The organism is Sphingomonas sp. IC-56, from assembly GCF_021043375.1.
GTDB lineage: Bacteria > Pseudomonadota > Alphaproteobacteria > Sphingomonadales > Sphingomonadaceae > Sphingomonas.
In genome coordinates this window covers 1-56,131 of the sequence record NZ_JAJNDV010000011.1, presented here as the reverse complement: position 1 = coordinate 56,131, position 56,131 = coordinate 1, and the positions used below count along the sequence as shown (strand labels likewise).

Genomic DNA, 56,131 nt, shown 5'->3' with positions numbered 1-56,131 from the left:
AGCGGCAGAAGCTGGTGATCGGCGCGATGGTCGATGCCGGGCTCCTGACGGAGCGCGAGGCGCGGCGGGTCCGCCCGGCGGTGCTGCGGGTGAGCAAGAGCACGGAACTGCCCAACGGCACCTATTTCGCCGACTGGGTGCTGCCCCAGGCGCGCGACCGCGCCGGCGGTGTCGCCACCGAGCAGGAAGTGCGCACCACGCTTGACGCCAAGCTCCAACAAACTGCCGAGCGGGTGGTGAAGAGCGCCGGGCTTCGCGGCACCCAGGTGGCGATGGTCGCGATGCGGCCCGACGGGCGCGTGGTCGCGATGGTCGGCGGGCGCAACTACGGCCAAAGCCCCTTCAACCGCGCCACCCAGGCGCGGCGCCAGCCCGGATCGACCTTCAAGCTGTTCGTGTACCTGGCCGCGCTGCGCTCGGGCATGACGCCCGACACGATGGTGGACGATACGCCCGTCACGATCGGCGACTGGAAACCGGCCAACAGCGACGGACGCTATGCCGGGCGCATCACGCTGCGCCAGGCGTTCGCCAAGTCGAGCAATGTGGTGGCGGCACGGCTGACCAATGAACTGGGCGTGCGCGCGGTGACGCGGGCGGCGCGCGACCTGGGCATCTCGACGCCGATCGGCAATGATGCTTCGATCGGCCTGGGCACGTCGGGCGTGTCGCTGCTCGAACTTACCGCAGCCTATGCGGCGGTCGCCAACGGCAGCTATCCGGTACGGCCAAGCGGCCTCGACCAGCAGGAGGAAGCCGATGACTGGCTTTCCAAGCGGCTGGGTGGCGCCAGCCGTATTCCAGGTGGGGAGCTGGAGGATCTGCGCTCGCTGCTGGCGACCGTGGTCGAAGGCGGCACCGGGCGCAGCGCCGCGCTGCCGATCCCGGCCTTCGGCAAGACCGGTACGACTCAGGACGCGCGCGACGCGCTGTTCGTCGGCTGGGCCGGCGACCTGGTGGTCGGCGTGTGGATCGGCAACGACGACAATTCGCCCATTCCCGGCGCCTCGGGCGGCGGATTGCCGGCGCGGATCTGGCGCGACTTCATGGTGCGCGCGATGGACCTGAAGCTGCCGCCGCCCCCGCCGGTTGTCGAAGAAGGCGACAATGCCGTCAGCCTGGACGATGTGCTGAACGGGGTCGGCGACATGATCGAGGGCGCGGGCATCGACACCCAGGTGATCGACCCGCGCGCCGCGCCGTACGAGGGCGAGGAAGACCTCGGTCCGCTGCCGCGGCGCGGGGGCCCCCGCCGCAGCCGTGGCGAGGAGCCGAACGAAGAAGAGCCGCCGGAGGACGATCCGGGTTTCTAACGCACCAGCGACTGGTTGACGCCAGCCGCCGCGCGGGGCCAAGGGGCTGAGCATGCGCTTCTTTTCCGACAATGCCGCTCCGGTTTCCCCCCAAGTGCTTCAGGCGATGGTGGAGGTGAACCAGCTCGACACCGCCTATGATGGCGATCGCTGGTCGAAGCAGCTGGACGGGCAGCTGTCCGACCTGTTCGGCACACAGGTGCGCGCGCTGTGGGTGCCATCGGGCACGGCGGCCAACTGCCTGGCGCTCGCGGCGCTGTGCCCGCCTTATGGCGGCGTGCTTTGCTCGCGCGACGCGCATATCCAGAACGACGAATGCGGTGCGCCCGAATTCTACACCCACGGCGCCAAGCTGATGCTGGTCGAGGGTCAGGGCGCCAAGATCACGCCTGACGCGCTGCGGGCCGTGCTCGGCAATATCCGCAACGACGTGCACCAGGTGCAGCCGCACGCGATCTCGATCACCAACGCCACCGAGTACGGGCTCGTCTACACGCCCGAGGAAGTGGCGGCGATCGGCGATGTCGCGCGCGAACGCGGCCTGGGGCTCCACATGGACGGGGCGCGCTTCGCCAATGCCGTCGCGCATCTCGGCTGCCATCCCGGCGACGTGACCTGGCGCGCGGGCGTGGACGCGCTGAGCTTCGGCTTCGTCAAGAATGGCGGCATGAGCGCCGAGGCTTTGGTGTTCTTCAAGCCCGAGCTTGCCGACGCGACCTTGTACCGCCGCAAGCGTGCCGGGCTGCTGTTGTCCAAGGGTCGCTATCTCGCGGCGCAGATCCTGGCGATGCTCGACAACGACCTGTGGCTTGAAAATGCCCGCGCCGCCAATGCCGCGGCACGGCTGCTGGCCGAGGCTGCCGGGCCGGCGCGGCTGGTGCATCCGGTTCAGGCCAACGAAGTGTTCCTGAAGGCGACGCCGGAGGAAGCCGCTGGCCTGCGCGGGCTGGGCTTCGATTTCTATGACTGGGCACCGGGCGAGGTCCGGCTGGTGACCAGCTGGGATCATGCGGAGGAGGCGGTGCGGACGCTGGCGGACGCGATCGCGAAGCTGGCGTGAGGCGCATCCTCTTCCACGCAAAGCCCAAGATAGAGCCTCCAGTAGAGGCCGTGCCACCCCGTTCGGCGCGGCTGGAAGTGTTGATACCCTTCATACTGGTTACACTGATCTGGGGCTCTACCTGGCTGGTGATTCGCGATCAGCTGGCGGTGGTGCCGCCGAGCTGGTCGGTCTGTTACCGCTTCCTGGTGGCGGGCGTGGTGGTGCTCGGCTGGGCGATCGCGCGCGGCGACGGGCTGCGGCTCCCGGCCAGCGGCGTGCTGTTCGCGGCGTGCCTGGGGATCGCCCAGTTCGTGCTCAACTTCAATTTCGTCTACCGCGCCGAGCTGCACATCACCTCGGGCGTGGTGGCGGTGGTCTATGCCCTGCTGCTGGTGCCCAACGCGATCCTCGCGCGGCTGTTTCTGGGTCAAAGGATGGGCCGGCAGCTGATCGTCGGATCGGTCGTGGCGATGGCGGGCGTAGCGCTGCTGTTCATCCATGAAGCGCGGCTGAGCACGGCGGGCACCGGCGCGGCGCTGATCGGCATCGGCACGGCGGCACTAGGCGTGCTGGCGGCCTCGACCGCCAATGTCATGCAGGCGACCCGCTGGGCCAAGGCATATCCGATGTCGACCGCGCTGGGCTGGGCGATGCTGATCGGTGCGGGCGTGGACGCGGCATTCGCCTGGAGCACGGCCGGCCCACCAGTGTTCGAGATGCGCTGGAGCTATCTGGGGGGCATCCTCTATCTGGGCGTCCTGGGGTCCGCGCTGACCTTCACCATCTATTACCAGCTGATCCGCCTCATCGGCCCTGCGAAGGCGGCCTATACCAGCGTGCTGATCCCGGTGATCGCGATGCTGCTCTCGACGATCTTCGAGGGTTATCGCTGGTCGCTGCTGGCCGGCGGCGGCGCGGTGCTGGTGATTGCGGGACTGGTCATCGCGCTAAGGGCGCGCAGGCCCAACCGGTAGTTGGGATAGGCCGGGCACCAGCCCAGCACGCGCCTGGCCTTACCGTTCGCGACGCGGCGGCTCTCGGTATAGAAGGCGCGCGCCTGCTGGCTTAGTTGGGCATCTTCCAGCGGAACCAGCGGCGGGACGGGTAAGCCGAGTAGCTGGCAGGCATAGGCGATCACATCGCTCTGCGGCGCAGGCTCGTCATCGGCCAGGTTGTAGATGCCTACCGGCGCATCGAAACCCGCGATCACCCCCGACACGATGTCATCGACATGGACGCGGCTGAACACCTGCCCCGGCGCGTCGATACGCCGCCCCTCACCCCGCAGCACCCGGTCCAGCGGCGAGCGCCCCGGGCCGTAGATGCCGGGCAGGCGAAAGACCCGGGCGTTCGGCAGCGCCGCCCAGCCAGCATCGGCAAGCGCGCGGACGTTGCGGCGGCCCGTACCCGTGGGCGCGGTCTCATCCACCCAGGCGCCGCCGGTGTCGCCATACACGCCGGTGGCCGACAGGTAGCCGACCCACGCCGACGCTGCGGCGAGTTCGGCGCCATAGGCTTGCAGGACCGGGTCGGCTTCTCCTGCGGGGGGCACGCTGGATAGGATGTGCGTAGCATGGGCGATCTCGAACGCGACTCGGTCGCGCTCCCCGATCGACAACTCGCCGTCCCGAGTGACGGTGACAATGCGCCAGCCGCGTGGAGCAAGCCGCGCGATCAGCCGCGCGGCGGTGTAGCCCGGGCCGAAGATCAGCAGGCGCATGCGAGCCCGATCCTCCCCCTCCGCGGGAGGACTAGAGCCTTAGTCCGCGCCATGGCCGCCGAACAGCGTGCCGAAGAAGTCACCCTTGTTCCACCGCGGCCGCTCGTCGGCATCCGCGATGGCGCGCGCGGCGGCGTAGTTCACTCGCATGAACTTGGCCGCCGAAGCCCAATCGAAGGGCAGATCCAACTGGTCGGAGGGCTGGTGATAGTCATTGTCGAGGAACAGTCGCTGCTGCGCCGCCCCCTGTCCACCCGGACCGGTATCCACCGACACCGACGGGATTCCGGCCTGCACGAAGCTGTAATGGTCGGAGCGGACGAAGAACATCTCCTCGGGCGCGGGATCGGGCACGACCTTCAGCCCCTCCCCCGCCGCCGCGGCCGCGACCGCAGGCCCCAGCGTCGAACGTTCGCCGCCCAGCACCACCAGGTCCTGGAGCGGATAGGTCAGGATCGGCATGTCGAGATTGAGGTCGGCGACCAGCCCCTGGCGCGGCACGGTGGGATAGGCGGCGAAATAGCTGGAGCCGACCAGCCCCTTTTCCTCGGCAGTCAGCGCCACGAACAGGATCGAGCGGCGCGGCTTCACGCCATCGGCCTGGAAGCGGCGCGCGACCTCCAGGATGGTGGCGATGCCCGCGGCATTGTCCATCGCGCCATTGTAGATCTTGTCGCCATTCACCGCCTGCCCCACCCCGACATGGTCGAGATGCGCCGACAGCACGAGATACTGGTGCTTGAGCACCGGATCGCTGCCCTCGATCACGCCCACCACGTTGCGGCTCTCGAGCATGCGCGTGCGGGTAGGGTTGGCGACGCGCAGCGTGCCGGCAAGCGGCCCGGTGGGGAGCGTCGCGCCGCTTTCCTCCGCCGCCATCACCGCGCGCCAGTTCAGGCGCGATCCGGCGAACAGCTTTTCCGCACCCGCGCGGCTGACATAGCCCACCACCGGCGCGCCGGGCGCGATCATGTTCGGCTTGCCGTCCGCCCCGACCCAGCCGAATCGCTCATAGTCCCAATAGGGTGCCAGCCCCTCGAACGCGTAATCGGCGCGGCGCGTGGCGGACTCCAGGATCAGCACCGCCTTTGCGCCGCGCGCTTGGGCCAGCCGCGCCTTTTGATCGTCATTGCCGAAATGCGCGGCGATGTCGGTGGACAGGCCCTTGGGCACACCGGCGAAGATCGCAACGATCTTTCCGCGCACGTCCAGCCCCTGATAATCGTCGCGCCCGCTCGCCGCGTCGACGATGCCATAGCCGGCGAACACCATCGCCCCCTGCGCGGCAAAGTCGGCGGCGCTGGGCACGGGCTCGTTCAGGAAATCGGTACCGTAGGCGAGCGGCACCGGCTTGCCCGCGCGGGTCAGCGACCATTTCGCCTTGTCGGTCGGGCGGTAGCCGACCAGCCGGACCGGCTGAAACCAGCTGCCGTCCGATCCCGCCGGCTTCAATCCCGCGCCCAGCATCTGCGCCGCCACATAATCGGCGGCGATGTCATAGTCGCGCGTACCCGCCTCACGCCCATGCAGGCTGTCGGCGGCAAGGAACTGGACATGCGCCTTGAGCGCCGCCTGTTCCGGGGGAAGCTGTTGCGCCCGGGCGGAAGGCAGCAGGACAAGCAGGGCTGCCGCCAGCCCCGCCGCCATCCGCACCGGCATCCTCACTTGGCGCCGGGACCGTTATAGAAGGTCCCGAAGAAGTCGCCCTTGTTCCACATCGGCCGCTGGTCGCCATCGGCAATCTCGCGGGCGATGCGGTAGTTCACGTCAACGAAGCGCACGCCCGATTCCCAGTTGATGGGCACGATGCCGATCTGGTCGGACGCCTGATGATAATGGTTCTTCATGAAGTCATCGATCGCCGCGCGGCCCGGGCCACCGGCACCCGGCCACAGGAAGACCGAGGGCACGCCCTTCTTCACGAAGTTATAGTGATCCGAACGCGTGAAGATCGATTCGCCGGGCAGCGGATCTTCCGACAGCGTCACGCCGATCGCCGCGCCCGCCTTTTCCACGATGGGCCCCAGCGTCGAGTGCTGTGCGCCATACACCACCACGTCCTGGAACTTGTAGGTGATGATCGGCATGTCGAGATTGACGTTGGCGACGATGGTGCCCGGCACGGTCGGGTGGTTGGCGTAGTAATCGGAACCGATCAGCCCCTTTTCCTCGGCGGTCACGGCCAGGAACAGGATCGAGCGGCGCGGCTTGGTCTCCGCGTTCTTGAAGCGCTTGGCCTCTTCGATCAGCGAGGCGATGCCGACCGCGTCGTCCAGCGCGCCGTTATAGATGGTGTCGCCCTGCGCGTTCGCCTTGCCCACGCCGACATGGTCGAGATGGCCGGAAAGCACGACGACTTCGCCGGCCAGCTTGGGGTCGCTGCCGGGAAGGTAACCGGCCACGTTATAGCTGGTCATCGGGGTGAGCGCGGTCTTGGAAGTGACGGTCAGCTTGCCCGGCAGGTCGATTGCCTTGAACACCGCGCCGTCCTTTTCGGCCTGCTTGGCAATCGTGGTCCAGGGCGTGCGGGCGCCGGCGAACAGCTTGGCGGCGCCCGCCTTGCTCAGAATGCCGAGCGAAGGCACGCCGGGCACGGCGATATGGCCGGTGCCGTTGGGATTGCCCCAGGTAACGCGCGGGCGGTCCCAGCTGGCGCGCATCATCGCCACGGGATAGCTGCCGCGCCCGGTGCGGGTCGATTCCAGCTGGATATAGCCGACCGCGCCATGGCGTGCGGCGATCTCGGCCTTGCTCGCCGCGCTGGAGAAGTGGGCGCCTTCCTCTTCGGGGAAGCTGCTGGGTGCGCCGGGGAAGAAGGCGACGATCTTCCCCTTGGCATTGATGCCCTTGTAATCGTTGCGGCCCAGGCCCTCGATGCCATAGCCGACGAACACGACCGGCGCCGTCAGGTTGAAAGTCGGCGATTCCGGATTGGCGCCGGGCAGATAGTCTTCGCCAAAGGTCAGCGTGACGGGGCCACGCTTGCCGGTCACCAGCATGCTGCCCTGGTCGGCGGCCTTGTAGCTGACCAGCGGCACCTTTTGCAGATAGGAGCCTTCGTCGCCCATCGGCTTCAGCCCGGCGGCATAGAATTGCGCGGCGACATATTGCGCGGCGATGTCATATTCCGGGCTGCCCGCCTCGCGGCCCTTCAGCGCGTCGGAGGCGAGGAACATCACATGGCTCTTCAACGCCGCCTGATCGGCGGGAAGTTCGGCATTGATGATCGCGTTCTTCTGCGCCGGGGTCTGCGCCGGCGTCGCGTCCTGGGCAAAGGCGGCGGCGGGCAACATGGCTAGGAAAAGCGGCACAGACAGTCGGCGCATTCGGCAAGGTCCTTAGAAACCTGGAACTTCGCCATCGGTAGCATCGTGCCGCCGGGAGGCAAGCGGGCAGTTTTCCTGTGGCGGCGCGGGGACTTCGTCCTATATCGCCACGCTATGGCAGACGCTCAGATCGCAACCCAGGCTCCCCATATCATCCGCCGCGAGGACTATCGCGCACCCGATTGGTGGGTGCCGGAAATCGCGCTCGATTTCGACCTCGATCCCGCAGCGACGCGGGTTCGCGCGGCGCTCAGCGTCACGCGCAACGGCGACCATGGCCGTCCGCTGGTGCTCGACGGCGACGGGCTGACGCCGCTGTCGGTCAAGATCGATGGCGTAGAGGCCACAGGCTGGTCGATGGACGGGTCGAACCTGGTGGTGCCGCTCAGCGGCGCTGCGCATCTGGTCGAAACCGAGGTCGAGATCGCGCCTGAGCGCAACACCCAGCTTGAGGGGCTCTATGCTTCGGGCGGGATCCTCTGCACCCAGTGCGAGGCGGAGGGTTTCCGCCGCATCACCTTCTTCCCCGACCGTCCCGACGTGCTGAGCCGGTACAAGGTGCGGATGACCGCCGACAAGGCGCGCTTCCCCGTGCTGCTCGCCAATGGCGATCCCATCGCGCAGGGCGAGGGTGAGGACGGCCGGCACTGGGCGGAGTGGCACGACCCCTTCCCCAAGCCCTGCTACCTCTTCGCGCTGGTCGCGGGCGACCTGGTCGCCAACAAGGGCAGCTTCCGCACCATGTCGGGGCGTGAGGTGGAACTGGGCATCTGGGTGCGCCAGCCCGATCTCGCCAAGACCGATCACGCGCTCGCCGCGCTCAAGCTGTCGATGGCCTGGGACGAAAAGGTCTATGGCCGCGAATATGATCTCGACGTGTTCAACATCGTCGCGGTCGACGATTTCAATTTCGGCGCGATGGAGAACAAGGGGCTGAATGTCTTCAACAGCCGCTACATCCTCGCCGATCCCGATACCGCCACCGATTATGATTACGACGCGATCGCCACGGTGGTGGCGCACGAATATTTCCACAACTGGTCGGGCAACCGGATCACCTGCCGCGACTGGTTCCAGCTGAGCCTGAAGGAAGGCTTCACTGTCTTCCGCGACCAGGGCTTCTCCGCCGACCAGGGTTCGGCCGCTGTCAAGCGGATCGAGGATGTGCGCGGCCTGCGCGCCAGCCAGTTCCCCGAGGATGCGGGTCCGCTCGCGCACCCAGTGCGCCCGGACGAGTATATCGAGATCTCGAACTTCTACACGGCGACCATCTACAACAAGGGCGCCGAAGTCATCCGGATGATGCACACCATCCTGGGGCCGGCCAAGTTCCGCGAGGCAACCGACCTCTACTTCGACCGGTTCGACGGCACCGCCGCCACCTGCGAGGACTTCGTGGCGTGCATGGAGGAAGCCGGCGGCGTCGACCTGGAGCAGTTCCGCCGCTGGTACACCCAGGCCGGCACCCCGCGCGTCGCCGCCGATTTGGCGATGGACAATGGCAAGGCGCGGCTGACGCTGCGCCAGAGCGTGCCCGCCACGCCCGGCCAGCCGGTCAAGGAGCCGATGGTGCTACCGCTGAAGATCAAGCTGTTCGGCGCGCAGACCGGCCGCTCGATGGGCGACGAGCAGCTGGTGCTGCTGAAGGACGAGAGCAGCGAGCTCATCTTCGAAAATCTGACCGAACAGCCGGTGCTGTCGATCAATCGCGGCTTCTCCGCACCCGTGGTGGTGGAAACCAACCGCACCGCCGCCGACCTCGCCTTCCTGTCGGCGCATGACGACGACCCCTTCGCCCGGTACGAGGCGATGCAGCAGCTGATGCTCGACACGCTGGTGGCCTCAGTCGCGAATGGCGGAACCGATCACGGCGCGGTGATCGAAGCAGTGCGCAACACGCTGACCGATCCTGCGCTCGACCGCGCCTTCATCGCCGAAGCGGTGGTGCTCCCCTCGGACAGCTTCATCGGCGACCAGATGGCGATCGTCGATCCCGAAGCGATCTTCCGCGCGCGTGAGGCGCTGCGCCGCGACCTTGGCACTGCACTCCAGGCCGAGTGGCGCGCGGCGTACGAAGGCAGCATCGCCAACCGCTTCGAATATTCGCCTGCGGCCAAGGGCGCGCGGCGCATCCGTTCGGTGGCTCTTGGCTATATTGCCGCGAGCGGGGCGCAGGACGCGCCGCAGCTGGCGTTCGACCAGTTCGCCAATGCCGACAACATGACCGACCGCCAGGGCGCGCTCAGCACGCTGGCCAACGGCCAGTCGCCGCTGCGCGAACAGGCGCTCGCCGCCTTTTTCGAGCGCTATCGCGGCAATGGGCTGGTGCTCGACAAGTGGTTCCAGACCCAGGCGCTGTCGTCGCGCGACGACACGGTGGACGTGGTGCAGGCGCTGGCCGGGCATTCTGCCTTCACGCTGGCCAATCCGAATCGCGCGCGCTCGCTGATCGGCGCGTTCGCCGTCAACCAGCGTGCGTTTCATCAGCCCTCGGGCCGCGGCTACCGCTTCGTGGCGGACCAGCTGATCGCGCTGGACAAGCTCAACCCCCAGACCGCGGCCAAGCTGCTGCCGCCCCTCGGGCGCTGGAAGCGGTTCGACGCCAGCCGCGGCGCGCTGATGCGGGCCGAGCTCGAGCGGATCGTCGCCACGCCCGGCCTGAGCAAGGACACGTTCGAACAGGCGTCCAAGTCGCTCGACTGAGCCACTGGAACCGGAGAGCCTTCGCGCTCTCCGGTCCCTTCCATGGGACGGGCCGAGAAGCGCATCGGTGACAGCGGCGGCGTGAACGGGTAGGATCAACCTAAGTTGTTCCTTCAAGGCCGATTCATGCATCGACCGTCGCCTGTGACTCCCTTGCCATTGTCTTGCCAGTGAGCGTCGCCTCCGCGGTTCTTGGCATCCGCCGCTGGCCGGTGCCGCCCTTTATCGAAGCCGTCGCCACGGCGCCGCGCTGGCTGGTCCTGCTTTGTGCCGCCGTCGCCGCGCGGTTTCTGACCTTCGGCAATCCGCTGGTCCATATCGACGAGAATTTCTACTTCGCGGCGGCCCAGCAGATGGCGCACGGCGCCCTGCCCTATGTCGATGTGTGGGACCGCAAGCCGATCGGGCTGTTCCTGATCTATCTGCCCGCCGCCGCGCTCGGCCTGCCGCTCGGCATCTGGGCCTATCAGCTGATGGCGCTGGGCAGCGTGGTACTGACCGCGTTACTGATCGCGCGCATGGCAGACCAGGCCGGATGGCGCCGCGGCGCGCTTCCTGGCGCGCTTTTATACGTCTTTATGCTCAACCTGGCAGGGGGCCAGGGCGGACAGTCCCCGGTCTTCTACAATCTTTTCATGGCCTTAGCCGCGTCGCTAATCCTTGTCCGCGTCGACGAGATGCTGGCCAGCCGCCACCGAATCGCCCGCGCCGTACTCGCCATGGCGCTGGTCGGCCTGGCGATGCAGATCAAATATTCCGTGGTGTTCGAAGGCATGTTCTTCGGCCTGTGGCTGATGTGGCGCGAACACCGCCTCGGCGCCAATCCCCGCCAACTGCTATCCACCGCCGCGATGCTGGCCGGCGTCGCGGCAGTGCCCACCGGGCTTGTCTGGTCCTTCTACATGGCCATCGGCCAGGGTGATGCCTGGATCTACGCGAACGTCACCTCCATCTTCGCGCGCCAGGAGGATCCGCCCCACATCTGGTGGCACAATGTGCGCGAGGTCACATTGATGCTGGCGCCGCTGGTGACCATGAGCGCGATCTCGGCATGCCTCACTGCCGAGGCGAGCCTGGAGCAGACGCGGCGCCGTTTCCTGTTAGGCTGGCTTGCCGCGTCTGTTATCGGCCTGATCCTGTTCGGCGGCTTCTTCACGCACTATGCCTTGCCGGTGATGCTGCCGGCCTGCCTGTGCAGCGCAGGCTTTCTCGGCAGCCATCCCATCGGCCGCAAGCTGATGGCCCCCCTGGTCGCCGTGTCGCTGGTCGCGGGCACCACCGCCACTTATCTAGCACGCCAGTCGCGCGGAAACGGGGCGGAGCTGCAAGCGCTGACGCAGGCGATCGGAAGCGGGCCCGGCTGCCTGTTTCTGTATTCCGGTCCACCGATGCTTTACAGTTCCACCGGCCGGTGCGTGACCACCGCCTGGCTGTTCCCGCGTCACCTGTCGCGGGTGCGGGAGGCCGAAGCGATCGGCGTGAACCAGCTTGCTGAAATCCGCCGCATCTTCCGCGCTCGGCCGGCCATTGTCACCGTAGCCGAACCTTATGATGGCGAGCGCCCCGACGTCCGCCGCCGAACGCTTCAGCGCCTGAAGGAGAATGGCTATCGGCTGAAGGGCGTGTGGCCGGTCGGCAACGACAGCGTCGCCGTATTCGAAGCTCAGGCGGCCGAAGCGACAGGCGCACCCCGGCGCGCCGCCAATAACCCTTCATAATAGGCCATCAGTTCGACGGCATGATCGTAATCGCTGCGGACCTGCGCCGCAGCAGCCCGGGCAGCGGCACGCAGGGCGGTTGGCTCGCGCGCTGCCATGCGGCGGATCGCATTTGCGGCAGACAGCGCATCGCGCGCGGCATAGGTTTCAGCGTAGACGGGGTCGGCCAGTTCAGCGAACCCGCCCTCATCCGGCCCGATGATCGGCAGACCTGAGGCGAGCGCTTCCGACGCAACAAGGCCGAATGGCTCCGCATCCGAACCATGGATCAGCGCATCACAGCTCGCCATGATGCGCGACAGGCGGACACGATCATAAACCGGGCGGAAGATGCGGATGTGCGGGCTGTCGGCGATCCGCTCCTCCAGCTTGCGCCGCTCAGGCCCTTCTCCGATCAGGATCAGCGCGACCGGCAGGTCGGTCGCGGCGGACTCGACCGCATCGATCACCAGCGGCCACCGCTTTTCCTTGTGGTGACGGCCAAGCCCGAGCAGCAGCAGCCCTTCGGGCGGCAACCCGCATTGTTCGAGCAGGGCTGCGCGCAGCTTTTCATCGCGTAGATCGGGCGAGAACCAGCTGCGTTCGATGCCTAGCGGCATCGAAGCATCGACCTTCATGCCCCGGCGGCGGAACCGCTTGGCCAGCGCCGGGCCGTTCGTGACGAACGCGTCGTAATATTCAAGGAAGCGGTTGCAGTAGCGGGTGTACCAGTCGAACGCCTGTTCAACCTGGATCGGCGTGGCGACGCTGTCGAGCCAGCGCTGGGGATAGGCGCCGATCTGGTCGCCATGCGCAAAGAAGACCTTGAGCGCGTCACCCTTCCACTGGCCAACCGTCCAGCAGGGGCGCCAGGGGGAGCTGGTCTCGACGATGTCGGGCTGGATCTGATCGAGCAGTTCCCAGATCGGCTCGTCGCGCACGAAGATGCAGTAGTTGCGGTCGAGGATCAGCGGCGGCGCCTTGACCCAGATGATGCGCCCGCCGCCGGGACGGTCCTCCACCGCGCTTTGCAGCCCGGGGGCGATGACGGTGAGTTCATGGCCCAGATCGGCCATGATCCCCATCTTGCGGTCCAGATAGGTGCGCACGCCCCCGCCGGTCGGCGAGTAGAATTCATTGACGTCGACGATGCGCATGGCAGGCTTCGATCAGAGCGGGGCGAAGCCGCCCAGCCCCTTCAGATATTGTGCCTGGATCTTGATCTGGCCGCCCGAGGCGGGGACGTTGACAAGCGCCTGGCGCAGCTTGGGACGGCTGCGGCCGAGGCGCTGGTTGCTCGGGAAACCCGCGCCGTCCTGCCAGAAGTTGAACTTGTTCTTGCCGTCACGGTCGTGCGTGAACAGCACTGCCCATTGCCCGGCACTTGGCGCGCGGATGCACAGCCTGACCTCGCCCGAAGCTGGGGTGCCGCTCCACACGCGGCGGAACGGCTTGTTTTCGGCCTTCAGGTCGCGATCGTCCTTGAGGAAATCGGCCTCATTGGCGGGATACAGCTCCAGCTTGAGGCGGCCGCTGCGGTCCTTCAGTCCGACAACCGTGACATAGAGCCGCGGGCCCGACCCGACCGCACACGAACCATCCTTCCAGTCCTGTGCGGAGGCAGTTGCGGGGATTGCACAGGCGGCGAGCCCGAGGGCGACGAACAGGGTCGAGCGGAACATCAACGGATCCTCTTGATCAAAGCATGAAGGCCGAAGCCTGCAATCAGCACCACGTGGCTAAGGAGCGTCAGCGCAGCGATCAGCGCCATCAGGTCGGACAGCGCCGCGCCCTGGCCGATCACCATGATCGCGAAAGTGGCGAACACGAGCTCCTTGTTAGGAACGAGCGGGAGACGCCAGGCGAGCAGGCGGCCGGCAGCCAGGAACAGCCAGGTGCCCAGCGCGACTTCGGGCATGGCGAAATGCCACGCGATGGCGATGAAGATCGAACCCGTCAGAATGCGCACGCAGTGCACGCCGAAGATCCACCACAGCGTGCCGCGCGGAAGCGAAAACACTCGCTTCGAAAACAGCATGAACGGCACGGAGGTACCGACGATCACGGCGATCGAGCCGAGCACGGCCTTTTGCTGAACCGCAGTGAGCAGGCTGATGCCCAGCGGCAGCGCAATCGCCACCACCGCGAGCGTCATAGCGTTGCCGGCGATCGCCGACAGGATGGTGACGTCCTTCACCGCCCCAAAGGGCGCGGCGACCATCTGGGTACGCTGGCGGGCCCAGGCGTAGAAATAGGCTTCGCCGGTATAGCCGAACAGCACTTCGTTGGAGATGCGCTTCTTGTGGAGCGCAGCCATGCCCGCAAGCGGAATGCGCCACAGCCGCCGGAAGATCACGTAATCGAAGGTCGGCGGGCCGAGATAGTAGATCGCGAACGCCAGGTAGAAGAGGGGGTTGGTGGGCGCGGCCCTGCTGAGCCCCACCAGGCCCGCGTCGAACAGCTCGCGCGCGAGCCCGGCGACCATCAGCAGCGTCAGCGCGCCACCGAGGAACATCGGCCAGCGCCGCTTGATCTTTTCAACCGGCTCAAGCCCTGCCAGATCGGGCGCCGCCGCCACGGGCGAAGCTTCGACAACGCTGGTGTTCATCGAAGCCTCCACAACCGGCCTGTTCACGTATCCTGGTCCGCCGTCGCAAGTTGTTCTGTTCACCGCGACTTTCCGGCGCCGAGCGGCTCCGACATGCATGCGGAGGGCGCCGATTGACAGCAGAATGCGGTTTATTGCGGAGACGATTTGGGCCTAAGCATGGCAAACCGCAAGTGACCATGCCCCAGCACACCGCCAGCCAAGCCCGCCACATCCTCACCTTTGCCCAGACGCTTCGCGGCGGGGGCGTGGAACGGGCGATGCTGCGAATGGCGGCGGGATGGCTGGAGCGAGGGCGCCGCGTGACGCTCGTCCTGGGCAGCCGAGAAGGGCCGCTTGCCGCCGAACTGCCCGGTGGCCTGGAGGTAGTGGAGTTAAAGGACGAACGGTACCGTGCGCTGTTCAGCCTAGCCAAGCACGTGCGGGCTGCGCGTCCGGACGTGATCTTTTGCCCAGGCAATCACTACAGCGCGATTGCAGCGATGGCACGGCTGCGGCTGGGGCGCAGTTGCCCGCCGATTGTCGGCAAGGTGTCGAATGCGCTGGTGCGGCCGGAGCAGGGACCAGTGGCGGCCTGGGGCTATCGCCGCTGGCTGCGGCAGCATCCGCGGTTCCTGAATCAGGTCGTGGCGATGACGCCGGCAATGGCGGCGGAGGCGGTCGCGGAGATGGGGATCGCTCCGGATCGGGTGCGCGTGATCGCCAATCCCCCTGCTCTCCCCGTCGCCGCTGCGACGCCGGTGGCGCTGCCACAGGGGCGCTTCATCGTCGGCGTAGGCCGACTGGAGCCGCAGAAGCGCTGGGACCGGATGATTGCCGCATTACCGCGCTTGGCCGATGCGCGCTTGTCGTTGCTGATCCTGGGCGAAGGCAGCCTGCGGGGTGCACTGGAAGCGCAGGTGCGCTCGCTCGGGCTGGAGGATCGCGTGTTCCTGCCGGGGCACGTCGCCGACCCGCTGCCGGCGCTGGAAGCTGCTGCGGTGGCGGTGCTGACCTCCGACTATGAAGGCGTGCCGGGCGTGCTGCGCGAGGCGCTGTCGGTGGGTACGCCGGTGGTGTCGACCGAGTCGAGCGTGGCGGTGCGCGAGATTGTCCATGCGCCGGCGCTCGGCACCGTTGTTGCGCGCGAGGACGAAATGGCGCTGGTGGCCGCGCTGGATCATTGGCTTGCGCCTGGGCGTTCGCGGCCGAACCGCCAGGTCGACGCCGGGGACCCGGTCGGCGACTATCTGGCGCTGTTCGATTGGCTGGCGGCTCAGCGCATCCGGTAGCGGATGCCGAGCCAGAGCGTGCGCGGCGTCGCCCGCTCGACGATGCCCGGGCCGCTGATCGTCGCTTCCACCCGTGCATCGCTCAGATTCTCGGCGCGCGCTTCCAGCGACAGCGCGGCAGTCACCGGCGCGGACACTACCGCATCGAAGGTGACAGCGTCGGCCAGCGTGCGGCTGTTCTGGTCGTCCTCGAACTGAGGCCCGATATAGCGCGCGGTAAGCGAGCCACCGAGCGCGTCGCGGAACCAGGCCAGCGTCGCGGACGCCTGATGCTCCGCCGTCTGGGCCGGACGTAGTTCGTTGAGCGGCGCGGCGAGGCCCGAGGCATGCACGCGCGCATCGGTATAGGCGTAAGACGCTGACAGGGAGAGTGCGCCGCTGACCACCCGGCCATCGAGTTCGACGCCGCGAGCCTCCACTGCATCCAGGTTCTGGCGCTGGCGGTACACGCCCGCCGCCGAGACGAAGCCGGCGAACGGGAAGGTACCCGGGCCATTGGCGACGGTGACGTTGGCGATGGCGTTGTCGACACGGCTCCAATAGGCCGTGGCGCGGAGCGTGACGGCGCTGGCCAGGCGCCAGTCCAGCCCGGCTTCGGCGCCGATCAGCCGCTCGGGATCGAGTTCGGCGTTGGGCGCGGTCGCATCGGCACCGGCGCGGAACGGGCGGTAGAGCTCGTTCAAGGTCGGAAGGCGCCAACCGCGATAACCCGCGGCGCGAAGCGTGACGCTGCCGGCCTCCCAGGCAGCGCCTGCCCGCCAGGTCGCCTCCCAGCCGCTGCGGTCTTCAAAGGCGATGTTGGTCAGCAGCGGTCCGCCGGCAAGGGTACGCTCCACCAACGAGCCGTTGTCAATCGTCCACCGGTCCACGCGGCCGCTGAGATTGAGCGTCAGCGCGCCGGATTCGAAGCTCGCATCGGCAAAGCCGCCGCCCGTCGTGCTCTCGCCGCCGGCAACGCGCTGGCGCGTGGGGGCGCCGCTCACAAAGGTGTAGAGCTCCTGCGTCCGTCCCGACACGTTGCGGACGTCGCCGCCCAGCCGCAGGGTGACGCCGCCGCCCACCGGTGGCGCGATTTCGAAGCGTCCGCCGATACCGGTGGCCGGCACATTATACTGGTCGAGCGTAGCGGTGGCGGCGGTGCGGGCGTCGTTCACGCTGGCAAAGCCGCTGGCGAAGCTGCGCGTCTGGAGATAGGCGAGCGCCGACCAGGCCCAGTTGCCGCGATTCACCAGGCGTATGCTGGCGTCGGCACCGTCGCTGCTTACGTCGGTGTAGTCGACACCGCGGTCGCGCCGATCGCGAAAGCCGGACAGGTTCGCCTGAAGTTCAGTGCCGGCGCCGATGTCGAAGACACTGCGCAGCGCCAGGCTCGCCTGCTCATAGGGTGCGGGTCGATCGGCGGGTCCGCGGTCCTCCGCAACGATCGGCGTGAAGCCATCGCCGCGCGCATAGCCGGCAGCAGCCGTGACAAAGCCGCCCGTCAGATTAGCGGTAGCGACAGCAGCGGCATCAACGCTGTCGCGGCTGCCATAGGCGGCGCGCAGCTGAAGCGGGCCGAGGTCGCCGGGGCTGCCGCTGATGAGTTCCACCGTGCCGGCAAGCGCGCCCGGCCCGGCAAAGCCGCTGCCGCCGCCGCGGGTCACGCGCACGCTGGCAAGACGGTCAGGAAGATAGGCGGGAAAGGCTACCCAGCCGCCGAAGGGATCGGTCTGCGGCACGCCGTCGAGCACCACCAGCGCGCGGCTGGAAGCATTGCCCCCCAGCCCGCGCAAGGTGATGCCCTGGCTGGTGGGATGCGCCGAGCGCGAGTCCGAGCGGCGGAACTGCGCAATGCCAGCGACATCGCGCAGCACATCCTCCAGCCGCCCGCTCGCGGTGTTCGACAGCCGTTCGCGATCGATCGTGACCACGTCATAGGCGGCCTCGCCGGGCGGCACGTCGAGCCCCCGTCCGGTGACGATGACCTCCTGCGGCTCCGACGCGGTAGCAGGCACGACCTCCTGCGCTAGGGCAGGCCCGGCCAGGAGCAGACCGGTGGAATACGCGAGATACTTCATTCAGGTGCTACTCGGTCGGGATGGGCCGCGGCAAAGGCGGGCAAGGCAGTGGCGGCGGCATCGGCGGCCACCAACTTGGGGAACGCGTCCAGGGGCACGCTGAAGCGGCGGGCATTGAACATTTGCGGGACCAGAAAGCAATCAGCGATGCCAGGCGCATCGCCGCCGAGGAAGGGCCCCTCCCCAGCCATCGCTTCCAACGCGGCGAAGCCGTCAGCGATCCAGTGCCGCGTCCAGCGATCCCGCTCCTCGTCGCCCAAATGAGCCTCGGTCTTCAGCCACCGCATGACCCGCAGGTTGTTGATCGGGTGGATGTCCGCGCCGACGATCATTGCCTGGGCGAGCGCGGCGGCCCGTCTGTCGGAGTCTATGGGGATCAGGCGAGGCTCGGGATAGCGAGCATCGAGCCAATCGATGATGGCAAGGCTTTGCGTCAGCACCCTCCCATCGACTTCGAGCGCGGGAACGAAGCCTTGGGGATTGCGCGCCAGATGCTCGGGACTGCGCTGCTGGTTTTCCAGCAGCATGATCGAATGCCGTTCATAGGCCACGCCCTTAAGCGCAAGCGCAATGCGAACCCGATAGGCCGCGGACGAGCGATAGTAATCGTAGAGCAGCATGTGCCCCTCCTTTTTCGCCGGCCCTTAGCTGCCGGTCGGTGGTTCGCCAGATGGCGGCAGCGCATCGGCGGGGCCGCGGTGCCCCAGGCGCCAACGGAACCGGCCACGGCCATCCGCCGAGAGGCGCGCCGCGCGCTCGGCTTCGCTTTCCAGCGCCACTTTGATCATCGCGACCATGGGATCGGCCAGGGCCAGGCCCATCACGCCGAACAGCGCACTCGCCAGGATCTGCGAGGACAATGTCAGTGCTGGCGGCAGATCCACCGTTCGCTTGGCGATCAACGGTATCAGCACATAGCCGTCGAAATTCTGCACGGCGAAATAGATGATGATCGCCCAAAAGCCCTGATCGGGACCGGCGCTGAAGCCCACCGACACCATCAGTACGCCACTGATGAAGGCGCCGATATTCGGGATGAAGGCCAGGATGCCGGTGATGATCCCGAGCAGCAGCGCCATGGGCACGCCAGCGATCCACAGCAAAAGGCAGGTGAGCGCGCCCTCGAACAGCATGCCGAGCAGACGCCCCGCGAGCAGGATGCGCAGGATGCGGGCCATGCGCCCGATTACCAGCGAGACATGATCCCGCGCTTCCATCGGCACCAGCCATTGAAGCCCGCGTTCATAGATGCGCGGGTCCATCGCGACGAACAGCCCGATGGCGACGATCATCACCAGGCTGGCGGCGGCACCCAGCACGCTGCCTACCGCCGAGGTCAGCCGCCCGACCGAACCCAATGCCTGCTGCGCCATGCCAGTCAGGTCGGAGCGGCCGGGCATCAGGCCGAGACTGGAGATCCAACCGGCGACGCGGTTTCCCTGAACCTCCAGCGTTTCGCGCAACTGATTGGCCTGCTGCGCAATCTGCATGCCGGTGAGATAGAAGGAGCCCAGGATAAAGGCCGCGACCAGCAGCACGACGATCAGCAGGCGCAGGCCGCGCGGGATCGGCAGCACGCGCCCAAGCAGCCGTACGCCGCCGTCGAGCATGGAAGCGAAGACGAGCCCCGCAAAGATGATCAGCAGCGGCTGGATCAGAAGCACCACCAGCGCCACGCCGATCGCCAGCCCGAACCACACCGAAGCTCGTTTCAGCTCGGCGCGCGTCATGGGGTCGCGCAGCTCGTTGGGCCCTGGCTCGCGGGTGACCTGAATGCCTTCCGCCTCAGGCGTCCCGCCGGCCATCACTCGCCCCGATTGGGGTGAAGCGACATGCCGGCGCGGCCAGAACGGAAGGACTTCGGCCAGGTCAGCGGATTCAAGGTAGCGCTGCCGTCCAGCGAGAAGGTGATGAACTCGGCCCGGCCGCCGATATTCTCCCACGGGACCGGTCCGCCCAGGCCGTTCTCAGCCATGGAGAAGCGGCTGTCGGCGCTGTTGTCGCGATTGTCGCCCATCAAAAACACGCGGCCCTCGGGCACGCGAATCTCGCCGAACTCGTCGCCCGGGCTCCAGCCCTTGTCGATCGTGTCGTACGAGCGGCCGTTGGGCAGCGTCTCGCGGTAGATGGGCAGGCGGCACACGGCAGGCGTGGCGGGACCATCGATACGGCGGCCGGGATAATGTTCGTCGTCGCAGCGCGTGTTCGCGTCGGCGGCAATGTCGCGCTCGCCCATGAAACGGCGGGGCACTGCCTTGCCATCGAGATAAACGATGCCGGCGCGCACTGCGATGCGGTCACCCGGCAGACCGATCACGCGCTTGATATAGTCGGTTTCGGATCCCGGCGGCGTGACGATCACCACGTCGCCGCGCTCGGGCAGCCGGCCGAAGAGCCGGCCGGGCATGAACGGCAACAGGTGAAAGGTCGGCGTGACGAACGAGTAGCCATAGGGATACTTCGTCACCACCAGCCGATCGCCGACGAGCAGGTTGGGCATCATCGATTCGGACGGGATGTAGAAGGGCTTGGCCACTAGGCTGTGAAAGCCGAGCACCGCCAGCACCAGCCAGAGGATGCCACGCACCTCTGCCCACCAGTCGGTACGGGGCCGGGCAGGCGTGTGTTCGTCCAAATCGAAATCCTGCTGCCTCAACGCCAGTTCGTCCGCGGCCATCAACCGTTCTTCCCGACCGCCAGCGCCTCGATGATCACCATCGCGAACGCCCAGGGATGATCGTCCGTCAACGTCAGATGTACCTTCGCGACGTGGCCGTCGGGGGTGATGGCGTCAAGCCTGGCCTTGGCCCCGCCGGTAAGCGCCAGGGTCGGCGCACCAGAGGGTGAATTGACGACACCGATATCCTTCAGGAACACCCCTGCCTTGAACCCGGTTCCCACCGCCTTGGAAAAGGCTTCCTTGGCGGCGAAGCGCTTGGCGAGCGTCGCGGCGCGGGTGTGCGGCCGGCGATCAGCCTTTGCCATCTCGGCTTCCGTAAAGGCGCGGTTCTCGAAGCGCGTGCCGAATCGGTCGAGCGATGCCTGGATCCGTTCGATGTTGCAGAGATCGGAGCCGGTGCCGAGGATCACTTGCCCGACCCCTCGTCACTCCAAGAGCCCGATAATGTGCGGACGAGGCTCACCGAGCCGAATCCATCAGCGTACGCATGCGCTGGACCACCGGACCCAGGCCAGCGAAGATCGCTTCGCCGATCAGGAAGTGACCGATATTCAGCTCCCGCAGCTGCGGGATGGCGGCGATCGGCACGACATTGTCGAAGGTCAGGCCATGGCCGGCATGTGGCTCGATGCCGTTCTTGGCAGCCAAAGCCGCAGAGTCGGCGAGGCGCTTGAGCTCGTCGGCCTGGTCTTTGCCCCCCAGTTCGGCGAAGCGGCCGGTGTGCAGTTCGACCACGGGCGCGCCAAGGCGAATTGCCGCGTCGATCTGGCGCGCATCGGGCTCGATGAAGAGGGATACGCGGCTGCCATTGTCACGCAGCGCGGCGACGATCGGACCAAGGTGCTCGTACTGACCAGCGGCGTCGAGGCCACCTTCGGTGGTGCGCTCTTCGCGCTTCTCGGGCACGATGCACACTGCGTGCGGGCGATGGCGGAGCGCGATGTCGAGCATCTCCTGCGTCGCCGCCATCTCCAGGTTCAGCGGAACCGGCAGTTCGGCGGAGAGCCGGGCGATGTCGTTGTCGGTGATGTGCCGGCGATCCTCGCGCAGATGCGCGGTGATGCCGTCGGCCCCCGCCTGCGCGGCCAGCAAGGCGGCGCGCACCGGATCGGGATAGCCCGATCCGCGCGCGTTCCGCACGGTCGCAACATGGTCGATATTGACCCCCAGGCGCAATGTCGCGGTCACGCGGTCACGCGGCTCCCAGGCTTGGTCGCGGGGATCGCGGCAAGTTCCGGGGGAAGCTGGTCCGCGGGATAAGCGGGCACGTCGAGCTTGGTGAGCGACACCAGCGGCACGCCAATATCGGCCTTGCCGTTCGAGCGATCGACAATGCAGGCGGCGCCGAGCAGTGTGCCGGGATGCTTGCGGATCGCGGCGATGCATTCGCGCGAGGACAGGCCGGTGGTGACGATATCCTCGACCATCACGACGCGGGCGCCCTCGGGAATTTCGAAACCGCGGCGGAGTTGGAATTCCCCGTCTTCGCGTTCGACGAAGACCGCTTTGCAGCCGAGTGCGCGGGCGGTTTCGTAGCCCGGGATGATGCCGCCGATCGCGGGGGAGACGACGATGTCGATGTTGCCAAAAGTGTCGCGGAGAAGGGTGCCTAGTGCCGAGCAGACCCGCTCGGTCCGCACCGGATCTTCAAATATGCGCATCTTTTGCAGGAACACGGGCGAGCGCAGGCCCGAGGACAGGATGAAATGCCCTTCCAGCAGCGCCCCTGCATCACGGAACTCCTGAAGGATCGCATCGCCGGTCAAATCCGCACTCCCAAAACCAGACTTCGCCGGACTCTTAGGGTCGCCCCCGCGCCGCCGCAACCATGCTCGAAAAAGGTTGAGAATGGTCCCGGCGCCGTATACCCCGCCTAAATCAGGAGAGTTCTCTACCTCGCCGACGGCGCCATTCGCGAACAGGGTGAAAACAGACGATGCGCATGCTTGGGTTGACTTCGATAGTCCTGGCAGCGGGGTTGGCGCTTGCCATGCCCGGTCAGGCGCAGACCGCGGCCTCACCGCCGCCGGCGGCACAAGCCGTCACGCCGCCAGCGGCAGATGCCGCTACGCCTCAGTCGGCGGGCACGTCCGCCGCACCGGCCGGAACCCCTTCCACCACGGCGGCGCCCGCGCCCGCCGCGATTGCCGATCCGACGCTGGACGCGCAGGGCAAGCCCCTGACCAAGGCGGTTCCCGGCATGGGCCAGCCGACCGCCAAGCTGTGGGGCCTGCAGGACCAGGTCACGCCCAATGGCCGCGAGGCGCACTGGTTCCACAACGCGATCCTGCTGCCGCTGATCACGGTAGTGTCGCTGATCGTGCTGGCGCTGCTGATCTATGTGATGGTCCGGTTCCGCCGCGCGGCGAATCCGGTTCCGTCGCGCACGTCGCACAACACCATGGTGGAGGTCATCTGGACACTGGCGCCGGTGCTGATCCTGATCGCGATCGCAGTGCCTTCGATCCGGTTGCTCGCCGCGCAGTTCAAGCCAGCGCCCGCCAATGCGGTCACGCTCAAGGCGATCGGCAACCAGTGGTTCTGGTCGTATGAATATCCCGACCATGGCGGCATCCAGCTGACGTCGAACATGCTCAAGGAGCAGACCGAAGTTGCCGCGGGTCAGCGTTTCCGCACCGATGCGGACGGTCCCCGCCTGCTCGCCACCGACCAGCGCGTCGTGCTGCCGGTCGGCGTGCCGATCCGCCTGATCACCACCGCGCAGGACGTGATCCACAGCTGGGCGATGCCCGCCTTCTGGATCAAGCTCGACGCAGTGCCCGGCAAGCTGAACGAGACCAGCTTCACCATCGAGAAGCCAGGCCTGTATTTCGGCCAGTGCTCCGAGCTTTGCGGTGCGCGCCACGCTTATATGCCGATCGCCGTGGAAGCGGTGAGCCCGGAAGTGTTCGCACGCTGGATCGCGGCCAAGGGCGGGAAGATGCCCGGCCAGGCCGGCGCCGAATCGGGCAGCAAGGTTCCCGCGGAACCGGGCAATGACAGCGCGGACGACACCAGCAACGGCCTGGTGGACGAAGGCGCCCCCACCGTGAACGCAACCGCCGCGCCCGCGGTGACCAACAAGCCAGCCACGCAGAACCCCGCGGGCCTCGGACAAGCGGACCAAAGCAATGACTGATACCGCAGTTCCCCATGTGGCGCATGATCCCCATGCGCGGGATTATTCCCACGACCACGACCATCACGATGCCGATCACAAGCCGGGCTTCTTCGCCCGGTGGTTCATGTCCACGAACCATAAGGACATCGGCACGCTGTACCTGATCTTCGCCATCGTCGCGGGGATCATCGGCGGCGCGATCTCGGGCCTGATGCGCGCCGAGCTGGCCGATCCGGGTATCCAGTACCTGCCGACCTGGGCCGGAATGTTCCATGGCGGCACCCAGACGATCGACCAGGCGCTCCACTTCTGGAACGTGCTGATCACCGCCCACGGACTGATCATGGTGTTCTTCATGGTCATGCCGGCGATGATCGGCGGCTTTGGCAACTGGTTCGTGCCGATCATGATCGGCGCGCCCGACATGGCGTTCCCGCGCATGAACAATGTGTCGTTCTGGCTGCTGATCCCGGCGTTCACGCTGCTGCTCGCCTCGCCGTTCGTCGGCGGTGGCGCCGGCACCGGCTGGACGGTGTATCCGCCGCTCTCCACTTATGGTGAGCCCGGGGCCTCGGTCGACATGGCGATCCTGTCGCTGCACATCGCGGGCGCCAGCTCGATCCTGGGCGCGATCAACTTCATCACCACCATCTTCAACATGCGCGCGCCGGGCATGACCCTGCACAAGATGCCGCTGTTCGTGTGGTCGGTGCTGATCACCGCCTTCCTGCTGCTGCTGGCGCTGCCGGTTCTGGCGGCCGCGATCACCATGCTGCTGACCGATCGCAACTTCGGCACGGCGTTCTACGATCCGGCCTATGGCGGCGACCCGGTGCTGTACCAGCACCTCTTCTGGTTCTTCGGCCACCCCGAAGTGTACATCATGATCCTGCCGGGCTTCGGCATGATCAGCCAGATCGTCGCGACCTTCAGCCGCAAGCCGGTGTTCGGCTATCTCGGCATGGCCTATGCCATGGTCGCGATCGGCGTGGTCGGCTTCATCGTGTGGGCACACCACATGTTCGCCACCGGCCTCTCCGTCACGGTGAAGATGTACTTCACCGCGGCGACGATGGTGATCGCGGTGCCTACCGGCGTGAAGATCTTCTCGTGGATCGCCACGATGTGGGGCGGCTCGATCAGCTTCAAGACGCCGATGGTGTGGTCGCTGGGCTTCATCTTCATGTTCACCGTGGGCGGCGTGACCGGCGTGGTGCTCGCCAATGGCGGCATCGACGATTACATGCACGACACCTACTATGTGATCGCCCACTTCCACTATGTGCTGTCGCTGGGTGCCGTGTTCGCGCTGTTCGCCGGCTTCTACTACTGGTTCCCGAAGATCTCGGGCCGGATGTACAGCGAGCTGCTCGGCCAGCTGCACTTCTGGGTGTTCTTCATCGGCGTGAACGTGCTGTTCTTCCCGATGCACTTCCTGGGCCTGCAGGGCATGCCGCGGCGCTACCCGGACTATCCGGACGCCTATGCATATTGGAACCAGATCGCGAGCCATGGCTATGAGATCATGGCGCTGGGCATGGTGTTCTTCTTCGTGAACATCATTTGGTCGCTGCTCTCGGGCAAGAAGGCCGAAGCCAACCCGTGGGGCGAAGGCGCGACGACGCTGGAATGGACGCTGTCCAGCCCGCCGCCGTTCCACCAGTTCGAGACGCTGCCGCGAATCGACTGAGCACCGGCTCCTTTCTGAAAATCGAGCGCCCCGGCCATCAAGCCGGGGCGCTCTTTTTTTGGCCTCGGCTCCAGTGCGTCTGAGGCGCGGCTGCAACCTGCCCGGATGGGACGCGTTTGCAGACCCGAATCAGGGAGTTGGATGCGATGGGTCAGGGAACGGCGAATACCGGCATGGGCGTGGTGCTGGCACTGGTGGCGGCAACGGTCCTGCTGTTCGTGATCGGCATGGTGTTGCGCAAGCGGGGCATGCTGCGCAGCCGTGGTGCGAGCTTGGGCTGGGCGATCCTGACGCTGTTGCCGCTGTTCGGATCGGGCTTTGTGTTGTGGACCAAGCACCAGGTGGAGAAGACCACGGGCGAGACCCGCGAGGGTGTCAACGAGCTGCCACCTGCGCAGCAGCAGGGCAAGGGCGCGTAGGGGATTGGTTTGGTGCCCGGTGGCAGCCGGTGAGGATTGTTGCCTGGCGGGTGTCAGGGCGAGAGCCGCTTTCGCCGTATTCGAGAGGTTACTGGCCGTTTCGTAGTATGCGGAGGCTGGGCCCCGGCCTTCGCCGGAGAACTGGTGGGGGGCTGGATCCGCGACGGGCATTTACGCCGCCGGCCTGGCCGGCGGATTGCCCACGCGTTGCATCTCTTGCTTCCTTCGTGAGCTCTGCGCTCCTATAGCCGGTAGCCGAGTCATGCCCAGCACCCTCACCTCGCCCGCTGCCCTTCCCGCCGACTGGCGCGATTTTCTTGCGCTGACCAAGCCGCGGGTGCTGACGCTGGTCGTCTTCACCGGGCTGTGCGGGATGCTGGCGGCACCGATGCCGATCCATCCGGTGCTCGGCTTCACGGCGATCCTGTGCATCACGCTGGGCGCGGGCGCCGCCGGGGCGCTCAACCAGTGGTATGAGGCCGACCTGGACGCCAAGATGCGGCGCACGGCCGCGCGGCCGCTGCCCGCCGGGCGCATGGACCGCCAGTCGGCGCTGCATTTCGGCGTGGGGCTGGCGTGTTTCAGCCTGTGCCTGATGTACTTCGCGCTCAACCTGACCGCGACGATCATCCTGGCCGTCTCGATCCTGTTCTATGTCTTCATCTACACGATCTGGCTGAAGCGCCGGACGCCGCAGAACATCGTGATCGGGGGCGCGGCCGGCGCCTTTCCGCCGTTGATCGGCTGGGCGGCGGCGACCGGCGACGTGGCGCTGCTGCCCGTGCTGCTGTTCGCGTTGATCTTTCTGTGGACGCCGCCGCATTTCTGGGCGCTCGCGCTGTTCGTGAAGACCGATTACGCCAATGCCGGCGTGCCGATGCTGCCGGTCGTCGCGGGCGAGCGCGTCACCCGCACGCAGATCGGGCTGTATACGATCCCGATGATCGCCGCGGCGATCGCGCCCTGGCCGCTCGGGCTGGTCGGCGCGCTCTATGGCTGGTCGGCGGTGACGCTCAACGCGCTGTTCCTGGCGCTGGCGGTTCAGGTGGCGACGCGCCGTTCGGTGCCGGGCGACACGATGGCGCCCGAAAAGCGGCTGTTCAAATATTCGATCCTGTATCTGTTCCTCATCTTCGGCGCGTTGGTCGCCGACCGGTGGTTCGCATGAACAAGCGTGATGACATTGTGCAGGCGCCCGAGGCGCTGACCGAGAGCCAGATGGTGCGCGCGCGGCAGCAGAGCCGGGCGCGGGTGATGGCGGTGCTGTTGTTCGCGTTCGTCGCGCTGGTGTTCGCGATTTCGGTCGTGAAGATCAGCCAGGGCTACGCGACGTGAACCGGAACCTGCGCACTGCCATGCTTGCCGCGGTGGGCGTGTGCTCGATGACCGGATTGGGCTTTGCCAGCGTGCCGCTGTACCGCATGTTCTGTGAAGTGACCGGGCTGAACGGCACGACGCAGGTGGGCACGCGCGCGCCGGGCCGGGTAGGCCAGAAGATCACCGTCGCGTTCGACAGCAATGTCGCGCAGGGCATGCCGTGGAAGTTCAAGCCCGAGCGCCGCGCCGACACGATCGATATCGGCGGGCGCGACATGGCGTTCTTTACCGCCAGCAACACCAGCGGCAAGGCCATCACCGGCACCGCGACGTTCAACGTGACGCCGGTGGTGGCAGGCAAATATTTCAACAAGATCCAGTGCTTCTGCTTCACCCAGCAGACGCTGGAAGCCGGCGAGACGGTGCGGATGCCGGTGATCTTCTATGTCGATCCGGCGATCCTGAACGATCCCGACACGCGCGACGTGGAAGAGATCACGCTGTCTTATACATTTTACCCGGTGGATTCCGGCAAGACTGCAAGCTAAGCAACGGCAAAGCAAGGAACAGGGAAGAGGCCATGGCTGGAGCGAAGAACCACCAATACCACATCCTGCCGCCCAGCATCTGGCCGTTTTTCGGGTCCATGGCGGCGCTGGTGCTGGCATCGGGCGGCATCATGTGGATGCACGAGATGGCCGCGGGCACGCTGGTCTTTTTCGCCGGCGTGGCGCTGATCGCGATCACCTTCTTCGGCTGGTGGTCGGACGTGATCAAGGAAGCGCGCCAGGGCGACCATACGCCGGTGGTGCAGCTGCACCTGCGCTACGGCATGATCCTGTTCATCGCGTCCGAAGTGATGTTTTTCGTCGGCTGGTTCTGGGCGTGGTTCGACTTCGCGCTGTTTCCCTCGACCGTGGAAGCGGTGGGCGGCGCCTGGCCTCCCAAGGGCATGGAAGTCATCAACGCGTGGGAATTCCCGCTTCTCAACACGCTGATCCTGCTGTGCTCGGGCTGCACCATCACCTGGGCGCACCACGGCCTGCTCCACAACGAGCGCGGCGGCGCGCTGCGCGGGGCGTGGGGCCTGCTGGGCGTCGGCGAGAATGACAGCGTCAAGAAGGGGCTGTGGCTGACCATCATCCTGGGCGTGATCTTCAGCGCGGTTCAGGCCTATGAGTACATGCACTCGCCCTTCCCCTTCAAGGCGGGCAGCGATGGCGGGTCGAGCTATGGCGGCGTGTTCTTCATGGCCACCGGCTTCCACGGCTTCCACGTGCTGGTGGGCACGATCTTCCTTATCGTGAACCTGGTGCGCGTGTACAAGGGCGACTTCACCCCGCGCCAGCATTTCGGCTTCGAGGCCGCGGCCTGGTACTGGCACTTCGTCGACGTGGTGTGGTTGTTCCTCTTCGCCTCGATCTATGTTTGGGGCGGCTGGGGCGCGCCGGTGCACGGCGGCTGATGCCGGATCCTTCCGACCTTTCGGGGGGAGGCAGCGACCCGCTGCCTCCCCCAATTGCTTCCGGGCTCCAGGGCGTGTGCCCGCGCTGTGGCGCCCAGACCCTGTTCCGCAGCTACCTGGCCTATGCCGACACCTGCTCGAACTGCGGGCTCGACTTTCGCGACTTCAATGTGGGCGATGGGCCGGTCGTGTTCCTGACGCTTGGGATCGGCACGATCGTCACGATCCTGGCGCTGATCGTGGAGCTGAAATACGAGCCGAGTTTCCTGCTCCACGCGCTACTGTGGCTGCCGCTCACGCTGGTGCTGACGGTGCTGACCCTGCGGGTCGCCAAGGGGTGGCTGATCGCGCTGGAATTCCGCAACAAGGCGCGCGAGGGCCGGATCCGGGCGGACGATTGATGCGGCGCATGCCCGTGGTTCCGACCGTCCTGGTGACGCTGGCGATCGCGGCGATGATCGCGCTTGGTTTCTGGCAGCTGTTCGACCGGCTCCCGAAGAAGGAAGCGTTCCTGGCGCAGCTGGCCACCAACCCGGCCAAGCCGCCCATCGCTTTCCCGCGCAGCAACGATGACCGGCTGCTGTTTCGCCGGGTGGAGGCGATGTGTCTTCAGCCCATGTCCAGCACCATGGCCGGCGCTGGAGCCAGCGGCTTTCGCTGGATCGTGGAATGCCGCACCAAAGCGGAAGCGCCCATGGCGGTGCAGCTAGGGACCACCCGCGACCCGCTGGCCAAGCCGGTGTGGAAGGGTGGGGTGGTGCGCGGCTATCTCAGCCATGCGCCTGACAGCCGGCCGATGATCGCGGCCTTGTTCGAGCACACGCCGCAACGGCTGATGGTAGTGGCCGACACGCCGCCGGCCGGGCTTGCGCCGAATGCCGCGCCTGACCTGTCTTCGGTGCCGAACAATCACCTTGCCTATGGCGTGCAGTGGTTCCTGTTCGCGGCGGTGGCAGCGGTGATTTATGTTCTCGCGCTTCGGCTGCGAAACCGCGGGATGGTGCGCCGGGAGCGGCTACCCTAAACAATGGCTATCTTGTGAGGCCCTGCCCCGGCCGCTAACCGGGGCACATGCGCTATCACAGCACCCGCGGCGCCGCGCCCTTGCTCGGCTTTCGAGACGTGACCCTGGCGGGTCTGGCCAGCGATGGCGGGCTGTATGTGCCCGAGCATTGGCCGCAGCTTTCTCGCGACGAGATCGCTGGGCTTTCCGGCCTCTCCTATGTCGAGACGGCGGTGCGGGTGATGCTGCCCTTCGTCCAGCCGGACCTGGACGAGGACGCGCTGCGGGCGCTGTGCACCGCCGCCTATGGCCGCTTCGCGCATGCCGCAGTGACGCCGCTGGTGCAACTGGACGCGCAGCACTGGCTGCTGGAGCTGTTTCATGGGCCGACGCTGGCCTTCAAGGACGTGGCGCTGCAATTGCTGGGGCAGTTGTTCGAGGGCTTCCTGGCAGGCGGCGACACCCATCTGACCATTGTCGGCGCGACGTCGGGCGACACCGGCAGCGCCGCCATCGACGCAGTGGCCGGACGGGTGGGCGTCGACATCTTCATGCTTCATCCCAAGGGGCGGGTGTCCGAGGTGCAGCGGCGGCAGATGACCACCGTGCTGGCGCCCAACGTCCACAACATCGCCATTGAGGGCAGCTTCGACGACGCACAGGCGCTGGTGAAGGCGATGTTCAACGATTCCGCTTTCGCCGGGCGTTTCCGGCTGTCGGCGGTGAACTCGATCAACTGGGCGCGGCTGATGGCGCAGGTGGTTTACTACTTCTACGCCGCTGTGCGGCTCGGTGGACCGGACAAGCCCGTTGCCTTCTCGGTGCCGACCGGCAATTTCGGCGATGTGTTCGCGGGTTATGTGGCGGCGAAGATGGGACTGCCGGTCGCCAAGCTGATCGTCGCCACCAACGTCAACGACATCCTGCACCGCGCGCTTTCCACCGGCGACTATTCCACCGGCACGGTGACGCCGACCGCAGCGCCGTCGATGGACATTCAGGTGAGCTCGAACTTCGAGCGGCTGCTGTTCGATCTCGCTGGCGCTTCGGTTAGCGAGCAGATGCGCGGGTTCGAGGCCGCGCGGGCGATGCAATTGACCAACGCGCAGCGCGACGGCGCGGCCGGGCTGTTCACCAGTGCCTCGATCGATGCCGACACGATGAACGAGGCCATGCGCTGGGCCTATGCCGACACGGGCCAGATACTCGACCCCCATACCGCCATCGGCCTGGCCGCGGCGCGGGCAAGTGGGCTCGACCCCGCAACGCCGATCGTCACGCTGGCGACCGCCCATCCTTCCAAGTTCGCCGACGCGGTCGAGCGGGCAACCGGGGTACGGCCGCAAGTGCCATCACGAATCGGCGACCTGCACCAGCGCGAGGAGCGCTACGACGTGCTGCCCGCCACCTTTGAGGCCGTGACCGGCTATATCGCCGAGCGGGCGGTGCCGCGGCCATGAACCTGGTGACGATGACCGGCGAGCCCTGGGCGGACTATGGGCTGATCGACAGCGGCCATGGCCGCAAGCTCGAACGCTATGGCCGCTTCCGCTTCATCCGCCCCGAGCCGCAGGCGATGTGGGCGCCCGCGTCCGACAATTGGGATGCCGACGCCGAGTTCATCCCCGGATCGGACGAGGAAGGCGGCGGCCGCTGGCAGTTCAGCCGGCAGGTTCCACGGGAGGGCTGGCCGCTGTCGTGGCGCGAAGTGAAGTTCACCGCGCAGAACACGCCGTTCCGGCATCTCGGCTTCTTTCCCGACATGGCACCGGTTTGGGATTGGATGCGCGGCCGCATTGCGGGGATGGACGCGCCCGAGTGCATGAACCTGTTCGGCTATACCGGGGTGGGGACGCTGGCACTGGCGGCGGCGGGGGCGAAGGTGACCCATGTCGATGCGTCCAAGAAATCGGTGGCCGAAGGCAAGGCGAATGCCGTGCTGTCGGGCCTGAGCGACAAGCCGACCCGCTGGATGATCGACGATGCCGGCAAGTTCGTCGCGCGCGAGATCCGGCGGGGGCGGCGCTATGACGGCATCATCCTCGATCCGCCGAAATGGGGCCGCGGGCCCAACGGTGAAGTGTGGAAGCTGGAAGAAGGGCTGCCCGGCCTGGTTGCCGATTGCCGGCAGTTGTTGGACGCAGAGTCGCGCTTCCTGTTCCTGACCGTTTATGCGGTGCGGATGTCGGCGCTGGCGATTGGGGAGTTGGTGCGGCAGCACTTCGCCGATCTGGGCGGTACCGTAGAGGCAGGTGAGTTGACGGTGCGCGAGGAAGCGCGCGGGTTGATGCTGCCGACGGCGATCTTTGCGCGCTGGAGCCGCTGAGGGGCACTTGATCCGCTGTCATCCCCGGCTCAGGGCCGGATGGCAGAATTCGGTTCCCCGGCGCAGGCCGGGGCCCAGTCTCGACGTTGCCGGAGACGGCATCCCGCACTCGCGGCAACATGGCAACTGGGCCCCGGACTTCGCCGGAGAACTGCTGGCAATGTGGTCTGCCGTGGTGGTTTCCTCCCGCACATCCGTCATCCCGGCCTTGAGCCGGGATCCCGCTTCTTCTTCTGTGGGGCAAGGCAGCGGGACCCCGGCTCAAGGCCGGGGTGACAAGGGAGAGATTTAGGAGCGGCCCATCCGGATCGCGGCGCCGGCGGCGACCGGGCACCCGGCGACGAGCAACAGGCTGACTGCGCCTAGCAGCTTCATCGCGCCGGGCTGGCCGGATGCGGCGCCCACCCCGAAGATCAGCAGCGGCACCGCGAAGGGCAGCAGGACCAGCCCGGCGAGCGCCCCTGCCCCGCGTAGCCCCGCGACAAGCGCGGCAGTGGCGACTCCGAGTGCGGCGAGACCCGGTGTGCCGATGGCGAGGCTGAGCAGCAGGGCTGGCAGTGCAGCCTCGGGCAAGTGCAGCAGCGCCGAGGCGACCACCGATGCAGCCAGCAGTGGCGGCGCGAAGCTGATCCAGTGCCCCGCGATTTTGGCCGCGGCGATCGCGCCATCGGCGATCCTGCGCGTGGCGAACTGATCGAGCACGCCACTTTCCAGGTCGGGCGTGACCAGCCGCTCGACCGGCAGCAGCGCCGCGAGCAGCGCGGCGGCCCAGATCGCGCCCGCGGCGATTCGCGCGAGCAGCCGGCCATCGGGGCCGACGCCGAAGGGAAACAGGATTGCCACTAGCAGGAAGAAGGCGACCGGCAGCAGCATGCCGCCGCTGCTCCATGCCCGCCGCACTTCGCGCCCGACGATCAGCAGCCAGGGGTTCACAGCGTGCGTTCCTGTGCCGCGGCGATGCGCAAGGGCAGGTGCGTGGCGATCAGGGCGACACCGCCGGTGCTCCGGTGCCGTTCGATCACGGATTCCAGCATTGCGACCGCCGCTTCGTCCAGCCCGTTCGCCGGCTCGTCGAGCAGCCAGATCGGCGCACCGCTGGCAATCACCCGGGCAAGCGCGGCGCGGCGGCGCTGGCCGGTGGAAAGCAGCCGCACCGGCACGCGGGCCAGGTCGGCGAGCGCGACACGCTCCAGTGCGTCAGGAACGGCATCTGCGCGCCCGTCGAGCCCGGCCCAGAAGCGCAGTGCATCACCAAGCTCGCGTTCGGGATCGAGCGCCGCGGTTTCGGCGAGCAGCGCGCAGGCGCCGGTGCAGCGGACTTTGCCGGCAGCGGGCGCGAGCAGCCCGGCGGCGAGGCGGATCAGGCTGGACTTGCCGACGCCGTTGGGGCCGCGGACCAGCAGGGCGTCGCCAGGTGCCAGCGTGAAGCCGACCCCTTCGAACAACAGGCGTCCGCCCCGGAAACATGCGACATCCTCGAACGCCAGCGCGACGCTCACTCGGGCGCGTCCTCAAGTGCGTGCATGTCATCGTCGGACAGGCCGAAATGATGCCCGACTTCGTGCACCACCACATGGCTAACCAGGGCTTCGAGCGACACGCCGGTGTCGACCCATTCGTCGAGCAGCGCGCGGCGGTAGAGGTGGATGCGGTCCGGCAGCGCGCCGGAGTCGAACGCCGACTTCTCGCCGATCGGCCGGCCATAGTAGAGGCCGGTCAACTCGAACGGGTCTTCGATGCCCAGCGCCGCGAGCGTCTCGTCATCGGCGAACTCCTCCACCACCAGCACGACATCGTGCAGATGGGTGGCGAACGGCTCGGGGATGCGCGCCAGCGCCGCGCGCGCGAGCACTTCGATGGCCGCAGCATCGGGTGCATGGGTTGGTGCTTGCCCGCTCATGACCAAGTCCATAGGCGGAGGCACGAAGGCGCGGCAAGGAGGCAGTCATGGTGGAGCGGTTGAGCGAGCAGGCACGGGACGCGGCGCTGGCGACGTTGACGGGCTGGCAGCACGAACCCGGACGCGACGCGATCACGCGGCGGTTCACCTTTGCCGACTTCAACCAGGCGTTCGGGTTCATGACGCGCGTGGCGCTGTTGGCGGAGAAGGCTGACCATCATCCCGAATGGTCGAATGTGTGGAACCGCGTCGACATCCTGCTCACCACGCATGATGCGGGCGGGCTGTCGCAACGCGATGTGGACATGGCGCGGGCGATCGAAGGGCTGCTCGCCTAGCGTTTGCGCAGGCTCTTGCGCAGCACGCCGGGCGCCCAGCGCGCGAGGAACCAGAGGCGGTGCGCGGTCTTGCCGACCTGGGTGTGGAGCCGGTTGCCGTGCACAGCGCGCCACGCGGCCTCGGCGACCTGCTCGACCGGCGTGATCTCCAGCCCTGCTGCCTGGACCGCCTGGCGTACCGAGTGGTTGCCGGTGTTCACCGCCTGGTCGAGCAAGGGCGTTTCGATGAAGCTGGGCATCAGCGTGCGCACGCGGATGCCGTCGGGCGCCCATTCGCCGTCCAGCGCCTCGGCGAGGCCGCGCACGGCGAACTTGGTGGCGCTGTAGGTCGCGGCGCCGGGCGTGCCGCGGATGCCCGCAGCCGAACTGGTGACCAGCATGCAGGCGCCCGGCGTCGCCTTCAGGAACGGGTGCGCGGCATGGGCGCCGTTCAGCACGCCGAGCAGGTTGATCTGCACGGTGCGCTCGACGCCGGCCATGTCGCATTGGGCGAGCGGGCCGCTGTGGGGAATGCCGGCATTGTTGAACAGCACGTCCAGGCGGCCGGTGGCGCGGGTGAAGTCTTCGAGCGCGGCGACCCAGGCGGCGTGGTCGCGGACGTCCATGGTGTAGGTGCGGGCGGAGAGTTCCGCGCCGGCTGCGGCGAGGCGGTCGGCGTCGATGTCGGCCAGTCCCACGCGCCAGTTGCGGGCGGCGAAGTAGCGGGCGACGGCGAGGCCGATACCCGAGGCACCGCCGCTGATGAAGATCGTTTGTTCGCCTGCCATTGGTCCCGTCCACTATCTTGTCGACGCGGAAACGTACACGCAGCGCGCGTGGTGCCAAGCGGGTCGTGGACTTGGGGCTGCATCATCGGCTATCGCTGCGTCAAACTATTCAGGGAGAGTGTGATGCAGGCTGGAATGAAGCTGTTGCTGTCGAGCACGATGTTGTGGGCCATGCCGGCTTTGGCGCAGCAGGCGCCGACAGCGCTGTCGGGTGGACAGACTGTAGCCACCCCGTCGAAGTGGCCCGCGGCGCAGAGCCAGGGGCTGGTGGACGCGCGCACCGAGAAGATGGTGTCCAACCTGATGGCGCAGATGAGCCTGGAGGAAAAAGTCGGCCAGATGATCCAGGCCGACATCGCCAGCATCAAGCCCGAGGACCTGCGCCGCTATCCGCTGGGATCGATCCTGGCGGGCGGCAATTCGCCGCCGCTTTCGGGTGACGACCGCTCCGGCCAGGCCGAGTGGGTGGCAACCGCCCGCGCCTTCCGCGCCGTGGCGGCAGAGCAGCGCCCCGGCCACGTGCCCATCCCGCTGATGTTCGGCGTCGACGCCGTGCACGGCAACAACAACGTCATCGGCGCGACGATCTTCCCGCACAATGTCGGGCTGGGCGCGGCCAATGACCCCGCGCTGATCCGCCGGATCGGCGCAGCCACCGCCGCCGAGACCGCCGCGGCCGGCATCGACTGGGCGTTCGGCCCGACGCTGGCGGTGCCGCAGGACGACCGCTGGGGCCGCACCTATGAAGGCTATTCGGAGGATCCCAACCTGGTCCGCCGCTATGCCGGCGAGATGATCCGTGGCCTTCAGGGCGAGCCGAACACCAGCGACCGTATCCAGAAGGGCCGCGTCGCGGCGTCGGCCAAGCACTTCCTGGCCGATGGCGGCACGTTCAACGGCATCGACCAGGGCGACGCCCGCGTGTCGGAAGCCGAGCTGATCAAGACCCATAGCGCGGGCTATCCGCCCGCGGTGAACGCCGGCACGCTGACCGTCATGTCGTCCTTCTCCAGCTGGAACGGCGCCAAGATGCACGGCAACAAGTCGCTGCTGACGGACGTGCTGAAGGAGCGGATGGGCTTTCAGGGCTTCATCGTCGGCGACTGGAACGGCCATGGCCAGGTCCCCGGCTGCACCAATACCGACTGCGCGGCGACGTTCAACGCCGGGCTCGACATGGCGATGGCGCCCGACAGCTGGAAGGGCCTGTTCGATTCGACGCTGACTCATGTCCGCAGCGGCGCGATCCCGATGGCGCGCGTCGACGACGCGGTGCGCCGCATCCTGCGCGTAAAGGCCAAGATGGGCCTGTTCGACGCGGCCCGCCCGTTCGAGGGCAAGCAAGGCGTGCTGGGCGCACCCGAGCACCGCGCGGTTGCCCGCGAGGCAGTGGCCAAGTCGCTGGTACTGCTCAAGAACAACGGCGTGCTGCCGGTAAAGGCCAGCGCCAAGGTGCTCGTCAGCGGCCCCGGCGCCGATTCGATGATGCTCCAGACCGGCGGCTGGACGCTCACCTGGCAGGGTGAGGGCAATGGCAACGACGTGTTCCCGAACGGCGAGACGATCTTCTCGGGCATCCGCAAGGCCGTGGAAGCCGGCGGCGGCACCGCGACCTATTCGCCCGACGGCAATTTCACTGCGCAGCCCGATGTCGCGATCGTGGTGTTCGGCGAGCAGCCCTATGCCGAGATGCGCGGCGACGTGCGCACGCTGGAATTCCAGCCCGGCGACAAGCAGGCGCTGGCGCTGCTGAAGCGGTACAAGAACGCAGGCGTGCCGGTAGTTTCGGTGTTCCTGTCGGGCCGCCCGATGTGGGTGAACCCCGAGCTGAACGCGTCCGACGCGTTCGTCGCCGCCTGGCTGCCGGGCAGCGAGGGGGCGGGCGTGGCCGACGTGCTGGTGGGCAATGCCGCTGGCAAGCCGCGCCGCGACTTCACCGGACGCCTGTCGTACAGCTGGCCCAAGACCGCGGCGCAGTTCAACCTGAACAAGGGCAAGCCGGGCTACAACCCGCTGTTCCCGCTGGGCTATGGCCTGACCTATGCCAAGGGCGGCAAGGTCGCGCAGCTGAGCGAAGTGTCGGGGATCGATCCGTCGCTGGCCAACACCAGCACCTTCTTCGCCAAGGGCGCGGCCCCTGCCCCATTCTCGTTCGCAGCCGACAGCCGCATCACCCGCCGTCCGGTCGACGGGCCGCAGACCCAGGAAGGCGCGCAGCAGCTGACCTGGCCCGCTGGCCCGGCAACGCTGCGCATCGGCGGCGGCAATCTGGACCTGGTGCGTGAGGCGAATGCGGACCTGTCGCTCCAGATCAGCTACAAGCTCGACCGTGCCGCGAGCGGGCCGGTCAAGCTTCTGATGGAAGGCGGCACCAACACCGGCGCGATCGACGCGACCAGCCTGTTCACCGGCCAGACCGGCAGCTGGCGCACCGCCAACATCGCGCTGAAGTGCTTCCAGACCAACGGCGTCGACCTGACCAAGGTCACCGCGCCGTTCGTGATGCAGGCTTCGGGGCCGCTGACCGTTTCCCTGGCCGAAGTGCGCATCGTGTCCGACCCGGCAAACGCCACCTGCCCGGGCGCGAAGTGAGCGACGCCGCGCCGCAGGTGATGGGGGGCTCCATCGAGACGGTGGAGCTGACCCGCGGCGCGTTTCGCGCCCAGTTCCTGAACCTGGGCGCGGCGCTGCGCATCCTGGAGGTGCCGGACCGCGACGGCACTTCCGCCAATGTGATGCTCGGCTTTGCGGATGTGGAAGACTATCGCGGGCCGCCGCGCTTCTATGGCGCGGTGGCCGGGCGCTATGCCAACCGCATCGGCGGCGGGCGCTTCACGCTGGACGGCACGCAGTACCAGCTGGCGTGCAACGATGGGCCGAACAGCCTGCATTCGGGGCCGCTGGGGTTCGACCAGCAGTTCTGGGAGGTGGTGGCGCAGGAGGCGCATTCGGTCACCTTTGCGCTGGAGAGCCCGGACGGCTTTAACGGCTTTCCCGGCACGCTGCGCGCGCAGGTGCGCTACACGCTGGAACCGGACGGCCTGTCGATCGCGCTCAGCGCGACGACCGACAAGGCGACGGTCGTGAATCTGACCTCGCATGGCTATTTCAACCTGGCCGGGGAAGCGAGCGGGGCGACGATCCTCGACCATATGCTTCAGCTGCCCGCTGAGCGCTTCACGCCGGTGGACGAGACGCAGATCCCGACCGGCGAGTTGCGCGCGGTGGAGGGTACGCCATTCGACTTCCGCACGCCCCGCGCGATCGGCCGCGACATCGGTGTTGCGGACGAGCAGCTGCGGATCGGATCGGGGTACGACCATAATTTCGTGCTGGATGGCGGCGCGGGGGCGCTGCGCCGGATCGCAACGCTGTTCGATCCCGGGTCTGGGCGGGTGATGCAGGTGCATTCAACCGAGCCGGGCGTGCAGCTGTACACCGGCAATTTCCTGGCCGGTGGTGCGCCGGGGACGAGCGGGTGGGTATATGCGGCGCATGCCGGGCTGTGCCTGGAGCCGCAGCGGTTTCCCGATAGCCCGAACCAGGCGGCGTTTCCTTCGGCGCGGTTGGATCCGGGCGAGACGTACCGGCATGATATTGCGCTGCGGTTTGGGGTGGCTGGCGACGCGGGCGAGGCGTTTTCGGTTTAGCTCCAGAGTTCCCCGGCGGAGGCCGGGGTCCAGCTGCCAAGGTGCCGCGAGGGCGGGATGCCGTTCCGGGGACGCCGAAGCTGGACCCCGGCCTCCGCCGGGGAACTGGTTAGGCGAAGCCCATTGGTTCTACACGTCCGTCATCCCGGCCTTGAGCCGGGATCCCGCTTCTTCTTCTGTTGGCGCAAGTAGCGGGACCCCGGCTCAAGGCCGGGGTGACGAGGGGTATATCAACCCTCAGGGTTCCCCGGCGGAGGCCGGGGCCCAGCTGCCATGGTGCCCGAGAGGGCAGGATGCCGTTTCGGGGGACGCCGAGGTTGGGACCCGGCCTTCGCCGGGGAACTGGTGGGGTACCCCGCTGACGAACGCTCGTCCGCACAAACGAAAGCGGCAGCCGGAGCATCGAGCTCCGGCTGCCGCTGATACCCACCCCTTGATCCCCTCCCTTGCAGGGAGGGGAAAGGAAGGTGCTTAGACCGTGGGCTTGCCGTCGACGCGGCGCGGGAGGCTGTCGCCGTCGCGCAGTTCGGCCGGGAGTAGGGCTTCGGGCAGGTCCTGGTACGAGACCGGGCGCAGGAAGCGATCGATCGCGAGCGTGCCGACCGAGGTGCTGCGGCCGTCCGACGTTGCCGGGAACGGACCGCCATGGACCATGGCGTCGGTGACTTCGACGCCGGTGGGCCAGCCATTGGCGAGGATGCGGCCGACCAGATGCTCCAGCACCGGCACCAGCCGCTGCGCGATTTCGATGTCGGCGTCGTCCAGGTGCAGCGTGGTGGTCAGCTGCCCTTCGAGCAGGCCGACGACCTTGATCATCTCTTCGACATCGGCACAGCGCACCAGCAGCGAGCTTGCGCCGAACACTTCCTCGGCATGGCTCGGATCGGCGAGGAAGTCCGCGCCGGTCATGGTGAACAGCGCGCCGCGGCCACAGGTGGGGCCAGTCGGCTCCTGGCCCTGTGCCAGCAGCTTGAGCGTCGGCGCCGAGGCGAGCTTGGCGACGCCGCTTTCATAGGCCTTGTGGATGCCCGGGGTCAGCATGGTGGCGCCGGCGGTGCCGGTCATTGCCTCTGCCGCAGTCTCGACGAAGCGGTTGAGATCGGGTCCTTCGATCGCCAGCACCAGGCCGGGATTGGTGCAGAACTGGCCGGCACCCATGGTCACCGAGGCGACATAAGCCTTGCCCAGCGCTTCGGCGCGGGCGGCCAGAGCTGCGGGAAGCAGGAACACCGGGTTCACGCTGCTCATCTCGGCATAGACGGGGATCGGAACCGGGCGGGCCTGGGCCAGCTTCATCAGCGCCAGACCACCGCCGCGCGAACCGGTGAAGCCAACCGCCTTGATGCGCGGATCGCTGACCAGCGCGCCGCCGATTTCGTTGCCGACGCCGTTGACCAGCGAGAACACGCCCTCAGGCATGCCGGTCTGCTCGGCGGCGCGCAGGATCGCGCCGGCGACCATTTCGGACGTGCCGGGATGGGCGTTGTGGCCCTTTACCACCACCGGGCAGCCGGCGGCGAGTGCGGCGGCGGTGTCACCACCGGCGACCGAGAAGGCGAGCGGGAAGTTGCTCGCGCCGAACACCGCGACGGGGCCGAGCGGAACCATGCGCAGGCGCAGATCGGGCTTGGGCAGCGGTGCGCGGTCGGGGATCGCATGATCGATGCGGACGCGCAGGAAATCGCCCAGGCGCAGTTCCTTGGCGAACAGGCGCAGCTGGCCGGCGGTGCGGCCGCGCTCACCGGTCAGGCGGGCCTGGGGCAGGCCGCTTTCCTGCATGGCGCGCTGAACCAGCTCGTCGCCAAGCGCCTCGATCTCGGAAGCCATGGCTTCGAGGAACGCGGCGCGCTGCTCGCGCGGCAGGTTGGAATACGGAATGAACGCGGCCTCGGCGGCGGCGCAGGCTGCTTCCAGGTCTTCGGTCGTCGCGCTGCTGAAGCTCGGTTCGATTTCCTGGCCGGTCGCGGCCTCGATCGCCTTGAAGCCAGGGCCGTCCCGCTTCACGCGCTTGCCCGCAATGAAAAATTCGCCAGTCAGGGCCATGTCTCGAACTCCAGTTTCAACGGTACCGTTAACAGGTCCGCGACTTAGGCCGAGCGGGCGGTGGGTTCAATGCTGCACCACGAATATGCGCGGGGCCCGGTGGGGGAAGTTTGCGATGCAGGGGGATCTGAGCCGAGGTGGAGGAGACGGAGGGATTCGAACCCTCGATACGGTTTCCCGTATGACGCTTTAGCAAAGCGTTGGTTTCAGCCACTCACCCACGTCTCCGGAAGGGGCTAGAGGTCGAGCGCTATAGCGGCGGTTTTTCCGGGGATCAACGGGGAGAAGCAACAAGTCGCGAATTCCGTGCCGCTGGGCTCCCGTTCATTGTAGCGTCAGCGGCTGCGCCTTATGGTGGCGCGGTTTTCCGGGGACTTGGGGCACTCAGACTATGCGTATCGGCACATGGACTTGGGCGGCGGTGGCGGCGCTGATCGGGATGTCGGCGGTGCCGGCCGCGGCGCAGATGACCACCATCGATCCCAACACCGCGATCGATTCGGACCTGGACGCGCCGCCGGTGCGCCAGGACGGGCCGGCACCGTCCGATTACGGTCCGTACCGCGAGCCCGCCGCTCCCCCTGCCCAGCCCCAGCCGCAATATGCCCCGCCGGTGCAGACTGCGCCGGCCACCAATGCGCGCGAGCGGGCGACCGACACGTTCGAACAGGACGAACTGTTGAGCGCGGCCGAGGGCGTGTTCGGCAAGGGTGCTTCGGGGCTGGCCGGGCTGCTGGAAAATATCCTGAAGGACCAGGGCCGTCCCAACGCCTATATCGCCGGCAGCGAGGCGTCCGGCGCGATCGGCGTGGGGCTGCGCTATGGCTCGGGCCGCATGTTCCACCGCATCGAAGGCGAGCGCCCGGTGTACTGGACCGGCCCGTCGATCGGCTTCGACGTGGGCGGCGACGCGAACAAGGTGTTCGTGCTGGTCTACAATCTTTACGACAGCCAGGAGCTCTACAAGCGCTTCCCGGCGGGCGAAGGCCGCGCCTATTTCGTGGGCGGGTTCTCGGCGAGCTATATGCGCCGGGGCGACGTGGTGCTGATCCCGGTGCGGCTGGGCGTCGGCTGGCGGCTGGGCGTCAATGCCGGATACATGAAGTTCAGCGAGAAGCAGCGCTGGCTGCCCTTCTGAGGCACTGACGGAACCAAAATCCCCTCAAGGGGTTGCGACGTCAGCGGAAGCTGCGCTTCGCGGCGGCGATGGGGACGAGATTGAGTGTGACGTTGAAGCCCGGCGAACCCGGAAGCGGCCGGTTCGAACTGCTCGTCCAGAGCGTCACCGACTACGCCATCTACATGCTCGACCTGTCCGGCGAAGTCGTCAGCTGGAACGCCGGGGCGCAGCGGTTCAAGGGCTATGACGCCGACGAGATCATCGGCCAGCACTTTTCGCGCTTCTACACCGATGAGGACCGCGCCGCAGGCATCCCCGCCCATGCGCTTGCCACCGCCGAGCGCGAGGGCCGTTTCGAGGCGACCGGCTGGCGGGTGCGCAAGGATGGCACCCACTTCTGGGCTAATGTCGTCATCGATCCGATCCGCGATCCCGAAGGCACGCTGATCGGCTTCGCCAAGGTCACCCGCGACCTGACCGAGCGGCGCCACGCCGAGGAAGAGCTTCGCCGCAGCGAGGAACGCTTCCGCCTGCTGGTGCAGAGCGTCACCGACTACGCGATCTACATGCTCGACCCGCAGGGCCATGTCGCCAGCTGGAATGCGGGCGCCGAGCGCTTCAAAGGGTACCGCGCCGAGGAGATACTGGGCGAGCATTTCTCCCGCTTCTACACCGATGAAGACCGCGCCATCGACTTCCCGGCCCATGCGCTGGAAACCGCGCGGACCCAGGGCCGGTTCGAAGCCGAAGGCTGGCGGGTGCGCAAGGACGGCACCCAGTTCTGGGCCAGCGTGGTCATCGATCCCGTCCGCGACAACACCGGCACGCTGATCGGCTTCGCCAAGATCACCCGCGACCTGACCGAGCGGCGCCAGTCGCAGCTGGCGCTCGACCAGGCCCGCGAGGCGTTGTTCCAGGCGCAGAAGATGGAGGCGATCGGCAAGCTGACCGGTGGCGTCGCGCATGACTTCAACAATCTGCTGGCTGCGATCATCGGCAGCCTGGATCTTGCCCGCCGCCGCGCGGCACAGGGTGGCGACATCACCCGCTTCCTCGACAATGCGATGATGGCAGCCGAGCGCGGGGCGACGCTGACCCAGCGCATGCTCGCCTTTGCCCGCAAGCAGGCGCTTCAGCTGGAATCTGTCGATCCTGCGGCGCTGGTGCGCGGCATGGCCGACCTGTTGCAGCGCACGATCGGCACATCGGTGCGGATCGACACGCAATTTCCGCTGATGCTGCGATCGGTGCGTGCCGACCCGGCGCAGCTGGAACTGGCGTTGCTCAATCTGGTGGTGAATGCGCGCGACGCGTTGCCAGAGGGGGGCCGGGTGCTGATCGCCGCGCGCGAGGAGCGCGTCGAACTGGGCGGCACGCTGAAGCCAGGGAGCTATGTCGCACTCTCAGTGATCGACACCGGCAGCGGCATGGACGAGGAAACCCTCGCGCGTGCGACCGAGCCTTTCTACACCACCAAGGGCGTGGGCAAGGGCACGGGACTGGGCCTGTCGATGGTGCACGGCTTTGCCGAACAATGCGGGGGCCGACTGGTCCTGCACAGCCGCAAGGGCGAAGGCACGCGTGCCGAACTCTGGCTGCCGGTATCCGACGCGGCCGCCGACGCCGATCCGGCGCCGTCCGCCACCCCGGAACCGCCCGCCCCTCAAGGCGACCGGCTGGTGGTGCTTGCCGTCGACGATGATGCGCTGGTGCTGACCAACACCGCGGCGATGCTGGAAGATGCCGGCCACCGCGTGATTCAGGCGACTTCGGGCAAGCAGGCGCTTCAGCTGCTCTCCGAAAGCCGGATCGACGTAATGGTGACCGATTTCGCCATGCCGGACATGAACGGCCTGCAACTGGTCGATGCCGCCCGCGCTGGATGGCCCGATCTGCCCGCGCTGCTGGTGTCGGGCTATGCAGAGCTGCCAGAGGATGTCGGCGCCAATCTCCCGCGCCTGGCCAAGCCATTCCGGCGCGACCAGATCGCGCGTGCGGTGGGCGAAGCGGTTGCGCTCAGCAAGGGTCCAGGCCGGGTGGTGCCGTTTCGCGCGCGCAAGTGAGCGCGTTGTCGCCGCCGGTGCTGATGCTTGGCATCACGCTGCTGGTGCTGGTGAACCTCTGGACCTTGCTCAGCTTCCGCGATGACAAGCAGCGCGCGGTGCGCGGCGACCGCCGGATTCTGGAGAAGACCCTGCTTTGGCTGGCGCTGATCGGCGGCACGCCGGCGGCGTTCTTCGCGCGGCAGCGGTTTCGGCACAAGACGCGCAAGGAGCCCTTCTCCACCTATCTCCAGCTGATCGCGATGGTGCAGGTCGGGGTGATCGGCGGGCTAGGCTGGAGCTTTGCCGCCTAGAGCCCGAATAGCCCGCGCCGACGGCGTGGGGGCGGTGCGGGCTCCGGCGGCAGCTCCTCCACGAGCCAGCTATGGTTCTCGACGATGTCGGCCGCGACGGGGCGGCCTTCGCGATCGCGCGATGGCTTGAAGCGGAAACGTTCGCGTATCAGCCGGCAGGTGGTCGCATCGAGCAGGCGGTTGCCGCTGCTCCGCGTGATCTCGCAATCGACCACCCGGCCGTCAGTCCAGACCGTGTAGCGCACGCCGACTGTGCCGCCGGCGCCGCTTTCCGCGAGCGCATCGGGGAAATCGGAATCGCGGATGCGCCCGCGCACCCATTCGGGCGGGGTCTCGGCACGGCCGCCGCCACCGCCGTCACCGTCCCCCTGTCCGCCGCTGCCCCGGCCATGGCCGATGCCGCCGCTGCCATAGCCCGGGCCCGGGATGTCGGCGCTCCCGGCCGACGCCATCGCACCTGTGCCGGCGATCGGGGCAGCCACCACTGGCGGTGGGATGAGTACGGGAACCAGCGGGGTCGGCGCCACGATCTGAGTGGGTTCGGCGCGCAGATTGGGCGGTGAGGCCTCGCCTTCGGGACGGCCACTGCGCACGCGCTGCGGCACCGGCTTAGGCTTTTCCAGCGGCGGCGGCGCGGGAGGTACCTTGGAACACCAACAGCGCGGGCGATTCGGCGACGCGCTGGTGCACCGCCAAGCCCCAGAGCAGCGCCGCCCCCAGCGCACCGGTCAGCACCGCCGCGCCTAATGCGGCCCTGCTACGATCAGCGCGACTGGACGCGGTGTACGACATGCCTTGGCCTCAGGCCGCACCACGCGGCCGCTTCGACCAGAGATAGGCAGCGTCGGCGCGATCGGAAGAGGCGGTTAGCCGAACTCGACAGCCTCGAACCGGACCGGCTCGCCGCTTGCGGCCTCGGCCAGCGTGCCTTCCCACATCACCTGCGCGCCGCGGATAAAGGTGCCGACCGGCTTGCCCGTCAGCGTCATGCCGGTGAAGGGCGACCAGCCGCACTTCGATGCGAGCCAGCTTTCCTCGATGCTCCAGCGCGCCTTCAGGTCGACCACGGTGAAATCCGCGTCGTAGCCGACGGCGATCCGCCCCTTGCCGGCGATGCCGAACACGCGCTGCGGCCCGGCGCTGGTCAGGTCGATCAGCCGCTGCAGCGTCAGGCGCCCTTCGGCGACATGGTTGAGCATCAGCGGCAGCAGGGTCTGCACGCCGGGCATGCCGCTGGGGCTCGCCGGATAAGGCTTGGCCTTTTCCTCGCGCGTATGCGGCGCGTGGTCCGACCCCATCACGTCCACCACGCCCTGGCGCAGCCATTCGAACAGCCCGTCGCGGTGCGCGCCAGAGCGGATCGGCGGGTTCATCTGGGCAAAGGTGCCCAGGCGCGGATAGGCTTCTTCGCCTGCCAGCGTCAGGTGCTGCGGGGTGACTTCGCAGGTGGCGATGTCCTTGTGCTGCCCCAGCAGCGCCAGTTCGGCCGGCGTGGTCACGTGCAGCACGTGGATGCGCCGCTTGGCCGCGCGCGCCAGCCGCAGGATACGCTGAGTGGCGAGCAACGCGCTTTCGTCGTCGCGCCAGACGGGGTGCGAGCGCGGATCGCCCTCGATCCGTTCGCCCGCGCGCGCGTTCATCCGCGCTTCGTCCTCGGCATGGATCGCCACGCGGCGCTTGCCCGATGCGAGCACGCGGGCGAGATTGTCATCGTCCGACACCAGCAGGTCGCCGGTCGAGGCGCCCATGAAAATCTTGACGCCGGCGGTGCCCGGCAAGCGCTCCAGCTCGGCCAGGGCGGCGGCGTTATGGTTGGTCGCGCCGACATAGAAAGCGTGGTCGCACCACATCCGCCCCTTGGCGCGGTTCAGCTTGTCATTGATTGCGTCGGCGCTGTCGGTGTTGGGCTTGGTGTTCGGCATTTCGAACACGGCGGTGACACCGCCCAGCACCGCGGCACGGCTGCCGCTCTCCAGGTCTTCCTTGGCCTCGAGCCCCGGCTCGCGAAAGTGCACTTGGCTGTCGATCACGCCGGGCAGGATGTCGAGCCCGGTGCAGTCCACCGTGGCGCCTGCGTCACCGAGCTTGCCGATCGCGACGATGCGCCCGCGGGCGACGCCGACATCCACCTCCGCCGGTCCGCCCGGCAGATGCACCCGCCCGCCCGTCAGCTTCAAGTCGATCTCTGCCATGCTCGCCTCTTCTTTCCGCGCCCGCCGCCTCCTACCTGTTCGTCATGACCGAAACCAGCCCCGGCACTTGGCTTGCCGACCGCGCGCTTCTCCGCATCTCGGGCGAGGATGTCCGTGGTTTCCTGCAAGTATTGCTGACGCAGGATCTGGCGCGGGTGGCGCCTGGGCAGCCGCAATGGGCCGGGCTGCTGACGCCGCAGGGCAAGGCGCTGTTCGACTTCATCCTGTGGGAGGATGGCGACGCGGTGCTGGTCGATTGCGAGGCGGCGCAGCGCGAGGCGCTGGCGCGGCGGCTGACGATCTACCGCCTGCGCCGGCCCATTGTGATCGAGCCGGTCGATGGCGGGGTGCATTGGTCGCGGGATGGCGCGCAGGGAGTGCCGGATCCCCGGCTGCCCGCGCTTGGTCATCGCTGGCTGGGCGAAGCGGTAGGCGAACCGGCGCTCGACTGGCACGCGCACCGCCTGTCGCTCGGCGTCACCGAAGGGGCAGCCGAGCTCGGCCGGGACAAGACGCTGTGGCTGGAATGCAACGCCGAACCGCTGAACGGGGTGAGTTATACCAAGGGATGCTATGTCGGGCAGGAGAACACCGCCCGCATGCACTACCGCGCCAAGGTCAACCGCCGCCTGGTGGTGGTGCCGCTAGGGGAGGCAAGCGACCGCACCCGCGCGGTGTACCCGGAGCTGGGGCTGATGGTGGAGCTGCGCCGCGTGGAGGCGCTGGGCGATGCGCTGCTGCCAGCGTGGCTGGCGGAGGCGGTGGCAGCAGAGCCGTCGGGAGCTTAGCTACACCATCGGATCTGGCGCCTACCGCAACGCACCAGGCGTGCGGGCTTAGACGATAGTGGCGTCAGCCCAGGCCCATGTACGCCGATAAAGGCTCGCTGATCCTGCGCTCCTCTGGCCGCGACCAGTTCCCCGACGAAGGCCGGGGCGCAGTTGCCGTCAGATCGCGAGTGCCGACCGCACTATCCAGCGCAATTCATCAAAGCTCAGTCCTATCGGACACGATGCGCGACACAGCACGAGATCCCCGCCCCGAGCACCTACTACCGGAACCTAATCGGTCTGTGCGGCCAAAGAGCAACGCGCAGCCGCAGCATCACACCCCCAGCCACTCCAGCTCGCCCGGCAGTCCCGCTCCGGCATAATCCACCTGCAGCACTCGCCGCCTACGCGGGCACGCTGCCGCCTGCGACGCGTGAAGGATCGGCGTGGCATAGATCCAGACGTCGCCCTGCGCCGCCAGGCATGCCGCGGTTCCGCAGGCGCGCACGACCTCGTCTATATCGGCTTCCGCCACCTGCTGGCGATGCGAGCCCGGCGCGATCAGCAGCGGCGCATTGCCTTCGTCGACCGGGTCCAGGTGGATGCGGACGGTCAGCATGCCCGCGAGCAGTGCAAAGGGTGGCGCCACATGGAGCATTCCCTGCTTGACCGTCCACGGGCCGAAGCCTGGCACCACTGCACGGTGGCGCACGGCAATCGTCCGGTCCTGATGCCAGCCCAGGCTCCAGTTGGTGTCCGCGGTCTTGTTGAACAGGATCGCTCGAACCGGCTTTGCCGCGCTGCCCAGATGGTGCGCGATCCGTCCGCCCACCGCCTGCTCCAGCACCACTGACAGCGCGGGATGATCCTGTATGCGCGTTCCGGCTCTATCGGAGGCGTAGTCGCTTAGCAGTTGTTCGAGTTCGGCGATGTGTCCAGCAACGGCTGCACGGTGGAGTACGGCGCCGTCCCGCTCCAGCTGCAATCCTTCTGCATTCGTCTGCCGCATCACCAGAGACTAGCGGCGCGCCTGATACGCACAAGATGTGTGGACCATCTGACTGCAGACAAAGAAAAAGGGAGACCGGTTGCCCGGCCTCCCCAATTCTTCTGATCCAGAGGACCAGCGTGGCTTACATGCCCGAGCCGGGACCGTAAGTGATTTCCACGCGGCGGTTCTGGAGCTCGCGGACGCCATCGGCGGTGTCGACGCGCGGACGGCTTTCACCGAACGCTTCGGTCGAGATGACACCGTCGGAGATGCCACGGCCGGTGAGGTAGCCCTTGACCGAGTCAGCGCGACGCTGGGACAGACCAACGTTGTAGCTGGCCGAACCCGAACGGTCAGCGTGGCCTGCCAGGACGACGCGAGTGTTCGCGCAGTTCTGGTAGTTGCTGATCGCATTGTCGAGGATGCTCGAAGCTTCCGGCGTGATGTCCGACTTATCCCAGTCGAAGAACACGATGTACGGCCCAGGCGTGCAGACCACGACCGGAGCGACGGGCTCCGGAGCGGGTGGCGGGGTGTACTCGGGAGCAGGAGCCGGAGCGGGCTCCGGAAGCGGCTCAGCCGGTGCGCCGAAGTTGAAGGTCAGACCACCCAGGATCGAGTGCGAACGGAAGCGGCCGCTGACTTCTGCGCCGTTGGCAGCGACGAGGTCGACGCCAGGTGCGTTGAAGAAGCGATACTTCAGCGACACGTCGACATTGTCGGAGATCGGTGCGCGGACGCCCGCAATCGCCTGCCATGCAACAACCGTGTCGGAGTCATCGACGATGTCCGAAGCCGAGTTCAGCGCCAGGCGCGACTTGATGCGGGCGATACCGATACCGGGGCCAACGAAGCCCTGGACGCCGTCATCATCACCGAAGTCCCACAGGCCGTTGACCATGAAGCTCAGCGCCGTGGTGCGGCCACCGGCATAGTCATAGCTGCCAGCAGCTGCGCCGGGCAGGCCGACCGACGAGGTCAGACCGTCAACGGTAGCCGACTTGTAGCCGACTTCGGCTTCCAGACGGAACACGCCCAGGTCGTAACCGACCGTTGCGTCCACGTCGTAACCATAGTTATGGTCGACCGTCAGCGCGTCTTCGACAGAACCGACATTCCAGTCGATGTCTTCGACGATCATCGCGCCGCCTTCGATGCCCACATACCACGCATCTTCGCGTGCAAGGGCGGGCGTGCTCAGCGCGGTGGTCGCGAGCGCCAAAGTGATGGCAAGCTTCCGCATATTAAAACCCCTTTCTCGATTGTCACTACGGACAGCGACAAACTCAGTACCGAAACGAATGTATCCACGCAAGCGCACAAATCCGGGGACTGTTGCATCATCGTCACAGTTCGTCTGAGGCTATCAGACCGTGCACACGCAATGCTTCCAGTACCGCAACGATTGCGGCCCGCGCTTGCCCATCAACCACTACCCCACCCAGTGGTTCCACCACCGGCGGCAGTCTTTTGCCAACCACTTGTGTACCCTCGACAAAAACTTTGCCGTGCGCCTCGCCCACGCGCCATTCGCCGTTGCGGAACAGCACGAACCCTGCGCCGACACCTGCCCAAAGCCGCATGCCCTCCCGTGGCGGTACGAAGCGCCAGCCGCCGGCGGTCGATATTGCAACTGCGTTCGCCTGCCCCTGCCAGATCCCTGTCGGCATCGCCCCGACGATCCAGCACGCGCCATCGTCAGCGGCCTCAGGCGGCGAGTCGAGGCCAACCTGCACCACCGCGCCGCTCACCAGCGCGTCGATCAGCAGTAGCGCTTCATTATGCGTCATCTCCTTCTGCGCCTGCCCGGCCACCAGCATCGGCAGCCCCATTCGCGGCGTTGCATCCTCGCTCATGCCTCTTCCCCTTGTCTCACTCGCAGTTCAGCCGCGCGGGACAGGCCCCGCGCGCCCACCTGCTGCACCCGCACTACGGCGCCGGGCGCATCCTCCGCCGCCAGCACCAGCCGCGGCTCGGCGACCTCCAGCACGCGCGGCGGCCCCGCGGGCCGCTGCACCGTGACCCGGTAGCGCTCGGCCTCTTCGCCCAGCGGCGCATCGACGCCGTCGATCCAGTCCCACCCGCTCCTGCTGCGGCGCACCCAAGTCACGGCCAGCGTTCCGTCCGCGGCCCACGCGCTGCGCAGATGCACGGGCGGGGGCGGCACCAACGCCGCGCCCGCGACCCGAGCCTGTGCTTCCACTTCCGCCGGGTCGCCGGCTCCCTTGGCAAGCACCCGCACCTCCGACAAACCCAGCGGCAGCTCGGCGAACGCCAGCGTGTCGCGCGTCACCAGCACGAAGCGGTCCCCTGCCGCCTGGCCGCCAATCGCCGCCTCGGTCCCCCTCCGCCCCCGCCACAGTCGCGACAGGCGCCAGCGCCGCTCGCCCAGGCGGACTGCCCGGCCAAACTGGAGCAGCTCGTCGCCCACCATCGCCAGGTTCGTACCGGCATGCAGCGCCGCCGCATCGGCGTCCCCCAGCATCATGTCCCCATGCGCCAGCTCGACCACCAGCACGCTGCGCCCGTCCTCGAACCCCGCAGGCCCGACACCCGGCGGCGTCACCACCCGCCCCAGCACCGCCGGGCGCGCGCTCGCCCCCGCGCTCGTCCAGCTCGCCCCGCCATCGCCGCTCCACAACAGCGCCGCCCCGCGCCACCCCGGCTCGGTGCCGGCCGCCGCGATCGCCAGCTGCGGCACATGCGGCAGCGCGTCGCCGATCAGCGGCAGCTCGAACGCATGCACCACCGTTCGCCCCAGCCGCAGGTCGGGCGCGCCCAGCATCCGCCCGGGGCTCGCCGCCTGCACCGGCGGAGGCGGCGCCGCCGGCACGCATTCCAGCGTCAGCACCATCGCCTCCAGCATCCAGCGCTCGACGCGCCACAGCCCCTCTTCCCCCGCGATCTGCACCCGTGCACCCGGCTGTACCGCCAAAGCCGTCCAAGGCAGCGCCAGCGTGCGCCGCCTTCGCTCCAGCCCAGCCCGCGCCAGCGCCGCGCCAGCCAGCGCCTTGGCCGCGCTGGCATCGATCGCCGCCGCCAGCTCCATCCGCGCCTCACGCCCACCACCGCCCGGCCGCGCAGCCCGCTGCACCCCGGCCTGATAATCGCGCGCCGGATCATAATAAGTCAGCGTCAGCACGCCGGGCACCGCCTCGCCCGATCCGATCGCCCGCACGCCGCGTGCACCCTTTTTGCCGGGGGTGGCAGTGCCCGCATCCGCGAGCGGCACCGCAGCTCCCGCGCCGCTGCGCAGCACCAGCGTGTCGCCATCCGCCTCGAACCAGCCGCCCGCGGCCCCGGCCAACGTCTCCCCCACCACGCGCACGCTTGCCCCCGACGCGGCAAAGCCGGTCAGCGCCACGCTCGGCTCGGCAGCGATTTCGCCTTCGCTGAGCCCCGCGAAAATGGCGCCTGCCTCCACCGGCCCGGCATCCGCCACCACTTCGAAACTCAGCGAGGGGATACGGTTGCCATACTCCGCCAGCGCCAGGTCCTCGAACACGGCATAGGCGATGCCGCGATGCGCCGGCGCCAGCCCCGCGCCCTCCGCCGCGGCGATCAGCGGATCGGGCGCCTGGTCCTCGCCGCCCAGATGCAGCCGGAACCCGCCCTCGCTCTTCAGGTCGCCGGCCGCCCCGCGCAACAGCTTGCCGTCCGCCCATATCCGCCGCACCGCCAGGATTGGCCGCGCCGACAGCGCCACGGCAAACGACGCGGAATAGCTGTAGCGCGTCATGTCCGGCCGCCCCTTGCCACCTTCCGTGACGCGGCTCTCGATCAGGTCGGTCGCCCAGATGACCGATCCCGCCACTCGCATCGTCCCGAACAGCTTGGGGATCTGCGTGCCATAAGAGGATGTCTGCACCCGCAATTCCTGCAGGCGCGGCCCCTGGCGCCCGGCCGGCTTGAACAGCACTTCGCGGTCGAACGCCGCGCCCGCCACGCCGCCGATCGCCGCCCCGATCGGCCCGCCGAAAAACGCGCCGGCGACACTCAGCACCACGGTCGCCATGTCAGTTCTCCTCCCGGCGCCAGCGCGCCACCACTGGCCAGGGCACCGGCCCCGGCCGCTCCACCACGCGGCGCAGCGCCGCATCGGCGTGGATCACCCCATCTTCGCTTGCGATCGCCAGGTGCAGCTGCCCGGGCCCGCTGCGCACCAGCAGCAAGTCGCCGACACGTGCGTCCGCCACCCGCACCAGCCCCGCCGCCTCCACTGCCAGCGCCACCTGGGCCGCGTCGCCGCTGCGCCACCGGTATCCGCTTGGCACGCCGCAGCCATAGGCCAGCCCCGCCAGCCCGACACAGTCGATCCCATCGGCCCCGCCGCGCCCGTGCAGCCGGAACCGCGTCCCCAGCGCCTCACGCGCCCGCGCCAGCGGGGTCATGCGCCGGGATAACGCGTCAGCAGGTCGATGCCCGGCAGATACGGTTCGCCACGGAAGTTCACCGCGTTCCCGAACCGCCCCGCACAGGTCGCCAGCGTCTTGTCGCACCCCTCGATCAGCTCGACCAAGGCACCCGCCCCGGCAAAGCGCGGCGGCGCCAGCAGCGTCACGCGCGCGCCCTCCGACAGCGCCACCGCATCCTCCAGCCCCCCATTGGCGCCGCCAAACCACCGCAACACCCCGCCGCCATAGGCATTGGCCACCGGCTCAACTGCATCCAGCGTCACCACTGCGCCCTCGATTGCCACCACCCGCGCAAACTGCCGCCGCCCTGCCATCGCCACGCGGCAGCGCTTGTCGCCCAGCATTGCTCGGCAATCGGGCGAGGTTTCCTCCACCACCGCCCGCTCCAGCCGCGCCGCCGCGCCGCGCAGCTCAGCGGTCAGCATGCCCCCGCGCGTTTCCACCGCGCCGATCACGCCTTCGCCCAGCGGCAGGCCCGCATCGGGCGCGGTCCAGTCGGTCGCGAACAGCACCACTCGCGCCCCGTCCCAGCGCCCGGCGAGCAAGTCCGCCTCGCCGATCGCACTGCTGGTCAGCGCGCCGGTCACATCCATGCTGTCAGCTTCCAGGCTGGCGCTGCGGCTGATCGCACTCGGCGTCATGCCCGGTGCCGCGCGATAGACGAGCCCGTCGATCAGGAGGTCGCGGTCATGCGCGGTCAGCCCGATCGTTATCCCGTCGCGCCGCTCCAGCCGCCAGCACAGCGCGATCGTGGTCAGCGCCGCGCTCATTCGCGTATCTCCACCAGCGGCACCGACGCCGCCGCGCCGGCCAGGAACGTCGCCCGGCTGACCTGCAGCCGATCCTCGGCAAAGCGCACCGGCACGTCGAACGCAAAGCTCGCGCTCACCACCACGCCCGCCCCCGGCGCCGCCGCCAGCGTCACGCTGCCGCCTTCGCCGAGCACAAAGTCCCGCGTCTCCACGCCGTCCAGATAGACGCGCACCGTGCCGGCCTCGGGCCGCGTGATGCGCCGCACCACTTCGCCATAGCGCCTGACCAGCTGGAACTGCCGCGCCGCGCCATCGCCTTCGCTCAGCAGCTCGCCCAAGCCCCGCCAGTCGAACGGATCGCGCAATCGGAAGCCGCGCGCCGGCCCCATCCGCGCCCGAAAGAACCCCAGCAGCGCGGCGATGTCGGCCTCCGAGCGCACACCCGGCCCGACGTCATAGCAAGTCCGCGCCTCCGCCCAATCGGCATTGCGCGCTTCCTGTCCGCCCGCACTCGTCACGATGGCGGTGGACACTTCCGGCGCCACTTCCGCCTCGCGCCCCAGCGCCAGCGGGAACTGCACATCGTCGAATGACTGCACCTCTTCCTCCCCCTCCCAATGCACGAAGCCGTCGCGCAGCACCTGTGGCAGTGCCCAGACATAGGTTGCGGCAACTCCGCGCCGCCGTCCCCGCGCCGCGGCTTCCGCGATCGGCCGCCACTGCCCCTTGTCCGCTGCCCGCAGCACGAAGCCGGCGAGGTAATGCTGTTCATCCACAGGATAACCGAGCCGCGCCTCCGCAAGCCCCACGCCCTCGTCGCTCGCCGCCGACAGCCCCGCCGCCGCCCAGTCATAATCCTCCAGCTGGAGCACATCGAAGGCTGGACGCGCCCAGCCGACCGGCAGGTTCGCCGCGACAGCATCCGCGCTCGCCGTCACCGTCGGCAGATAGGCAAGCAGCATCACCACCGCGCCGGGCGCCGCCGCCTTCACCGCATCACGCAGCGCCAGCGTCGAATCCGCCAGCAGCTTCCCCGCCGCCGTCGACACATCCACCGCCGCTGCGAGCGCCGCCACTGCGGCAGGATCATGGATGCACAAACTCCCGTCCGGCATCGCCCACCACCAGGGCTCACCCACCTGGAACTTGACCGCCAGCCCGGCGCCCCGCGCGATCCCGACGAAATCCAGCGCCACCGTGCGCAGATACGCCATTGCCGATCCATTGGCCGGCGACAGCAATGCCGATGGCGGATCCCAGCCCGTCAGCCCTGCCGATCCATCGACCGCGCGCTGTTTCCAGTCGTTCCAGCAATGCTGGTCGAGCAGCTCGTAGGACAGCGACCAGATCACGCCGAAGCCCAGCGCCTTGGCGCGCGCCGCAAAGTCGCGATGCCAGGCCGCGCACGCCACATTCAGCGCGCTCGCGCCCAGCGACACATAATAGCCGCCGTACAGCGCCTCGAGCCGGAAATAATGGCTCATCCCCACATAATGTAGGATGTCGCCGCGATACCCCAGCTGCACCATGTTGCGCAGCACCCGCTGCGGCGTCAGGTGGTAGCTGTCGTCATAGCCATTGGCGATGCCCAGCCCATGCTCGGGCACCACCACATCGCCGATCGCCAGCACCGAACCCGGCCCCTCACCGGCGATGCCGCTCAGCTCGACCCAGCCCTCTACCGCCGCCGGCAGCGGCGCGTCCGTGTCCGCATCCATGAACCCCGGCGCCACCAGAGACACGAACATCCGCTCGACATCGCCCGCCCAGACCGGGTCCGCCTCCTCGGGCAGGGTGAAGCCACCAACCAGCTGCGCAAAGTCGATCCTCACCTCGGCATCTTCCGGCGTGCCGGTCGCATAGTTCCACAACCGCACATACCAGGCACGCGCATTGCCTTCTGCATCGCGCCCCTCGATCGTCAGCACCGGGCCGTTGATCGCGTCCAGCGGCAACACCCCGGCAGAGCGCCAGCGAAACCGCAACCGGCAATCGCGGTAATCCCGCCGCGTCTCATAGCGCAGCAGCGGATGGTCGTGCGTGTCCGCCGACGCCCAGATCAGCCCCGCCAGGTCGTTCTGCCGCAGAAACACCGCATCAACCCGCAGCGCGTCGGGCGCGGTGGTCACCACGCTCGCCATCATCGGCCGCGGAAAGTCCACGGTCCAATATGCCGGATCGAACCGCGAGACGAACCCGGCAGCCTGCCCCCGCCGCTCGCCACAAAGCCACCAGCCCATATCCCCCCCTCCCCGGAAAAACGGACGGACCTATTCTGCCGCCAGAGCCGCCCGCACTGCCCGCGCCACCTGTCGGCTCGACTGCGCCAGCGCCCGCGGCGCCTCGCTGCCTGCTGCGTTCACCGTGATCGACACCCGCACTTCGCGCGCCCCTCCCGGCAGGCTCGCCGCAACCTGTCCCGCCGACGTCGGCACAAACAGCTCAGGCCCGCGCTCGCCCACCCAGTAAGGCCGCCCCGGGCTCACCGGCCCGCCGGTCGCCCGCCCTGGCGCCCCGCCGAACAGCGACCCGATCAGCCCGACCAGCCCGCCGCCCGATCCGCCCAGCACTTCGTTCAGTCCCCCGCGCAGCGCGCTCGAGGCGATCTCCCCGATCACCCCCAGCGCCACGCCGCGCAGATCCTCGAACCCCAGCTTGCCGGTCCGCACCGCCCGCCCCAGCGCGGTCTCGATCGCGCGCCCGGCTCGATCCACCCCGGCCTCCAACGGCCCTTCCAGGCTGCCGCGCATTTCCGCCACATCGCGCGCAAAGCTCCGCGTATCGGCGCGCACGCTCACCACCAGCCGCTCGATCTCTTCATCCATCGGGAAAAAGCTCCTTCAACCGCGCGATCTCCGCCGCCCCCGGCGGCTCGGCACCCTCGCCCCGCGCAGCCCCAGCCAGCGCCGCCAGCTCAGCCGGCGTGGCGTTCCAGAAGGTCTCCGGACTCCACCCGAACACCAGCCCCGCCAACCCCGCGAGCCGAACGGCACGCGAGGCAAAATCCTCCCCGGCACGGGGAGGGGGACCATGCGAAGCATGGTGGAGGGGGCTATCCGCAAGCGAACCCTGCTTGAGA

At 67.8% G+C, this 56,131-nt stretch carries 53 protein-coding genes, 1 tRNA gene and 1 pseudogene (1 of these 55 cut by a window edge); 24 read left to right on the top strand and 31 right to left on the bottom strand.

Annotated features, from left to right (window positions below; genetic code table 11):
* The 3 genes in view from LQ953_RS14170 to LQ953_RS14160 are tightly spaced (at most 52 nt apart) and all read left to right on the top strand, a layout consistent with a single transcriptional unit that may run on beyond the window.
* Window positions 1-1,313 carry the 3' portion of a transglycosylase domain-containing protein gene (locus LQ953_RS14170; protein ID WP_231031560.1) on the top strand. The gene continues 934 nt to the left of window position 1, outside the view, so 1,313 of the gene's 2,247 nt are visible here — the last part of the coding sequence; the start codon falls outside the window, past its left edge; the stop codon is at window positions 1,311-1,313.
* A gap of 52 nt (window positions 1,314-1,365) precedes the next feature.
* A complete protein-coding gene (locus LQ953_RS14165; RefSeq protein WP_231031559.1) occupies window positions 1,366-2,373 on the top strand; it encodes a threonine aldolase family protein in 1,008 nt (335 codons plus the stop codon).
* Window positions 2,374-2,423: 50 nt separating this feature from the next.
* Window positions 2,424-3,329: a DMT family transporter gene (locus tag LQ953_RS14160; protein WP_231031558.1), complete on the top strand. Its 906-nt coding sequence runs from the start codon at window positions 2,424-2,426 to the stop codon at window positions 3,327-3,329.
* Here LQ953_RS14160 and LQ953_RS14155 read toward each other — a convergent pair.
* Genes LQ953_RS14155 through LQ953_RS14145 form a run of 3 tightly spaced genes read right to left on the bottom strand, consistent with a single transcriptional unit; the run spans window position 3,239 to window position 7,401 of the window.
* On the bottom strand, window positions 3,239-4,075 hold the full coding sequence (locus LQ953_RS14155; protein WP_231031557.1) for an SDR family NAD(P)-dependent oxidoreductase: 837 nt from the start codon (window positions 4,073-4,075) through the stop codon (window positions 3,239-3,241). The genes LQ953_RS14160 and LQ953_RS14155 overlap by 91 nt on opposite strands.
* Before the next feature lie 39 nt (window positions 4,076-4,114).
* Window positions 4,115-5,734 carry a M20/M25/M40 family metallo-hydrolase gene (locus tag LQ953_RS14150; RefSeq protein WP_231031556.1) on the bottom strand — a complete coding sequence of 540 codons (1,620 nt, stop codon included), beginning with the start codon at window positions 5,732-5,734 and terminating at the stop codon, window positions 4,115-4,117.
* A gap of 2 nt (window positions 5,735-5,736) precedes the next feature.
* Window positions 5,737-7,401, bottom strand: a complete 1,665-nt coding sequence (locus tag LQ953_RS14145) for a M28 family metallopeptidase (RefSeq protein WP_231031555.1) — start codon at window positions 7,399-7,401, stop codon at window positions 5,737-5,739.
* Between the two features lie 114 nt (window positions 7,402-7,515).
* Between LQ953_RS14145 and pepN the strand changes: the two genes are divergently transcribed.
* Together pepN and LQ953_RS14135 are read left to right on the top strand one after the other, a co-directional pair.
* Window positions 7,516-10,104 carry an aminopeptidase N gene (pepN, locus tag LQ953_RS14140; protein WP_231031554.1) on the top strand — a complete coding sequence of 863 codons (2,589 nt, stop codon included), beginning with the start codon at window positions 7,516-7,518 and terminating at the stop codon, window positions 10,102-10,104.
* Window positions 10,105-10,274: 170 nt separating this feature from the next.
* Window positions 10,275-11,822 carry an ArnT family glycosyltransferase gene (locus LQ953_RS14135; RefSeq protein WP_231031553.1) on the top strand — a complete coding sequence of 516 codons (1,548 nt, stop codon included), beginning with the start codon at window positions 10,275-10,277 and terminating at the stop codon, window positions 11,820-11,822.
* Here the strand turns inward: LQ953_RS14135 and LQ953_RS14130 are convergent.
* From LQ953_RS14130 to LQ953_RS14120, 3 genes are read right to left on the bottom strand one after another with little or no spacing between them, the layout of a single operon-like run.
* On the bottom strand, window positions 11,768-12,958 hold the full coding sequence (locus LQ953_RS14130) for a glycosyltransferase (RefSeq protein ID WP_231031552.1): 1,191 nt from the start codon (window positions 12,956-12,958) through the stop codon (window positions 11,768-11,770). The genes LQ953_RS14135 and LQ953_RS14130 overlap by 55 nt on opposite strands.
* A gap of 12 nt (window positions 12,959-12,970) precedes the next feature.
* Entirely contained in the window at window positions 12,971-13,483 is a 513-nt protein-coding gene (locus tag LQ953_RS14125) for a DUF2141 domain-containing protein (RefSeq protein WP_231031551.1), read from the bottom strand.
* Window positions 13,483-14,409, bottom strand: a complete 927-nt coding sequence (locus LQ953_RS14120; protein WP_231031550.1) for a hypothetical protein — start codon at window positions 14,407-14,409, stop codon at window positions 13,483-13,485. Before LQ953_RS14120 ends, LQ953_RS14125 begins: the two co-directional genes overlap by 1 nt.
* A 179-nt stretch (window positions 14,410-14,588) precedes the next feature.
* Between LQ953_RS14120 and LQ953_RS14115 the strand changes: the two genes are divergently transcribed.
* Window positions 14,589-15,680, top strand: a complete 1,092-nt coding sequence (locus tag LQ953_RS14115; RefSeq protein WP_231031654.1) for a glycosyltransferase — start codon at window positions 14,589-14,591, stop codon at window positions 15,678-15,680.
* Here LQ953_RS14115 and LQ953_RS14110 read toward each other — a convergent pair.
* From LQ953_RS14110 to pyrE, 7 genes are read right to left on the bottom strand one after another with little or no spacing between them, the layout of a single operon-like run.
* Window positions 15,665-17,737 carry a TonB-dependent receptor gene (locus LQ953_RS14110; RefSeq protein ID WP_231031549.1) on the bottom strand — a complete coding sequence of 691 codons (2,073 nt, stop codon included), beginning with the start codon at window positions 17,735-17,737 and terminating at the stop codon, window positions 15,665-15,667. The two genes, LQ953_RS14115 and LQ953_RS14110, sit on opposite strands and share 16 nt — an antisense overlap.
* Entirely contained in the window at window positions 17,734-18,357 is a 624-nt protein-coding gene (maiA, locus tag LQ953_RS14105; protein ID WP_231031548.1) for a maleylacetoacetate isomerase, read from the bottom strand. The genes LQ953_RS14110 and maiA overlap by 4 nt, the downstream gene beginning before the upstream one ends.
* A 24-nt stretch (window positions 18,358-18,381) precedes the next feature.
* Window positions 18,382-19,542: an AI-2E family transporter gene (locus LQ953_RS14100; RefSeq protein ID WP_231031547.1), complete on the bottom strand. Its 1,161-nt coding sequence runs from the start codon at window positions 19,540-19,542 to the stop codon at window positions 18,382-18,384.
* Window positions 19,542-20,414 carry a signal peptidase I gene (gene lepB / locus LQ953_RS14095; protein WP_231031546.1) on the bottom strand — a complete coding sequence of 291 codons (873 nt, stop codon included), beginning with the start codon at window positions 20,412-20,414 and terminating at the stop codon, window positions 19,542-19,544. The genes LQ953_RS14100 and lepB overlap by 1 nt, the downstream gene beginning before the upstream one ends.
* The gene (acpS, locus tag LQ953_RS14090) at window positions 20,414-20,827 is read right to left on the bottom strand and encodes a holo-ACP synthase (RefSeq protein WP_231031545.1); all 414 of its coding nucleotides are present in this window, start codon (window positions 20,825-20,827) and stop codon (window positions 20,414-20,416) included. The genes lepB and acpS overlap by 1 nt, the downstream gene beginning before the upstream one ends.
* 49 nt (window positions 20,828-20,876) lie before the next feature.
* Window positions 20,877-21,605 carry a pyridoxine 5'-phosphate synthase gene (locus LQ953_RS14085; protein WP_231031544.1) on the bottom strand — a complete coding sequence of 243 codons (729 nt, stop codon included), beginning with the start codon at window positions 21,603-21,605 and terminating at the stop codon, window positions 20,877-20,879.
* Window positions 21,602-22,183, bottom strand: a complete 582-nt coding sequence (pyrE, locus tag LQ953_RS14080; protein WP_231031543.1) for an orotate phosphoribosyltransferase — start codon at window positions 22,181-22,183, stop codon at window positions 21,602-21,604. Before pyrE ends, LQ953_RS14085 begins: the two co-directional genes overlap by 4 nt.
* 176 nt (window positions 22,184-22,359) lie before the next feature.
* Here pyrE and coxB point away from each other — a divergent pair, with 176 nt between their 5' ends.
* The 11 genes from coxB (at window position 22,360) to LQ953_RS14025 (ending at window position 31,758) form a co-directional block, all read left to right on the top strand.
* The gene (coxB, locus tag LQ953_RS14075; RefSeq protein WP_231031542.1) at window positions 22,360-23,556 is read left to right on the top strand and encodes a cytochrome c oxidase subunit II; all 1,197 of its coding nucleotides are present in this window, start codon (window positions 22,360-22,362) and stop codon (window positions 23,554-23,556) included.
* Window positions 23,549-25,228, top strand: coding sequence for a cytochrome c oxidase subunit I (gene ctaD, locus LQ953_RS14070; protein WP_231031541.1), 1,680 nt, complete (start codon window positions 23,549-23,551; stop codon window positions 25,226-25,228). The genes coxB and ctaD overlap by 8 nt, the downstream gene beginning before the upstream one ends.
* 146 nt (window positions 25,229-25,374) lie before the next feature.
* On the top strand, window positions 25,375-25,647 hold the full coding sequence (locus LQ953_RS14065) for a hypothetical protein (protein WP_231031540.1): 273 nt from the start codon (window positions 25,375-25,377) through the stop codon (window positions 25,645-25,647).
* 262 nt (window positions 25,648-25,909) lie between these two features.
* Window positions 25,910-26,815, top strand: coding sequence for a heme o synthase (locus LQ953_RS14060; RefSeq protein ID WP_231031539.1), 906 nt, complete (start codon window positions 25,910-25,912; stop codon window positions 26,813-26,815).
* Window positions 26,812-26,982: a hypothetical protein gene (locus LQ953_RS14055; protein WP_231031538.1), complete on the top strand. Its 171-nt coding sequence runs from the start codon at window positions 26,812-26,814 to the stop codon at window positions 26,980-26,982. Before LQ953_RS14060 ends, LQ953_RS14055 begins: the two co-directional genes overlap by 4 nt.
* A gap of 20 nt (window positions 26,983-27,002) precedes the next feature.
* Window positions 27,003-27,512: a cytochrome c oxidase assembly protein gene (locus LQ953_RS14050; RefSeq protein WP_231031652.1), complete on the top strand. Its 510-nt coding sequence runs from the start codon at window positions 27,003-27,005 to the stop codon at window positions 27,510-27,512.
* 32 nt (window positions 27,513-27,544) lie between these two features.
* Window positions 27,545-28,429, top strand: a complete 885-nt coding sequence (locus LQ953_RS14045) for a cytochrome c oxidase subunit 3 (protein ID WP_231031537.1) — start codon at window positions 27,545-27,547, stop codon at window positions 28,427-28,429.
* Window positions 28,430-28,503: 74 nt separating this feature from the next.
* Window positions 28,504-28,830 (top strand): DUF983 domain-containing protein, encoded by a 327-nt coding sequence (locus tag LQ953_RS14040; protein ID WP_330999439.1) that lies wholly within the window; start codon window positions 28,504-28,506, stop codon window positions 28,828-28,830.
* Window positions 28,830-29,453, top strand: a complete 624-nt coding sequence (locus LQ953_RS14035) for an SURF1 family cytochrome oxidase biogenesis protein (RefSeq protein WP_231031535.1) — start codon at window positions 28,830-28,832, stop codon at window positions 29,451-29,453. Before LQ953_RS14040 ends, LQ953_RS14035 begins: the two co-directional genes overlap by 1 nt.
* A gap of 47 nt (window positions 29,454-29,500) precedes the next feature.
* A complete protein-coding gene (gene thrC, locus LQ953_RS14030) occupies window positions 29,501-30,892 on the top strand; it encodes a threonine synthase (protein ID WP_231031534.1) in 1,392 nt (463 codons plus the stop codon).
* A complete protein-coding gene (locus LQ953_RS14025) occupies window positions 30,889-31,758 on the top strand; it encodes a class I SAM-dependent methyltransferase (protein ID WP_231031533.1) in 870 nt (289 codons plus the stop codon). Before thrC ends, LQ953_RS14025 begins: the two co-directional genes overlap by 4 nt.
* 288 nt (window positions 31,759-32,046) lie before the next feature.
* Here LQ953_RS14025 and LQ953_RS14020 read toward each other — a convergent pair whose 3' ends face one another.
* Genes LQ953_RS14020 through LQ953_RS14010 form a run of 3 tightly spaced genes read right to left on the bottom strand, consistent with a single transcriptional unit; the run spans window position 32,047 to window position 33,658 of the window.
* Window positions 32,047-32,691, bottom strand: a complete 645-nt coding sequence (locus LQ953_RS14020) for a heme exporter protein CcmB (protein WP_330999438.1) — start codon at window positions 32,689-32,691, stop codon at window positions 32,047-32,049.
* On the bottom strand, window positions 32,688-33,257 hold the full coding sequence (gene ccmA, locus LQ953_RS14015; protein WP_231031532.1) for a heme ABC exporter ATP-binding protein CcmA: 570 nt from the start codon (window positions 33,255-33,257) through the stop codon (window positions 32,688-32,690). The genes LQ953_RS14020 and ccmA overlap by 4 nt, the downstream gene beginning before the upstream one ends.
* On the bottom strand, window positions 33,254-33,658 hold the full coding sequence (locus LQ953_RS14010) for a metallopeptidase family protein (RefSeq protein WP_231031531.1): 405 nt from the start codon (window positions 33,656-33,658) through the stop codon (window positions 33,254-33,256). The genes ccmA and LQ953_RS14010 overlap by 4 nt, the downstream gene beginning before the upstream one ends.
* 38 nt (window positions 33,659-33,696) lie before the next feature.
* Between LQ953_RS14010 and LQ953_RS14005 the strand changes: the two are divergent.
* Window positions 33,697-33,996 (top strand): annotated as a pseudogene (locus LQ953_RS14005) (4a-hydroxytetrahydrobiopterin dehydratase); the annotation flags it as partial.
* On the opposite strand, the gene LQ953_RS14000 reads toward LQ953_RS14005, so the two are convergent.
* Window positions 33,993-34,763, bottom strand: coding sequence for an SDR family oxidoreductase (locus tag LQ953_RS14000; RefSeq protein ID WP_231031529.1), 771 nt, complete (start codon window positions 34,761-34,763; stop codon window positions 33,993-33,995). The pseudogene LQ953_RS14005 and the gene LQ953_RS14000 overlap by 4 nt on opposite strands.
* Before the next feature lie 123 nt (window positions 34,764-34,886).
* On the opposite strand from LQ953_RS14000, the gene LQ953_RS13995 reads away from it, so the two are divergent.
* Window positions 34,887-37,355, top strand: coding sequence for a glycoside hydrolase family 3 protein (locus tag LQ953_RS13995; protein ID WP_231031528.1), 2,469 nt, complete (start codon window positions 34,887-34,889; stop codon window positions 37,353-37,355).
* The gene (locus tag LQ953_RS13990) at window positions 37,352-38,413 is read left to right on the top strand and encodes an aldose epimerase family protein (RefSeq protein ID WP_231031527.1); all 1,062 of its coding nucleotides are present in this window, start codon (window positions 37,352-37,354) and stop codon (window positions 38,411-38,413) included. Before LQ953_RS13995 ends, LQ953_RS13990 begins: the two co-directional genes overlap by 4 nt.
* Window positions 38,414-38,884: 471 nt before the next feature.
* Here the strand turns inward: LQ953_RS13990 and LQ953_RS13985 are convergent, their stop codons facing one another.
* Together LQ953_RS13985 and LQ953_RS13980 are read right to left on the bottom strand one after the other, a co-directional pair.
* The gene (locus tag LQ953_RS13985; protein ID WP_231031526.1) at window positions 38,885-40,456 is read right to left on the bottom strand and encodes an aldehyde dehydrogenase (NADP(+)); all 1,572 of its coding nucleotides are present in this window, start codon (window positions 40,454-40,456) and stop codon (window positions 38,885-38,887) included.
* Between the two features lie 138 nt (window positions 40,457-40,594).
* Window positions 40,595-40,684: transfer RNA gene (locus tag LQ953_RS13980), tRNA-Ser, on the bottom strand.
* 163 nt (window positions 40,685-40,847) lie between these two features.
* Between LQ953_RS13980 and LQ953_RS13975 the strand changes: the two genes are divergently transcribed.
* The 3 genes from LQ953_RS13975 to LQ953_RS13965 all read left to right on the top strand — a co-directional run bounded on the left by LQ953_RS13975 (window position 40,848) and on the right by LQ953_RS13965 (window position 43,932).
* On the top strand, window positions 40,848-41,594 hold the full coding sequence (locus tag LQ953_RS13975; protein WP_231031525.1) for a DUF1134 domain-containing protein: 747 nt from the start codon (window positions 40,848-40,850) through the stop codon (window positions 41,592-41,594).
* Between the two features lie 86 nt (window positions 41,595-41,680).
* Entirely contained in the window at window positions 41,681-43,639 is a 1,959-nt protein-coding gene (locus tag LQ953_RS13970) for a hybrid sensor histidine kinase/response regulator (RefSeq protein ID WP_330999437.1), read from the top strand.
* Entirely contained in the window at window positions 43,636-43,932 is a 297-nt protein-coding gene (locus tag LQ953_RS13965; RefSeq protein WP_330999436.1) for a DUF1294 domain-containing protein, read from the top strand. Before LQ953_RS13970 ends, LQ953_RS13965 begins: the two co-directional genes overlap by 4 nt.
* On the opposite strand, the gene LQ953_RS13960 is transcribed toward LQ953_RS13965, so the two are convergent.
* The 3 genes from LQ953_RS13960 to LQ953_RS13950 all read right to left on the bottom strand — a co-directional run bounded on the left by LQ953_RS13960 (window position 43,929) and on the right by LQ953_RS13950 (window position 46,124).
* Window positions 43,929-44,537: an energy transducer TonB gene (locus LQ953_RS13960; protein WP_231031524.1), complete on the bottom strand. Its 609-nt coding sequence runs from the start codon at window positions 44,535-44,537 to the stop codon at window positions 43,929-43,931. The genes LQ953_RS13965 and LQ953_RS13960 overlap by 4 nt on opposite strands.
* A gap of 4 nt (window positions 44,538-44,541) precedes the next feature.
* The gene (locus LQ953_RS13955) at window positions 44,542-44,724 is read right to left on the bottom strand and encodes a hypothetical protein (protein ID WP_231031523.1); all 183 of its coding nucleotides are present in this window, start codon (window positions 44,722-44,724) and stop codon (window positions 44,542-44,544) included.
* A 74-nt stretch (window positions 44,725-44,798) separates the two neighbouring features.
* A complete protein-coding gene (locus LQ953_RS13950) occupies window positions 44,799-46,124 on the bottom strand; it encodes a dihydroorotase (protein WP_231031522.1) in 1,326 nt (441 codons plus the stop codon).
* Window positions 46,125-46,168: 44 nt separating this feature from the next.
* On the opposite strand from LQ953_RS13950, the gene ygfZ reads away from it, so the two are divergent.
* Complete coding sequence (gene ygfZ, locus LQ953_RS13945; protein WP_231031521.1) at window positions 46,169-46,912, top strand: CAF17-like 4Fe-4S cluster assembly/insertion protein YgfZ; 744 nt, start codon at window positions 46,169-46,171, stop codon at window positions 46,910-46,912.
* 316 nt (window positions 46,913-47,228) lie between these two features.
* Here the strand turns inward: ygfZ and LQ953_RS13940 are convergent, their stop codons facing one another.
* The 9 genes from LQ953_RS13940 to LQ953_RS16455 form a co-directional block, all read right to left on the bottom strand.
* On the bottom strand, window positions 47,229-47,903 hold the full coding sequence (locus LQ953_RS13940; RefSeq protein WP_231031520.1) for a phytanoyl-CoA dioxygenase family protein: 675 nt from the start codon (window positions 47,901-47,903) through the stop codon (window positions 47,229-47,231).
* 124 nt (window positions 47,904-48,027) lie between these two features.
* The gene (locus tag LQ953_RS13935; protein WP_231031519.1) at window positions 48,028-49,128 is read right to left on the bottom strand and encodes an OmpA family protein; all 1,101 of its coding nucleotides are present in this window, start codon (window positions 49,126-49,128) and stop codon (window positions 48,028-48,030) included.
* A 103-nt stretch (window positions 49,129-49,231) separates the two neighbouring features.
* Window positions 49,232-49,741 carry a DUF2793 domain-containing protein gene (locus LQ953_RS13930; protein ID WP_231031518.1) on the bottom strand — a complete coding sequence of 170 codons (510 nt, stop codon included), beginning with the start codon at window positions 49,739-49,741 and terminating at the stop codon, window positions 49,232-49,234.
* Window positions 49,738-51,900: a GTA baseplate fiber-binding domain-containing protein gene (locus LQ953_RS13925; protein ID WP_231031517.1), complete on the bottom strand. Its 2,163-nt coding sequence runs from the start codon at window positions 51,898-51,900 to the stop codon at window positions 49,738-49,740. Before LQ953_RS13925 ends, LQ953_RS13930 begins: the two co-directional genes overlap by 4 nt.
* 1 nt (window position 51,901) lies before the next feature.
* The gene (locus LQ953_RS13920) at window positions 51,902-52,276 is read right to left on the bottom strand and encodes a peptidoglycan endopeptidase (RefSeq protein ID WP_231031516.1); all 375 of its coding nucleotides are present in this window, start codon (window positions 52,274-52,276) and stop codon (window positions 51,902-51,904) included.
* On the bottom strand, window positions 52,273-53,070 hold the full coding sequence (locus LQ953_RS13915) for a DUF2163 domain-containing protein (protein ID WP_231031515.1): 798 nt from the start codon (window positions 53,068-53,070) through the stop codon (window positions 52,273-52,275). The genes LQ953_RS13920 and LQ953_RS13915 overlap by 4 nt, the downstream gene beginning before the upstream one ends.
* Window positions 53,067-55,292 (bottom strand): DUF2460 domain-containing protein, encoded by a 2,226-nt coding sequence (locus LQ953_RS13910; RefSeq protein WP_231031514.1) that lies wholly within the window; start codon window positions 55,290-55,292, stop codon window positions 53,067-53,069. Before LQ953_RS13910 ends, LQ953_RS13915 begins: the two co-directional genes overlap by 4 nt.
* A gap of 30 nt (window positions 55,293-55,322) precedes the next feature.
* Window positions 55,323-55,877 (bottom strand): tail tape measure protein, encoded by a 555-nt coding sequence (locus tag LQ953_RS13905; protein ID WP_231031513.1) that lies wholly within the window; start codon window positions 55,875-55,877, stop codon window positions 55,323-55,325.
* A partial coding sequence (locus tag LQ953_RS16455; RefSeq protein WP_443026584.1) for a phage tail assembly chaperone occupies window positions 55,870-56,131 on the bottom strand: 262 nt, incomplete at its 5' end. The genes LQ953_RS13905 and LQ953_RS16455, both read right to left, overlap by 8 nt.

Bases quoted from the DNA above. Each gene is read 5' to 3' on its own strand.
- LQ953_RS14165 (WP_231031559.1), top strand. From the start codon at position 1,366: ATGCGCTTCTTTTCCGACAATGCCGCTCCGGTTTCCCCCCAAGTGCTT.
- LQ953_RS14155 (WP_231031557.1), bottom strand. From the start codon at position 4,075: ATGCGCCTGCTGATCTTCGGCCCGGGCTACACCGCCGCGCGGCTGATC.
- LQ953_RS14150 (WP_231031556.1), bottom strand. From the start codon at position 5,734: ATGCCGGTGCGGATGGCGGCGGGGCTGGCGGCAGCCCTGCTTGTCCTG.
- LQ953_RS14145 (WP_231031555.1), bottom strand. From the start codon at position 7,401: ATGCGCCGACTGTCTGTGCCGCTTTTCCTAGCCATGTTGCCCGCCGCC.
- pepN (WP_231031554.1), top strand. From the start codon at position 7,516: ATGGCAGACGCTCAGATCGCAACCCAGGCTCCCCATATCATCCGCCGC.
- LQ953_RS14130 (WP_231031552.1), bottom strand. From the start codon at position 12,958: ATGCGCATCGTCGACGTCAATGAATTCTACTCGCCGACCGGCGGGGGC.
- LQ953_RS14125 (WP_231031551.1), bottom strand. From the start codon at position 13,483: ATGTTCCGCTCGACCCTGTTCGTCGCCCTCGGGCTCGCCGCCTGTGCA.
- LQ953_RS14120 (WP_231031550.1), bottom strand. From the start codon at position 14,409: ATGAACACCAGCGTTGTCGAAGCTTCGCCCGTGGCGGCGGCGCCCGAT.
- LQ953_RS14115 (WP_231031654.1), top strand. From the start codon at position 14,589: ATGCCCCAGCACACCGCCAGCCAAGCCCGCCACATCCTCACCTTTGCC.
- LQ953_RS14110 (WP_231031549.1), bottom strand. From the start codon at position 17,737: ATGAAGTATCTCGCGTATTCCACCGGTCTGCTCCTGGCCGGGCCTGCC.
- maiA (WP_231031548.1), bottom strand. From the start codon at position 18,357: ATGCTGCTCTACGATTACTATCGCTCGTCCGCGGCCTATCGGGTTCGC.
- LQ953_RS14100 (WP_231031547.1), bottom strand. From the start codon at position 19,542: ATGGCCGGCGGGACGCCTGAGGCGGAAGGCATTCAGGTCACCCGCGAG.
- lepB (WP_231031546.1), bottom strand. From the start codon at position 20,414: ATGGCCGCGGACGAACTGGCGTTGAGGCAGCAGGATTTCGATTTGGAC.
- coxB (WP_231031542.1), top strand. From the start codon at position 22,360: ATGCTTGGGTTGACTTCGATAGTCCTGGCAGCGGGGTTGGCGCTTGCC.
- ctaD (WP_231031541.1), top strand. From the start codon at position 23,549: ATGACTGATACCGCAGTTCCCCATGTGGCGCATGATCCCCATGCGCGG.
- LQ953_RS14065 (WP_231031540.1), top strand. From the start codon at position 25,375: ATGGGTCAGGGAACGGCGAATACCGGCATGGGCGTGGTGCTGGCACTG.
- LQ953_RS14060 (WP_231031539.1), top strand. From the start codon at position 25,910: ATGCCCAGCACCCTCACCTCGCCCGCTGCCCTTCCCGCCGACTGGCGC.
- LQ953_RS14055 (WP_231031538.1), top strand. From the start codon at position 26,812: ATGAACAAGCGTGATGACATTGTGCAGGCGCCCGAGGCGCTGACCGAG.
- LQ953_RS14050 (WP_231031652.1), top strand. From the start codon at position 27,003: ATGCTTGCCGCGGTGGGCGTGTGCTCGATGACCGGATTGGGCTTTGCC.
- LQ953_RS14045 (WP_231031537.1), top strand. From the start codon at position 27,545: ATGGCTGGAGCGAAGAACCACCAATACCACATCCTGCCGCCCAGCATC.
- LQ953_RS14035 (WP_231031535.1), top strand. From the start codon at position 28,830: ATGCGGCGCATGCCCGTGGTTCCGACCGTCCTGGTGACGCTGGCGATC.
- thrC (WP_231031534.1), top strand. From the start codon at position 29,501: ATGCGCTATCACAGCACCCGCGGCGCCGCGCCCTTGCTCGGCTTTCGA.
- LQ953_RS14025 (WP_231031533.1), top strand. From the start codon at position 30,889: ATGAACCTGGTGACGATGACCGGCGAGCCCTGGGCGGACTATGGGCTG.
- LQ953_RS14010 (WP_231031531.1), bottom strand. From the start codon at position 33,658: ATGAGCGGGCAAGCACCAACCCATGCACCCGATGCTGCGGCCATCGAA.
- LQ953_RS14000 (WP_231031529.1), bottom strand. From the start codon at position 34,763: ATGGCAGGCGAACAAACGATCTTCATCAGCGGCGGTGCCTCGGGTATC.
- LQ953_RS13995 (WP_231031528.1), top strand. From the start codon at position 34,887: ATGCAGGCTGGAATGAAGCTGTTGCTGTCGAGCACGATGTTGTGGGCC.
- LQ953_RS13985 (WP_231031526.1), bottom strand. From the start codon at position 40,456: ATGGCCCTGACTGGCGAATTTTTCATTGCGGGCAAGCGCGTGAAGCGG.
- LQ953_RS13975 (WP_231031525.1), top strand. From the start codon at position 40,848: ATGCGTATCGGCACATGGACTTGGGCGGCGGTGGCGGCGCTGATCGGG.
- LQ953_RS13955 (WP_231031523.1), bottom strand. From the start codon at position 44,724: ATGTCGTACACCGCGTCCAGTCGCGCTGATCGTAGCAGGGCCGCATTA.
- LQ953_RS13950 (WP_231031522.1), bottom strand. From the start codon at position 46,124: ATGGCAGAGATCGACTTGAAGCTGACGGGCGGGCGGGTGCATCTGCCG.
- ygfZ (WP_231031521.1), top strand. From the start codon at position 46,169: ATGACCGAAACCAGCCCCGGCACTTGGCTTGCCGACCGCGCGCTTCTC.
- LQ953_RS13940 (WP_231031520.1), bottom strand. From the start codon at position 47,903: ATGCGGCAGACGAATGCAGAAGGATTGCAGCTGGAGCGGGACGGCGCC.
- LQ953_RS13935 (WP_231031519.1), bottom strand. From the start codon at position 49,128: ATGCGGAAGCTTGCCATCACTTTGGCGCTCGCGACCACCGCGCTGAGC.
- LQ953_RS13930 (WP_231031518.1), bottom strand. From the start codon at position 49,741: ATGAGCGAGGATGCAACGCCGCGAATGGGGCTGCCGATGCTGGTGGCC.
- LQ953_RS13925 (WP_231031517.1), bottom strand. From the start codon at position 51,900: ATGGCGACCGTGGTGCTGAGTGTCGCCGGCGCGTTTTTCGGCGGGCCG.
- LQ953_RS13920 (WP_231031516.1), bottom strand. From the start codon at position 52,276: ATGACCCCGCTGGCGCGGGCGCGTGAGGCGCTGGGGACGCGGTTCCGG.
- LQ953_RS13915 (WP_231031515.1), bottom strand. From the start codon at position 53,070: ATGAGCGCGGCGCTGACCACGATCGCGCTGTGCTGGCGGCTGGAGCGG.
- LQ953_RS13910 (WP_231031514.1), bottom strand. From the start codon at position 55,292: ATGGGCTGGTGGCTTTGTGGCGAGCGGCGGGGGCAGGCTGCCGGGTTC.
- LQ953_RS13905 (WP_231031513.1), bottom strand. From the start codon at position 55,877: ATGGATGAAGAGATCGAGCGGCTGGTGGTGAGCGTGCGCGCCGATACG.